This is a genomic window from Novosphingobium sp. NFX11 (assembly GCF_057376415.1).
Map to the genome: position 1 here is coordinate 227,659 of NZ_CP080384.1, position 57,671 is coordinate 285,329.

The window sequence follows — 57,671 nt, forward strand, 5'->3', positions numbered from 1 at the left end:
TCCGGGCGTCGTCAGCATCGAGGTGCGCGATCGCTCGCACCCCGAGTACGGGGTGATCACCCTGATCTTCACGCGCAAGGCGTCGGCCCCGGGCGGGCTGGAACTGACCTACTGGGTCTCGCTCGATTCGCAGAACAAGCGCACCACCATCAGCCTGTCCAACCAGCGCTATGGCGTCCCGGTGACCGACAACGACTTCCGCTGGAACGACCCGCGCCCGCGCAATCGTCGTTAAGTGACCAACCCCTGATCGTCGATGACGGAAGGCGTTTTATCGCCGAATGTGCGGCTCTAGCGACAAACGGCGACAGTTTTCTTAACTTCGTTCACTTGGCAGTCAGGAGCCACGCCCCATATAGGTCTTGTCAGAACGGTTGTGAGGCGGGTTTCCCCCTGTTGCCCGCGCCTCCTGAGTGACCGCTCTGATACTAGCGTGACGAACGCTTACAGGAACCCTCGAGCCTCTGCCCCCGGCTCGAGGGTTTTCTGTTTTCTTGGTCAGGATTGGCCCATGCCGGGCTGCGAACGGCACCGTTCTCGCTCCGGCCTGAGCCAATCCTGACCCAAGAAAAGCACACGCATCCTCCCCGGAACGGGGAGGGGGCCATCCGCAGGATGGTGGAGGGGCACCCTCGGTTTACGCGAGGTCGGGGACTGGCAATTCCCGCAGGCGATGCCTAAAGCCACGCGCATGAAGATCGCCACCTGGAACATCAACTCCGTCCGCCTGCGCATCGACCAGGTCGAACGTTTCCTCACCGAGCAGGCCCCCGACGTGCTGTGCCTGCAGGAGATCAAGGTGGCGGAGCCCCTGTTCCCCCACGAGATGTTCGAGCGCCTCGGCTACACCCACCGCGCCATCCACGGCCAGAAGGGCTATCATGGCGTCGCGACTGTCTCGAAAGTGCCGTTCCGCGACTTCTCGAAGCACGACTGGCAGGACAACGGCGAGGCCCGGCACATCGGCGTCGAACTGCTCGGCCCCGGGCAGGGCATGGTGCTGGAGAACGTCTACATCCCGGCAGGAGGCGACGTCGCCGACCGCGAGGTGAACCCCAAGTTCGGCCAGAAGCTCGACTTCCTCGAACGCATGACCCGCTGGGCCGACAAGATCGACCGCCCGACCCTGATCGTCGGCGACTTCAACATCGCCCCGCTCGAATCGGACGTCTACGATCACAAGGCGCTGCTCAAGGTCGTCAGCCATACCCCGCTTGAAGTGGAAACCCTCAAGCGCCTGCAGGACGCGGCGGGCTTCGACGATCTCGGCCGCCGCTTCATCCCGGCGCCGGAACGCAACTATTCCTGGTGGTCCTACCGCAGCTACTGGCGCCAGAAGGACCAGGGCCGCCGCCTCGATCACATGTGGGCCTCGCCGGACCTCGCCCCGCAGGCGCGCGGGCACCACTTCGTCGAGGAAACGCGCCGCTGGGACCAGCCGAGCGACCACATCCCGCTCGTCACCGAGTTCGAACTCTGAGCGAGGAGGCCGCCTCGACGCGCCGCGTGGCGCTGGCGCTCGACGCGCTGCGCCATGGCTGGCCGGTGCGGGTGGCCGGCGTGGTGCTGCTTCCCGCCGAGACGGCCTTCGCGCCCGGCGTCACCGCCCCGCGCATGCTGATTTCGGCCGCCCGCGCGGCGACGCTGAAGCTCGCCAACCAGCGCGAGGCCGCCGTGCCCGAAGCGCCGGTGCTGATCTGCGCCGCCGAGCCCTTCGACCTCGACACCGCGCGCGCGGTGGCCGATCCCGCGCTCGACCTCGCCTATCCGATGAAAGGTCCCTTCGCGGCCGAGCATATCGAGGATGGCGATGCGGCGCGCACCGCGATGGAACTGGCGCGGCTTGCCGGTATCCTGCCCGCCTTCCTCGTCGCGCCGAATCAGGATGGCGAGGCGCAGGACGTTTCCAGTGCCGACCTCGCCGCGTGGAAAGACACCGCGCACCTCGCGATAGCCTCGCGCGCGAAGCTGCCCGTCGAGGCGGCGGAGAATGCCGAGATCGTCGCGTTCCGCGCGCTCGACGACTTGCGTGAGCACGTCGCGCTCGTCATCGGTACGCAGGACGGCGACCGGCCGCCGCTGGTGCGCCTCCATTCCGAATGCCTGACCGGCGACATTCTCGGCAGCCTCAAGTGCGACTGCGGGCCGCAGCTGAACGCAGCGCTGCGGGCAATGTCGGCGGAGGCCGGAGAGGGGGCTGGGGCGTGCTGCTGTACTTGCGGCAGGAGGGGCGCGGCATCGGCCTCGTCAACAAGCTGCGTGCCTATGCGCTGCAGGATGCGGGCTACGACACGGTGGACGCCAACAACCGCCTCGGCCTGCCGACCGAGGCGCGCGATTTCCCGGTGGCGGCGCGGATGCTGGACCTGCTGGGGGTACGGGCGATCCGGCTGATGACCAACAACCCGGCCAAGGTCGCGGCGCTGAAAGGCGTCGGCGTCGAGGTAGTGGAGCGGGTGCCGCACCAGTTGCCGCCCAACCCGCACAACGCGCGCTATCTCGAAACCAAGCGCGACCGGACCGGGCATATTCTCTGAGCGCCTGCTCCGACGTTCGTCATTGCGAGCGCAGCGAAGCAATCCAGGGTGGCATTATACTGCCCTGGATTGCTTCGCTGCGCTCGCAATGACGAGGGTGGGATTGGCGAGTTGAACGCCACACCCTATCTACCCTCCGATGCCTGAGCTTCCTGAAGTCGAAACCACCGTGCGCGGGCTCGAGCGCTTCCTCGACGGTGAGCGGATCGCCCGCGTCACGCTGAACCGTGCGGACTTGCGCCGCCCGTTCCCGCCCGATCTGGTGCAGGTGCTCACTGGCGCGCGGGTCACTGGCATGGGACGCCGGGCAAAGTACGGGCTGATCCATACCGACCGCGAACAGACCATGGTGTTCCACCTCGGCATGTCCGGTCGCTGGCGGATCGAGCCGGAGACGCCCGACAAGCACGATCATCTCGTGCTGGAGACGGGCTCCGGTCACGTATTGGCGCTCAACGACGCGCGGCGGTTCGGTTCGGTCGATCTCGCCCCGACCGCGACGCTCGACGTCTGGGGGCGTTCGCTTCGCTCGGGCCGGAGCCGCTGGGCGACGGCCTGACGCCGGCACATCTGCGCGCGGCTTTTGCGGGGCGGATCGCGCCGATCAAGCAGATGCTGCTCGACCAGACCATCGTGGCGGGGCTCGGCAACATCTACGTGTGCGAGGCGCTGTTCCGCGCCGGGATACGGCCGGACAAGGAGGCGGGGCGCGTCAGCCTGCCCGCGCTGGCCCGGCTGGTGCCCGCGATCAAGCAGGTGCTGGGCGAATCGATCGCGGCGGGGGCTCGACCATCAAGGACTACGCGCAGCCGAACGGCGAACTCGGCTACTTCGCGGCATCGTGGCAGGTCTATGGGCGTGAGGGCGATCCTTGCGGTTGCGGCGCACCGGTCCTGCGCTTCGTGCAGGGCGGGCGGAGCACCTTCTGGTGCCGGCGCTGCCAGCGGTAGCGCCGCACCGGAATGTACTATGGCCGCGCGGCGTCTGAGCGTGGCCGCTTGCGGCCACGAACGCCAGAAATAGGCGGTTTCGCGCCGCCGCCTCGGCTTGACGGAACCCCGCCCGAACTGTAAGGGGCGCGCTTTCCGGCGAGTCCGTTCGCCGAATAGATTCGTTAGGCAATTGGGGCCGCTCACCGTGTTGGCCGCCCAGACAGAGGAATATCGATGGCCAATACGCCGCAAGCTCGCAAGCGCATCCGTCGCAACGATCGCCGTGCAGAGATCAACACCAACCGCGTGAGCCGCATCCGCACCTTCCTGAAGAAGGTCGAAGGCGCCCTGGCCGGTGGCGACAAGGACGCGGCTGTTGCCGCCCTCAAGGAAGCGCAGCCCGAGCTGGCTCGCGGCGTTGCACGCGGCGTGCTCCACAAGAACACCGCAGCGCGCAAGATGTCGCGTCTGACGAAGCGCGTCGCCGCTCTCTGATTCGAGCCACCCTCTCCGATTCGAGAGGGTGATTCGCCGACTAGGATAGGTTGCTAGCTACCTGTCTCAGGACGAAACAAGAACGGAGCCGGGGTCGCCTGACCTCGGCTCCGTTCTCGTTTTTGCGGCATCGCAGCATGGGGCAAAGCAAAGCCCCGGAAACACTGCGATTCGGAGTGCTGCAATGCGCAACGCGCTGATTTTTAAGCGTATTACAGTTTGGCTACGGATTTTGGGCACTCCCACGTGAGTCAACCTTCATAATTTTTTTATTTGGGGATCGCCGTCTTGCCTGCGCTGCAAACCGGTTCCTAAAGGGTCCCCGGCCGTTGCGGAACGGGCCGGGGATACAGCGATTCACAGTGGAACAACCGCCGCGGACAAGCGTTCGCGGTGAGGGGAAGTTTTTACTTTGGATGCGCTGGTCGCTCTGTTTCGCGTCACCGGCGGGATCACGCCAACACACGCGAACAAGGGGGTTCGAAACGATGTCGAATACATCAGCAGGACACCCCTCGGTGAATCCCCAGTGACCGCGATGGTCGAAGGTACGAACTTGAATAGGAAGTCGAAGGCGGTGCGAGTGGCGATGGAAGAGGATCAGGAAGCCGTAAACCTGGCGGCGGACTGGGCGGACATCAGCCAGGGCCTGCGCAAGGATCTTGGGCATCAGGCACACAGCCAGTGGATCAAGCCGATCCAGCCGGGCAACTGGTGCAAGGAAACCGGTACGCTCGATCTGTATCTGCCGACGGAGTTCTCGGCGAACTGGGTCAACGACCGCTTTGCCGATCGCCTGTCGCTGGCATGGAAGATCGCGCGGCCCGACGTGCGTCACGTGCGCATCCTCGTGCATCCCGGCCGTCGCCAGCTGCCCGAACTGCGTCTGGGTGGCGGTGGTGGCCGTCCCGCCAGCGCCCCGGCCAACGATCTGGCTGCCGGCGTCGCGGACCCGCTGTCGGTTGCGCTTGCAGGCGAGATCGTTCGCCTCGCTCGGCCAGGGTCCTGCAGGCATCGATGCCTCGCAGACCTTCACCAGCTTCGTCACCGGCACCTCCAACGTGCTGGCCTGCAACGCCGCGCAGCGCATGGCCGCTACCGAGCAGCCGCAGTTCTCGCCGCTCTACCTCAAGGCCGCTACGGGTCAGGGCAAGACGCACCTTCTGCACGCGATCGGTCACGCCTATCTTGCAGCGCACCCCCACGCGCAGATCTTCTACTGCTCGGCCGAGCGTTTCATGGTCGAGTTCGTGCAGGCGCTGCGCCAGAACCAGATGATCGAATTCAAGTCGCGCCTGCGCGGCTTCGACCTGCTGCTGGTCGACGACATCCAGTTCATCATCGGCAAGGCATCGGCGCAGGAAGAACTGCTCTACACGATCGATGCGCTGCTGCAGGAAGGCAAGCGTCTGGTCTTCGCCGCCGACCGTGCGCCCCAGGCGCTCGACGGCGTCGAGCCGCGCCTGCTCTCGCGCCTGTCGATGGGCCTCGTCGCCGACATCCAGCCCGCCGACATCGAACTGCGCCGCTCGATCCTCGAGAATCGTCTCGGCCGTTTCGCCTCGGTCGAAGTGCCTGCCGACGTCATCGAGTTCCTGGCGCGCACCATCAACCGCAACGTGCGTGAACTGGTCGGCGGCCTCAACAAGCTGATCGCTTATGCGCAGCTGACCGGGCAGGCGGTTTCGCTCCAGCTCGCCGAAGAGCAGCTGACCGACATCCTCTCGGCCAACCGTCGCCGGATCACCATCGACGAGATCCAGCGCACGGTCTGCCAGTTTTACCGCATCGACCGCACCGAGATGAGCAGCAAGCGCCGCGCGCGCGCGTCGTGCGCCCACGTCAGGTGGCGATGTACCTCGCCAAGGTGCTGACGCCGCGTTCCTATCCGGAGATCGGCCGCAAGTTCGGTGGCCGCGATCACTCGACGGTGATCCATGCGGTGCGCCTGATCGAGGAATTGCGCACGCGCGATGCCGACATGGACGGCGACGTACGCTCGCTGCTGCGCCAGCTCGAAAGCTGAGGCTTGTCCCGGCGCCATGCCGGGATATGAACGCCTTTTGCACGGACTTGTCCGCGCATTTGTCCACAGGGGCCGAGGACGTGTTCCTCGGCCTTTTCGTTTGGGCGCCGTCAAAGGTTAACCGCCCGTTTCATCACGTAATTTAACGTTTGCATAAGATTCGGCTCCGTAAGCGGGAGGCGGCGCAATCGCGTTTCATTCTTAGCTTCAGCAGAAGAGGCATTCCCCCCATGCGCTTCTACCAGGCCACGACTTTCCTGTTCCCCCGCAGTTATGAGCGGCGGATTCTTTTCGTATGCTTCGGCGTCGTTCACGTGCCTCTCATCGCCTGCATCGTGCTGCAGGCGACGACCGGGCATTGGCAACTCGATACCCTGCTCACGCTCCTCGTCGCCACGCTGGTGGGCACGGGCCTGGGGCTTGCGGCAATTCATGCGCTGCTCGCCCCGATCGCGCAGGCGACGACGATGCTCCAGTCGATCCAGATGGGCGAGCGGATCGCGGCGATCCCGCAAGGCGCCGACGACCTCGTCGGCCGCCTGCTGCGCGGCGTGACGACTGCTGCGCATGAAAACGCGGCGCGCATCGAGCGCCTTGTCGATGCGGCCGAGCGTGATCCGCTGACCGGAATCCGCAACCGCCGCGGGTTCCTCGATTCGGCCAAGCAGATACTGCGCGGGCGCTCCAATGCAGTGCTGGCGCTGATCGACATCGATCATTTCAAGCGCATCAACGACGAGTGCGGCCACGATGTCGGCGACCTCGTGCTCAAGGCGCTGGCCCGCCGCATCGAGGACCACGTGCGCCGCAGCGATGTCGCCGCGCGCTGGGGCGGCGAGGAATTCGCCGTGCTCCTGCCCGACACCACGCTCGACGAGGCGCGCCTCGTCATGGAGAGGCTGCGGGCGACGGTCGCGCTCGATACCAATCTGGGCGTCGAGGACCGCGCCGTGACGTTCTCCTGCGGGCTGGCGTCGGTGCGGGACTTCGCGCTGCTGGAAGATGCCACGAAGCATGCGGACGCGGCGCTCTATGCGGCGAAGCATGGCGGGCGCAACCGCGTCCAGGTGCTCAGGCCCTGACCCTTTTGCCGCCAGCGCAATCTGCTTCACCGGCCTGCCCGTATGATGTAGGCGCTTGGACATGATTCCCGCCACGTTCTCGCAGGCCCTGCTTCGCGGCCTTCGCAGCCGTTGCCCGCGTTGCGGCGAGGGCAGTCTGTTTTACAAGTGGCTCAAGCCGCGCGAGCGTTGCCCGGTCTGCACCATGGACCTGACGCCGCAGCGTGCGGACGACTTTCCGGCATACATCTCCATGATCGTCACCGGCCACCTGATGGCGCCGCTGATCATAGCGCTTTCGGTGGACTACGACCTGGGGCCGATGGCGATGTTCGCGATCCTAGTGCCGCTGGCCATTGCGATGATGATCGGCATGCTCCAGCCCGCCAAGGGCGGCGTCATCGCGGTGCAGTGGTGGTTCGGCATGCACGGGTTCGTGAAGGAGCGGCTTGTGGAAGCGGCCGTGCCTGAAGCGCCCGGAGACGAACAGGCGAAATGACGCTCACCGCCGATCGTCTCGGCCGCTTCGCGCGGCATATCGTCCTGCCCGAAGTCGGCGGGGCCGGACAGGTCGCGCTGAGCGAGGCGCATGTGGTGCTGGTCGGCTGCGGCGGGATTGGCAGTCCTGTCCTGCAGTATCTCGCCGCAGCCGGCATAGGCCGTCTCACGCTGGTCGATGATGACGTGGTCGACGTCAGCAACTTGCAGCGCCAGACGATTTATACGCCATCGGATATCGGCAGGCCCAAGGCGGAAGCGGCGGCCGAATGGGTGCGGCGTTTTGATCTTGGCCTGAAGGTCGATCCCGTCGTTGCGCGGCTGGGGGATGACAACACGCGTGACGTCCTTTCCGGCGCGGACCTCGTACTGGACGGCTGTGACAACTTCGCGACTCGGCTCCTCGTGTCAGATACGTGCGTAAAACTGGGCATTCCGCTGACGACGGCGGCGATCGGGCGGTTCCAGGGGCAGGTCGCGAACTTCGCCGGTCACTTGCCGGGGCACGCCTGCTACCGTTGTTTCGTGGGCGATGCCTTCGACGCGGTGGACTGCGATACCTGCGCCGCCGACGGCGTGCTCGGGGCGATGGTCGGCATGGTCGGCACGTTCGCGTCGATGCACGCGATGCGGGTGCTGCTGGCGGGACACACGGCGCTGGGCGAGCCGCAGTTCGGGACCTTGCATCTGATCGACGGACTGGCGCCGTCGATGCGGCCGCTCAGGATCGCCAAGGACCCCGCGTGCCGGGGGTGTAACCACTGAGGTATTCGTCGTCCCGGACTTGATCCGGGACCGCTGGGCGTCTTTAGGCGAGAGCCATCGACAAAATGCCTCGCCGTTAGCCGGGCGGTTCACGGCCAGCGGTCCCGGATCAGGTCCGGGACGACGCCAGAACCTCCTCCACCCACGCAGGCACCAGTTCGCTTGCCGGTCCATGCCGCGCCTCGTCGAACCATGCGGTCCCCTGCGAGGGTTCGAGGTTGAGTTCCAGCGTCTCCACGCCGAGTTCCCGTGCATTGCGCACGAAGCCCGCCGCCGGATAGACCGCGCCGGACGTCCCGATCGAGACGAACAGGTCCGCCTGCTCCAGCGCCGCGAAGATCTCGTCCATGCGATAGGGCATTTCCCCGAACCATACGATGTCCGGCCGCAGCGCCGCTTCTCCGCATTCGGGGCAGGCGGGACGGTCGATCAGCGGGCCGATCCAGCGCGGGCGTTCGTCGCAGGCCATGCACCAGGCGTTCAGGTGCTCGCCGTGCATATGGAGCACGCGTTTCGCTCCGGCGCGTTCGTGCAGGTCATCCACGTTCTGAGTGACGATCAGCAGGTCGCCTTCCCATTCCGCGTCTAGCTTTGCCAGCGCGCGGTGGGCAGCGTTGGGCTGCTTGGTCTGGATCGCTTCGCGGCGCATGTCGTAGAAGCGCAGGACGAGGTCGGGGTCGCGCGCGAAGGCCTCGGGCGTGGCGACGTCCTCGACGCGGTGCTGCTCCCAGAGACCGCCGCCGTCGCGGAAGGTGTCGATGCCGCTCTCGGCCGAAACGCCCGCGCCGGTGAGAATGACGATGTTGCGGATGCTGCTCATGGCTCACCTTAGCGTGCGCGCGGCGCTTGTCGAACCGGCGCGTTTGCGCCATGCGGCCGTGACAGGACTTTACGCCCGGACGGAGACAGCAGCGTGGCACGAATCGGAATCATCGGCAGCCAGGGGCGCATGGGCCAGGCGATCGCGGCCGCCATTGCCGATGCGGGCGAGGATCTGGCGGGCGGCGTCGACAAGGGCGGTGACACCTCGGCCGTCGCAGCCAATGCCGACATTCTGATCGATTTCTCCAGCCCTTCGGCGCTCGAAGGCAACCTCGATGCCGCCATCGCCGCCAAGCTGCCGATCGTCATCGGCACCACCGGGCTGGAGGAGCGCCACCACTGGCTGATCGATTCGGCGGCCGAGCACATTCCCGTCCTGCAGACCGGCAACACCTCGCTCGGCGTCACGCTGCTCGCGCATCTGGTGCGCGAGGCGGCGTCGCGGCTGGGAGAGGACTGGGACATAGAGATCGTCGAGACGCATCACCGCATGAAGGTGGACGCTCCCTCCGGCACCGCGCTGCTTCTGGGTGAGGCAGCCGCCGACGGACGCGGCGTCGGGCTGGCGAACAGCGCGGTACGTGGCCGCGACGGCATCACCGGCAAGCGCGAGGCGGGCACCATCGGTTTCGCGGCCCTGCGCGGCGGCACCGTCGCGGGCGACCACACCGTTCATTTCCTCGCCGACAACGAGCGTCTTTCGCTCTCGCACCTCGCCGAGAACCGGGGCATCTTCGCCAAGGGCGCGGTGAAGGCGGCGCAGTGGCTGCTGGCGCAGGGGCCGGGCCGCTACACGATGCCGCAGGTGCTGGGCCTTTGAAGAAGGCGGACGTCTTCGAGTTCTTCCGCCGTCTGGCGGAGGCCAATCCCTCGCCCGAGACCGAGCTGGAATTCGGCAATACCTACCAGTTGCTCGTCGCCGTCACGCTCTCGGCGCAGGCGACCGACGTGGGCGTCAACAAGGCGACGCGCGCGCTGTTCGAGTACGTGAAGACGCCGCAGCAGATGGTGGACCTCGGCGAAGAGGGGCTGAAGCAGCACATCAAGACGATCGGCCTGTTCAACACCAAGGCCAAGAACGTCATCGCCCTCTCGCAGATCCTGGTGGACCGGCATGGCGGCGAGGTTCCGGCGGACCGCGATGCCATGGTCGAGCTGCCCGGCGTCGGCCGCAAGACCGCCAACGTGGTGATGAACTGCGCCTTCGGGGCCGAGACCTTCGCGGTCGACACCCACATCTTCCGCGTCGGCAACCGCACGGGGCTCGCCAAGGGCAAGACGCCGCTGGCGGTGGAGAAGCAGCTCGAGAAGAAGGTGCCGCAGCCGTTCCGGGTTGGCGCGCATCACTGGCTGATCCTTCACGGCCGCTACATCTGCAAGGCGCGCACGCCCGAGTGCTGGCGATGCCCTGAGGTGGACTTGTGCGCCTTCAAGGACAAGGTGCTCGACCGGGGTGCGAGGAAGGCTGCGGCCTGAGGCCTACGTCCTCTTGACGAAGGCGGGTTTCGGGGAGCCAATGGGGCTTGCCGGACGTTCGCCCAGCGAGAGGATGAGCCGATGAGAACTCCCGTTGCCCTGCTGCTTGCCACCGTTGCCCTCGCCGCCTGTTCGCAGGAAGGTCCGGGTGAGACGCCGCCGCCCGAGCCTGCCGCCGAGACGACCGGGGCCGCCGTCGATTGCCTGTCGGTGACGCGTTTCAATACCACCCGCATTCGCGACGATCACACGATCGACTTCATCGGCGGTGCGGGCGGGCAAGTCTGGCGGGTGACGCTGCCCAACCGGTGCAGCGGGCTAAAATCGGCGGGCACGTTTACGTATGAAACGTCGCTCTCGCAGCTGTGCCGACAGGACATCATCTATCCGCTGCAGCAGATCGGCAACCAGTGGCAGCGCATGGGTGGCTGCGGCATGGGACCGTTCGTGCCGGTGAAGCTGGCCCGCTGATTCGTCATTGCGAGCGTAGCGAAGCAATCCAGGGCAGCATGAAACCGCCTTGGATTGCTTCGCTACGCTCGCAATGACGAAGGGTGCTTATTACCCCTCGTACTGCTCGGGGTCGATGTTGAGCCCGCGCCGCCCGTCGGCGGCGGTGTGCGAAGGTGAGTGCAGCACTTCCGCATCGGGGTCCATCAGCGGCTGCAGCATGCCTTCCGAGCGGGTGATCACCGCCGTCGCCACGGCATTGCCCACCACGTTGGTGGCCGAGCGGCCCATGTCGAGGAAAGTGTCCACGCCCAGCAGCAGCGCGATGCCTTCGACCGGCAGGCCGAACTGCGTCAACGTCGCGGCGATCACCACGAGGCTGGCGCGCGGCACCCCGGCGATGCCCTTGGAACTGACCATCAGCGTCAGCAGCATCAGGATCTGCGTCATCACCGGCACATGGATACCGTAAGCCTGCGCGATGAACATCGACGCGAAGGTCATGTAGATCATCGAGCCGTCGAGGTTGAAGCTGTAGCCCAGCGGCAGGATGAAGCCCGAAATGCGGCGCGGCACGCCGAAGCGGTCGAGCTGCTCGAACAGCTTGGGCAGGCTCGCCTCCGACGATGCGGTCGAGAACGAGAGCAGCAGCGGCTCGCGAATGTAGCGGAACAGCGTGACCACGCGCTTGCCCAGGAACAGGCCGCCCGCGCAGAACAGCAGCACCCACAGGAGAGCCATCGCAAGGTAGAACTCGCTGACCAGCACACCGTAGGTCACGATGATGCCGAGGCCCTGCGTGCCGATGACGGCGGCGATCGCGCCGAACACCGCGAAGGGCGCAAAGCGCATGACGTAGCCGGTGATCTGCAGCATCAGTTCGGACAGCGCTTCGGTGGCGCGCACGATCGGCGCGCCGCGCTCGCCGATGGCGGTGAGGCCGACGCCGACGAAGACCGAGAAGACCAGGATCTGCAGGATGTTGTTCTCGGCCATCGCCGCCAATGGGCTGGCCGGGAAGATCTCGAGGATGAAGTGGCGCAGCGTCAGCTCGCCCATCTCGAGGTCGCCCACGTCGGCGCTGCTTTCGAGGCCGACGCCGACGCCGGGCTGGAACAGGTTGACGAGGATCAGGCCGAGGCTCAGCGAGACGAGGCTGGCGGTGATGAACCAGCCCAGCGCCTTGCCGCCGATGCGGCCGAGCGCGGCGCTGTCGCCCATGCCCGCGATGCCGGTCACGATCGTCGCGAAGACCAGCGGCGCGAGGATCATCTTGATCAGCTTGAGGAACACGTCGGGCAGCAGCCGGAAATAATCGGCCCACTGCTTGAGGTGCGGATCGTCCGCCGGAAGGCTCGCGTGGAGCATGTAGCCCGCGGCGATGCCGAGGACCATGCCGATGAGAATGTAGAGCGTCAGGCGCCTGCCCATTGCGAACCCCTTGTTAATGGTGGCGTCGTGAAAGCGCCGGAGCCTATCAGTGTGGCCGGTGCGGTCAATGACGGGGGCGAGGTTTCACCCGGTTGCAAGACGCAGGGCCTTGCGTTTCGGCCCGCTTGCCCTCGAAACTAATTCCGGGTCAGCCCCTCAGAGCTGCCAGCGTCACCCGCTCGTAGATGCGGGCGAGAGCGTCGAGGTCCGCCACGGCCACGGCTTCGTCGCGCTTGTGCATCGTCGCGTTGCACAGGCCGAACTCGATCACCGGCGAGAGATCCTTGAGGAACCGCGCGTCCGAAGTGCCGCCGCTGGTCGAGAGTTCGGGCTCTACCCCGGTCTCGGCGCGGATCGCTTCGGCCAGCATGGCGGAGAACGCGCCGGGCTGCGTCAGGAACGCCTCGCCCGAGATCACGGGGCGGGCGGTGCCGCCGTGCCGCTGCGCGATCTCGGCGACGCGCGCGGCAAGGCCCTCGCCGGTGTGCAGGTCGTTGAAACGGATCGAGATGCGCGCCGAAGCCTTCGCCGGGATCACGTTGGTGGCCGGGTTGCCGCAGGAAACGTCGGTGACTTCGAGGTTGCTCGCCTGGAACCAGTCGGTGCCCTCGTCGAGCACGATGGCGTCGAGTTCGGCGAGCATCGCCACCAGCTTGGTGATCGGATTGTCGGCGAGGTGCGGGTAGGCGACGTGGCCCTGCACGCCCTCGACTTCCAGCCAGATGTTGACGGAACCGCGACGGCCGACCTTCATCATGTCGCCGAGGCGGTTCACCGAGGTCGGCTCGCCGACGAGGCAAAGGTCGGGAATCTCGCCCTTTTCGCGCATCAGGTCGATGAGGGCGAGGGTGCCGAAGCGCGCCGGGCCTTCCTCGTCGCCGGTGATGATGAAGCTGACAGTGCCGGTTTCAGGCGGGATATGCGTGACGGCCGCGACCATGGCCGCGATCGAGCCCTTCATGTCCACCGCGCCGCGTCCGTAAAGCAGTTCCTGCCCCTCGAGACCGCGCCTCTCGGGCAGGAACGGCGCGCTGGTCCAGCCTTCGCCCGGCGGCACCACGTCGAGGTGGCCGGCGAAGGCGAAGTGGCGCGAAGCCTCGGGGCCGCGGCAGATCGCGAAGAGGTTCTCGACCGGGCCGTCCGGCGCTTCTCCCGCGATGAAGCGGGTGATCTCGAAGCCGAGCGGTGCCAGCTGGTTCTCCAGGCAGTCGAACACCATGCCGGTGGCCGGGGTGACGCTGGGGCAGGCGATCAGCGCCTCGGCGAGATCGGCGACAGTTGCGGCGAGAGGGGCGGTCTGGGACATAGGGGCAGCGCCATCGCATAATAGGCGCACCATGACCATAGGAGACCGTCCATGCCCCGGCTCGACATCGAGGCCATCCCGCAGGCCAACCGCACCGGCTATCCGGCGCCTTTCGACGCGGCGGTGGAGGGCCGCTGGTGGCGGCGCCTCGCTCCTGCCGGCGGACTGACGCAGATGGGCGCGAGCCATGTGGTGCTGAAGCCGGGCGCCTGGTCCAGCCAGCGCCACTGGCACGACGACGAGGACGAACTGCTGGTCATGCTCTCGGGCGAGGCGGTCTTGGTGGAAGACGGCGGGCGCACGCTGCTGCGCGCGGGCGACGTCTGCGCCTGGGCGAAAGGCGTGCGCGACGGGCACCACCTCGTGAACGAGAGCGAGGCCGACTGCACCTTCATCGCCATCAGCGCAGGCGATCCGAACGGCGGCGGCGCCTATTCGGACATCGACATGAAGTTCGACGGCGAGGGCTACTTCCACAAGGACGGCGCCCCGTACTGATTGGTCGTCGTCCCGGATCAGGTCCGGGACGACGGACTCACTGGAATTTGGCCTCGTTCCGCCCCATATCCGCGCCAAAGGAGAGCCTCCCCGATGACCGACAAGATGCACCTCACCGATGAAGAATGGCGCGAGCGCCTCAGCCCAGAGCAGTACTATGTGCTGCGTCAGGCAGGCACCGAGCGAGCCTTCACCGGCAAATACGACGGCAACAAGCAGGAAGGGCTCTATACCTGCGCGGGCTGCGGCGCGCCGCTGTTCGAATCCGATGACAAGTTCAATTCGGGGTGCGGCTGGCCGAGCTATACCGCGCCGGTGGACGAAGCCGCGATCGACGAGCACCGCGATACCTCGCACGGGATGGTCCGTACGGAAGTGACTTGTGCGAAGTGTGATGGACACCTCGGCCACGTGTTCCCCGATGGCCCGGCGCCGACGGGGCTGCGGTACTGCATCAACAGCGCCTCGCTGGACTTCGAGCCGAAGTAAGAAGGAAGGCCCACTCCCGGCCCCTCCCGCAAGTGGGAGGGAGAAAACACGGATCGCCCTCCCGCTTGCGGGAGGGCCGGGAGGCTTGGCCCGCAGGGCTTAGCCGGACGGGGTGGGCCGGCCATCCGCTGCCTTTCCCCCGCACCCGTGTTCACCTCGGGTTACAAATCGCCATGCAAAGTGTAGGAGCGACCCGACACATCCGTCCTTATTGGGGTTTGCATCCTACCCATGGCCAAGAATTCCGGCCCCAAAAGCTCCGGGGGCAGCCGTGCCTCGCGCGCAGCTTCCTCTTCTTCCGACAAGAAGCCGCTCTGGCGCCGCATCCTGCGCGGCGTGTTCATATGGGGCGGCGCGCTGGCGCTGCTCGGCGCGATCTTCCTGGGCACCGCCGTGTTCTTCACGATGCGCGAACTGCCCGACTATTCGGCGCTGAAGAGCAGCCAAAACGGCCAGATGATCGTCGTGCGCGCGCGCGACGGGCGCGAACTCGTCTCGCTCGGGCCGAGCTACGGCAAGTGGATGCCCTATGACGAGATCCCCGCGATCATGCGTGATGCCATCGTCTCGGTCGAGGATCGCCGCTTCCGCGAGCATCCCGGCGTCGATGCGATCGGTCTGGCCCGCGCAGTCTACATGTCGATCACCACCGACAGCCGCGCCAAGGCGACCTCGACGCTGACGCAGCAGCTGGCGCGCAACATCTTCCTCACCAACACCCGATCGTGGAATCGCAAGGCGCGAGAGATGGTGCTGGCGCTGGCGCTCGAGAGGAAGTTCACCAAGGACCAGATCCTCGAACTGTACCTCAACAAGGTCTACTTCGGCGGCGGCGCCTATGGCATCGACGCGGCGAGCCGCAAGTTCTTCGGCCACCCGGCCACCGAACTCTCGACCGCCGAATCGGCGATCATCGCCGGGCTGGTGAAGGCCCCGTCGAACTACTCGCCCACCGCGGACGTCGAGGCCGCCAAGGGGCGCGGCAAGGTCGTGCTCGGCCTGATGGCGCGCGAAGGCGTGATCTCGCAGGCGGAGGCGGACAGCGTCGATTTCTCGGACGTGCAGGTCGCGAAGGAGAAGGGCCAGAACTCGGTCCGCTATTTCACCGACTGGGCGCTGCCGCAGCTCGACATGTTGCTGCCTGAGAACAACGAGCCGATCGAGGTGTGGACCACGCTCGACCCGGCGATGCAGGACGCGGCGACCAAGTCGATCGACGCCAACGTGCCCAAGGGGCGCAGGGCGCGCTCGTCAGTCTCGACAAGGATGGCGCGGTGCTGGCGATGGTCGGGGGCACGGATTACGTGAACTCGAACTACAACCGCGCCACTTCGGCGCTGCGCCAGCCGGGTTCGTCGTGGAAGCTGTTCGTCTACCTTGCCGCGCTTGAGGCGGGCTACACCCCCGACGATCGCGTCGTGGACGAGCCGGTGACGATCCAGGGCTGGAGCCCGCAGAACGACGGCCGCAACTTCGCCGGCCAGATCGATGTGCGCACCGCCTTCGCCTATTCCAAGAACACCGTCGCCGCGCAGCTGGGCAACGAGGTCGGCTTCGGCACCGTCGCCAGCATGGCCAAGCGCTTCGGCATCACCACCAATATCAACACCAAGCCGGCGATGGTACTGGGGACTTCCGAAGTGCGCGTGATCGACATGACACGCGCTTTCGCGGCGGTGTCGGCGGGCGGTACTTCGGTGGAGCCCTACGGCATCACCAAGGTCACCACGACCTCGGGCGAGCTGCTCTACGAGCACAAGTCGGTGCAGGGCCAGGTGCTGGTGCCGCATTACGTGGCGGCTGGCATTACCGACCTGCTGCAGACCGCCGTGGCGATCGGCACGGGCCGCGCCGCGCAGATCGGGCGTCCGGTAGCGGGCAAGACCGGCACCACCAGCTCGAACAAGGACGGCTGGTTCCTCGGCTTCTCCAGCGGCATTACGACCGGCGTATGGATGGGTCGCGACGACGCCAAGCGGGTCGCGGGGCTCTCCGGCGGTCATGCTCCGGCGCGGGCATTCTCGGACTACATGAAGGTCGCCGTCGCCAAGCGCCCGGTCGAGCAGTTCGACACCGAACTCAAGCTGCCCGAATGGCAGCTGGAGCCCGATGACGAGCAGATGCAGGGCAATCCTGACGACTATTACTACACCGACGAGAACGGCAACCTCGTCCACCCTGACGGCGCCACGCCAGACCAGCCGCCTTATGGCGGGGTTCCGAACGGGCAGGCGCCGAACGGCGGCGTGGTTCCGCCGGACTACGGGCCGCAGGGTGCGCCGGTTGCACCGCCCGCTGCGGGCAACGACTTCCTCGACCGCGCCACCGGGGGCGAGCGGGAAGATCCGGGCCTGCGTCCGGGGCAGGGCACCGGGGCCTATCCGGGCGCGCGTCCCACGCCGGTCCCGCGCGTGATGCCGACGCCGCGTCCGACGCCGACGCGGATACCCGGTACAACGCAGCCCTGATCGCCGCGTCGTTTCAAACCAAACCGCGTCATCCCAGCGAAGGCTGGGACCGCTCGCCCATTACTGCCAACTATCGTTAGGGCGCCCTGCCGGTGATTGGGTTTTACGCGGCCGGCGGTCCCAGCCTTCGCTGGGATGACGTTGGCCCATCTCCCACACACGAAAAGGCCCGCCGGATCGCTCCGGCGGGCCTTTTCCTTTACGCCTCGGCGCGTCGTGTCAGCGCAGGCGCACCGGCACGAAAGTCGCCTGCTGGCCGCGCGGCTGGACGCGCAGGAGGAGGGCCGAGCGGCCTTCCGCCTTGGCGGCGTTGATCGCGGCGGTCAGGTCCGCTGCGGTCGTCACCGGACGGCCGTTGGCCTGCAGGATGATGAAGCCGCGCTGGAAGCCCTTCTGGCCCGCGTCCGAGTTCGGATCGACCGCCACGATGACCACGCCCTTGGTGCCGTCGGCCGCGCCGAGCTGGCGGGCGATGGTGGCCGTCAGCGGGGTCACGGTCAGGCCCAGCGAGTTCTCGATCACGCCCTTTTCCTGCTTCTGGGGCGGATTGTTGAACGCATCGCCGTCTTCGTCGCCATCGGGCGTGAAGGACTGCGAAAGCTCGTCCTCGCTCGGGCGCTTGGCGACCGTGGCGGTCAGGGTCTGGCGCTTGCCGCCGCGGATCACTTCGACCGGGATGCGTGCGCCCGGCTTGGTGTTGGCGACGATGTAGGACAGCGTCTGATCCTTGGTGACTTCCTTGCCGTCGACCGTGACGACGACGTCGCCCGCCTGCATGCCGGACTTGGCCGCCGGGCCGTCAGGCTCGACCATCTGGATGAACTCGCCCTTGTTGTGGGCGATGCCCAGCAGAATCGGCGATGTCCTCGGTCACCGGCTGGATGCGCACGCCAAGATAGCCGCGCTCGATCGCCTCGCCCTTGATGAGCTTCTGGACGAGCGGGGCCGCGATCTCCGCGGGAATGGCGAAGCCGATGCCGACGCTGCCGCCCGTGGGCGAGAAGATCGCGTTGTTGATGCCGATCACCTGCCCGTTCATGTCGAACATCGGACCGCCCGAGTTGCCCCGGTTGATCGCCGCGTCGGTCTGCAGGTAGCGGTCATAGGCGCCGCCGCTCTGGGTGGAGCGGTAGACGGCCGAGACGATGCCCGAGGTCACCGTGCCGCCGAGGCCGAACGGGTTGCCGATGGCGATGATCCAGTCGCCCACGCGCGCCTTGCGGCTGTCACCGAACTTGACGAACGGCAGGCTCTTGCCCGCGTCGATCTTGAGCACCGCAAGGTCGGATGCGGCGTCCTTGCCGATCAGCTTAGCGGGATACTCGGCGCCGTCGGGCATGGTGACGGTGATCGATTCGACCTGTCCCTTGCCCTCGGCGGTGATGACGTGATTGTTGGTCACGACATAGCCGTCCGCCGAGATGATGAAGCCCGAGCCGAGCGACTGGGCCTCACGCGTCTGGGGCGCGCCGTTACCGCCACCCTGTCCGCCGAACAGCCCTTCGAACGGAGTGCCCGCGAAGGGGTTGGCGCCGCCGCCCGCGACCTGCACCTTCTGGCGGGTCGAGATATTGACGACGGCGGGCTGCAACTGCGCGGTGAGATCCGCGAAGCTGGCGGGGGCACCGGCACGCGGCACCACCTTCGAAATTTCGCTGGCCTCGTTCTGGGCCACCTGGGCACCTGCGGGGTAGCCGGTGACGAGCGATGCGGTAGCGCCTCCGATGAGGAGCGCTGTGGTCAGTCCATAGGCATATCGCACTGGCTTCACGTCCTTTGATTCCTCCGTTTCGGCGGCTTGCGCCAAGATCCGACTGGTAACCCCGAAGCGGTTTCACGCCCCGCGAGCTTAACCGGATTTGAATGATGCGGAAATCCGCCACTTTTACGAAGTTCCGGCCGCCAACTCCCGATGGGCAACGGCCGAAACCGCTCACGGCTCCCTGAAATGATTCAGATAGGCATTGTCCGGCGAGAGCAGAATGGTCTTGGCGCCGTTCGGGCTGCCGGGCGCGCCCTTGCCGAACGACACCGCGTAGCTCTGCATCGCGCGGTAGAAGTCGTAGAACTGCGCGTCCTTGCCGAAGCTGTCGGCGTAGATCTTCGCGGCCTGGGCCTCGGCCTCGGCGCGGATGATCTGCGCGTCGCGCTGGCCCTGCGCGGCGATCGTCTTCGCCTCTTCCTGGCGGCCCGCTTCCATGCGCACGAAGGCAGCGGCGAGCGCGCCCTCGGGCAGGTCGGCGCGCTTGATCCGCACGTCGACGACCTGTGCGCCGTATTCGGCGGCCTCGCGGTCGAGCAGCTTGCGGATGTTCTCCATCGCCGCGCCGCGTTCGGCGGTGAGCAGCGACTGGAAGGTGCGCTTGCCCAGTTCCTGGCGCACGACCGAGGAGAGGATCGGTTCGAGCTGCTGCGTCACCCGCTCGCTGGTGCCGGCGGAGCGGACCATCTTGATCGGATCGACGATGCGGTAGCGGGCATAGGCGTCCACGTTCAGCCGCTGCTGGTCGGTGGAGAGCACCTGCTGTTGCTGCATGTCGACCGAAAGCAGGCGCTTGTCGATGCGGATCACCTGCTCGACCAGCGGGATGCGCCAGTGCACGCCCGCGCCGGTCTGCCCGTAGGCCGCGTTGGCGATATAGGGGTTGTAGACCCGCACCGGGCGGCCGGTCTGGACGACGACCGCCTGCTCGTCCTCGGGAACGACGATGGTGCTCATCATCAATCCGACGACGACGGCGCCCGCCGCGATCCACGCGGCCTTGTAGTCATGCCACAGGTTCATCACTGACCTCCCGTGCTGGTCGGTACGCTGACCGAGGTGTCGGGAGCGGGTGCGGCACGGCGCTGCATCTCGGGCAGCGGCAGGACGGTGTTCACGCCCTTTTCGCCGACCACCGTGTCATTGTCGCGCAGGACGCGTTCCATCGTTTCGTAGTACATGCGGCGCTTGGTCACTTCGGGGGCGAGCCTGTATTCCTCGTAGACCTTGTCGAACGAGCTGGCATCGCCCTGGGCGCGGGCGATTACCTGCTGCGCCCAGGCGCGCGCCTCGGAACGGTCGCGCTCGGCTTCCTGCTGGGCGACGTTGACGTTGTCGAACGCGCCCTTGGTCTTGGCGGGCGGGTCGGCCTTCTTGATCTCGACGCCCTGGATGGCGATGCCCGAGCGGTAGAAGTCGAGGATGCGCTGCATGCGCTCGCCCACGTCCTGCTCGACTTGCGCACGGCCTGCACCGGACAGAGCCTGGCCCAGCGAGACTTGCGCGATCGAGGCGCGCATCGCGGCCTCGGCCACTTCCTGTACGGTGCCGTCCGGGTCGGCGAGGCGGAAGGTGTAGTCCTTCAGGCCCTTGATGTTCCAGCGCACGAGGTAGCTGAGATCGACCAGGCTCTTGTCGCTGGTGAGCATCAGCTTCTCGTTCTCGTTGTCGGGCACGGCCACGACCTGGAACGAGCTGACATCGACGACCTTCACCTGCTCGATCGGCCAAGGGAGGGTCAGGCTCACGCCCGAATCGACGGTGCGCGAATACTGGCCGAGCGTGGTGACCACGCCCTGTTCCTTGGGGCCGAGCATGTGGACGCTGGAGAAACCGAGCACCACCAGCACGGCGGCGCCGATGCCGAGCGGCAGCCACGACTTGCCGTCCGGACGGCGCGGCAGGTTGGGGAAGCCGCCGGGGCCGCGCGGGCCGCCGCCTCCGCCACCGGGGCGCCGCTGGTCGCCGCGCCGAAAGATGTCCTCGATGCTGGCCGAGCGGCGGGGCGGGGTGCCCTCTCCGCTGGGGAGCCAGGGATTGCGGGGGCCTTTGCGCTCGGGGGTTTCGGACTGCGGCTCGTCGGGCTGGCTGCCGGATGCGTCTGCGCCGTCGGACCCGTCGCCGTCTCCGCTACCGCCGCCGTCATTGCCGCCGCCGCCCCACGGGCTGTTGCGTCCCGTCATCTGGGAAATTCCCGTTCCGTCCCCCGGCACGCCGCCAGGCGTGTCTGCACCACCGATAGCTGTCATGAGGCTATCTATAAGAACCCCTCGGGCAAATAACAGTGCCTCTCTTGCCCTTTTTCCCCGCGTACGCCACCTGAGCGGCGAGCGCCGGGGTATCCCTCGGCCATGACGGACACGCCGGAAACGAACCGGCAATCTACTGGAGACGACGAGTGAGCAGCGCCGAAGGTCTTGGGGCAGGAACCGAAAGCGACGATCTCAAGGCGCTGCTTCGGCCCGAGGCCGCAGCGCGTGTCCAGTCGCTGCGCGCGGCGGACGGCCGCGCGACGCTGGTTCTCGATGCGACCGGCCTCGATGCGGCGGCGCGGGCAGGACTGGAAGCGCATGTGCGCGATGCGCTTGGCGGCAAAGTCGCCGAAGTGCGCGTGGCGATGATGGCGGATAAAACCGAGCCCGCACCACCCAAGGGACCACGCATCATCGCGGTCGGATCGGGCAAGGGCGGCGTCGGCAAATCCACGCTTTCGGCCAATCTCGCGGTGGCGCTGGCCCGGATGGGACGGCGTGTTGGCCTCGTCGATGCGGACATCTACGGTCCCTCGCAGGCGCGTCTGCTCGGCACTGAGGGCCAGCGCGCCACGGCGCACGAAGGCAGGCTGGTTCCCGTCGAGAGCCGGTGGGGCGTCCCGGCGCTGTCGATGGCGCACCTCTCCAATGCCGGGCAGGCGATCGCCTGGCGCGGGCCGAAGATCTCCGGCGCGCTGCTCCAGCTGGTCGAGGGGCACTGGGAAGGCGCCGAAGTGCTCATCGTCGACCTGCCGCCCGGCACCGGCGACGTGCAGCTCACCATGCTCCAGCGCTGCAAGCCCGCAGGCGCGGTGATCGTCTCCACCCCGCAGGACCTGGCGCTGATCGACGCGACCCGCGCGGTCGAGCTGTTCACCAAAGGCGGCGTCCCCGTCGTCGGCGTGGTCGAGAACATGGCGGGCTATGCCTGCCCCCACTGCGGCGAAGTCAGCGATCCCTTCGGCTGCGGCGGCGCGGAAGCCTCCGCGAAGGAGATGGACGTGCCCTTCCTCGGCCGCATCCCCCTCGACATCGCAATCCGGCGCGAGGCTGATGCGGGCACGCCCACCGCGGCCGGGACCGGCCCGCAAGCCGAAGCCTTCACCGGGCTCGCCGCGCAAGTCGCGGCCTGGCTGGACGCCAACCCCTGATGGCGGTGAGCCGCCGTAACGTGCTCATCGGAGCGCTGGCAGGCGGCGGGCTCGCGCTCGGCTACATGCTGCGCCCGCGCAGCTATCCGCTGCCGCTGCAGCCGCGCGAGGGGGAGTTCGCCTTCGATGCGTGGATCAGGATCGGTACGGACGGTGTCGTCACCGTTTCGGTCCCGCAAGTGGAGATGGGGCAGGGCGTCACCACGCTCATTCCGCAGATCGTCGCGCATGAACTCGGCGCGGACTGGCGGCAGGTCGCCGCCGAGCCAGCCCCCGTGAGTGCCCTTTACGCCAACCTCGCGCTGGCGGCGAAGTGGGCTCCGCTCTGGATGCCGCTGCTACCCTCGCTGGCGGATGAACCGGACGACCTCCTGACCCGCCGCTGGGCCGAGAGCCACGTCTTCGACGTCACCGCCGACGGCACCGAGATCGCCGCCTACGAGGCCGGAGCCCGCGCCGCCGCCGCCTCTGCCCGCGCGATGCTGGCGCAGGCCGCCGCCGCCCGCTGGAGCGTCGCCTGGGAGGAGTGCGAGGTCGCGAACGGCTTCGTCACGCACGAAAACAAGAAGCTGCCTTTCGGCCCGCTGGCCTCCGAGGCTGCCCGCTTTTCCCCGCCCTCGACCCCGCCGCTGCGCCCTGAAGCCATGGCCGAGCGTCCCGGCGAATTCCCGCCCGGCGCGCGCCTCAGCTATCCGCGTCTCGACCTGCCTTCCAAGGTCGATGGCTCGTGGACTTTCGCAGGCGACGTGCGCCTGCCCGACATGGTCTTCGCCGCGATCCGCCATGGCCCGATCGGCAGGAAGATCTTCCTCTCCGACCTCGACGAGAGCGCGGCGAAGGACATGCTCGGCTTCCTGCGCACCGTCCGCAGCCCGGAAGGAGACGCCGCATGGGTCGCCGCCGTCGCCACCGACGGCTGGGCCGCCGAGCAGGCGCTGACCCGCATGGAACCGGGTTTCCGCGTCGCTGCCGGGGCCGAATCCGACGCCGTCGACACCGCGATGGACGAGGCGCTTCACAATGCCGACGCGCACCGCATCTATTCGGCGGGCGACATGGCGCTCGTGAAGGACCGCCTGCCGATCCAACTCGGCTACGAAGTCTCTCCCGCAATCCACGTCACCATCGAAACCGCCGCCGCGACTGCGTGGCTCCACGACGGCAAGCTGGAACTCTGGGTCGGCACGCAGGCCCCGCAAGCCACGCGCGAGGCTGTCGCGGCGGCACTCGGCATGGCGGTGCGCGACGTCGTGCTCTACCCCGTCGCGATCGGCGGCAGCTTCGACCGCCGCCTTGAATTCGGCCATGCCGTGGAGGCCGCGCTGATCGCCAGGGAGGTGGGCAAGCCCGTCCAGCTCACATGGTCCCGGCGTGAGGAATTCCGCGCCGGCCTGCCCCGTGCGCCGGTCTCGGCGGTGATGGCCGCGCGTCCCGATACCGACGGCCAGATCGCCGGCTGGCGCGCGCGCATCACCGTACCCGCGACCGCGCGCGAGTTCGGCCGCCGCCTGCTGGGCGGCGAGGCGCCTTACGAAGCCCTCGAAGCAGTCGCGCTCGATGCCGATCCGATGGCGCTCGAAGGCGCGGTGCCGCCTTACGCCATTCCCAACCTCGCGATCGACCATGTCCCCGTGCGCGTCGGCCTGCCCACTGCCCGGATGCGCGGCAATGCCCACGGCTGGACCGCCTTCTTCAACGAGAGCTTCGTCGACGAACTTGCCCACAAGGCGGGGCGCGAGCCCTTGTCCTACCGCATGGCGATGCTGGGCCACGACCCGCGCCTCGCCGCCTGCCTCCAGCGCGTCGCGGCGCTGGCGCAATGGGGCGGCGGCTCGGATGCCAGCGGGCAGGGGCTTGCCTGCCACGTGATAGGAAACGGCCGCATCGCCGTCATCGCCAGCGCCCGGCGCGAGGCCGAAGGCGTGCGGGTCGACCGCCTGAGCGCCGTCGCCGACGTGGGCCGCATCGTCAATCTCGACATCGCCCGCCAGCAGATCGAGGGCGGGCTGGTCTTCGGCCTCGGCCTCGCGCTCGGCTGCGCGGTGCGTTATGCAGGCGGGCGGCCGGACAGCGAGAGCCTCGCCGCGATGGGCCTGCCGACGCTGGCCGACTGCCCCGCGATCGAGGTGGACTTCATCGAGAGCAAGGAAGACCCCGCCGATCCGGGCGAGCTGGGCGTCGCCGCCGTCGCCCCGGCCGTCGCCAACGCACTTTTCTCGGCGACGGGCCTGCGCCTGCGCCGCCTCCCCTTCTTTGCCGAGGACGTATGAAACCGCCTGAGCTCCCGCCAGAACACCCGTCCGTCGCGACCGGAGGCGTCGGCGTCCTTCTCGTCAACCTCGGCACGCCCGATGCGCCCACGCCCGATGCGGTGCGCCGCTACCTTGCCGAATTCCTCTCCGACCCACGCGTGGTGGAGATCCCGGCGATCGCGTGGAAGCCGATCCTCCACGGCATCATCCTGCGCACCCGTCCGGCGAAGTCCGCCCATGCCTACAGCCAGGTCTGGACGCCCGAGGGTTCGCCGCTCGCCGCCATTACCGCCGCGCAGGCCCGCGCGCTTCAGGAGCGGCTGGGCAATACGGTCACCGTGGATTGGGCGATGCGCTACGGCAATCCCTCACTCCCCTTGCGCCTGCAGGCGATGAAGGATGCAGGGATCGATCGTATCCTCGTCGCCCCGCTCTACCCGCAGTATTCGGGGGCGACGACCGCCTCGGTGATGGACAAGCTGGGCGACGCCCTGCGCGCCATGCGCTGGCAGCCCGCGCTGCGCACGCTGCCGCCCTACCACGACGATTCGGCCTATATCGCCGCGCTGGAGGAAGACGTCGTCGCGCATGTGTCCGCGCTCGATTTCACGCCGGAAGTGCTGCTGCTCTCCTACCACGGCATGCCCGAGCGCACACTGCACCTCGGCGATCCCTACCATTGCCACTGCCGCAAGACCTCGCGCCTGCTGACCGAGCGGCTGGCCCTGCGCCTGCCGGACCTGCGCGTCGAGACCAGCTTCCAGTCCCGCTTCGGCCGCGCCAAATGGCTCGAACCCGCCACCGAGACCGTGCTTGTGGCCGAGGCAAAGGCCGGCACCCGGCGCCTCGCCATCCTGGCCCCCGGCTTCTCGGCCGATTGCGTGGAAACGCTGGAGGAACTGGCGATCCGCGGCCGCGAGGTTTTCGAGGAAGCGGGCGGCGAGCGCCTCGCCGTCCTCCCCTGCCTCAACGCCCGCGAACCGGGCATGGCGATGCTCGAAGCCCTCGCGCGGCGCGAGTTGTCGGGCTGGGTTGCAGCAATTTAACTGTCGGTAGCGGCACGTTTGTTCCAACTCTGTTCCCGTTCAGAGGGAAGGATTTTGGATCATGCGCGAGGCGGACTATCTCCAGCCCGACTTTGCTTATGGTGGGCCGGAGAAATCGGCGTCCGGCGGCCCGGGCGTGGCGCTGTCGATCTATGCCAACCGCGCCCACTTGCGCGCCACCTTGCGCGAGGACGCAGACGCGGCCGGCATGCGCATCGTCGCTGCCGCACCCCTTGCCGATCTCGTCACCATGGGGGAGGGGCTGGCGCAGGCCCGCCTTGCCGACGTGGTGCTGGTCGATTGCCCGCAGGTCGATGCGGGGGTGCTGGCGGCGCTCGCCCGGCTGGACTTGCGCGCGGCAGGCGGCGCGACGCGGCTGATCGTCTCGACCGGGGTGGAGGCGCTGGACGATGTCTTCGCCTGCATGGACCAGTCCTCGCCCGTCCTGCTTGTCGATCCCGACCGCGCGGAGCGGGTACTGGCGCTGGGCCGCGTGCTGGCGACGATGCCCTCCGGACGTGTTCGCGAACTTTCCGACGACGACCGCCTGATGCTGCTGCGCCTGACCGAGCAGGTGGGCCAGATCGCGGGCCGTATCGATCGCCTTGATGCGGGCGGTATCCCCGCGCCGCTCCCCGCCGTCCCCGCCGCCGGTTTCTCGCCGGGCCAGCTTCCCGACGCGCGGCTGGTCCGCCGGATCATCCGCCAGCGCCAGTTGCGTGCGCGCTTCCTCGACAACGATCTCTTCGCCGATCCCGCCTGGGATATGCTGCTGGACCTCACCGCCTCGCGCCTCGAAGGCAAGCGGGTCTCGGTGACCTCGCTCTGCATCGCTTCCGGAGTGCCGCCGACCACGGCGCTGCGCTGGATCGGCCAGATGGTCGATGCGGGCCTTTTCGTGCGCCTCAGCGACGGCGCCGACAAGCGCCGCGCCTTCATCGACCTCAGCGAAAAGGCGCTGCAGGCCATGGCCCGCTATTTCACGGAGATCGCCCTCACGGCCCCGGCGCCGATCTGAGCGCCGCATACGCAGCCATGGCGTTCGGGCGCGCCAGCGTATAAAGGCGCGCGGATGCTTCGCCTCACCGACATTGCCCTGCCGCTCGACCATACGCCCGCCGATCTCGACGCGGCGGTCGTCCAGCGCCTCGCCATCGCGCCTGCGGACCTCGAGCGCGTCACCGTGTTTCGCCGGGGCAACGACGCGCGGCGCAAGAACGCGATCAAGCTGGTCTACGCGCTCGACGTCACGGTGAAGGACGAAGCCGAAGTGCTCGCCCGCTTCGCCGACGACCAGCACGTGCGCCCCACGCCGGATATCGCCTACAAGTTCCCCGTCCGCGCGCCCGAGGGCTGGGAAGGCCCGCGCCCGGTCGTCATCGGCGCAGGCCCTTGCGGCCTCCTCGCTGCGCTGATCCTCGCGCAGATGGGCCTCAAACCCATCATCATCGAGCGCGGCAAGGCGGTGCGCGAACGGACCAAGGACACCTGGGGCCTGTGGCGCCGCTCGGAACTGAACCCGGAAAGCAACGTGCAGTTCGGCGAGGGCGGGGCGGGCACGTTCTCCGACGGCAAGCTCTACAGCCGCATCAAGGACCCGCGCCACCTCGGCCGCAAGGTTCTGACCGAGTTCGTCAAGGCCGGCGCGCCCGAGGACATCCTCACCGAAGCGCATCCGCACATCGGCACTTTTCGCCTCGTCACCATGGTCATGTCCATGCGCGAGACGATCGAGCAATTGGGCGGCGAATACCGCTTCAGCACCCGCGTCGAGGATTTCGAGATCGAAGGACAGGGCGACGAACGCCGCCTCAAGGGCCTGCACCTCTCGACCGGCGAATACCTTGCCGCCGAGCACGTTATCATGGCCGTGGGCCACTCCGCACGCGACACCTTCGAGGTGCTGCACAACCGCGGCGTGCACATCGAGGCCAAGCCGTTCTCCATCGGCGTGCGCATCGAACATCCGCAAAGCTGGGTGGACAAGGCGCGTTACGGGGCCTGCGCGGGCAACCCGATCCTCGGCGCGGCGGCCTATGCCATCTCGCACAAGGCGAAGAACGGGCGCACCGTCTATTCGTTCTGCATGTGCCCGGGCGGCCGCGTCGTCGCGGCGGCGAGCGAGGAGGGCGGCGTCGTCACCAACGGCATGAGCCAGTATTCGCGCGCAGAGTTCAACGCCAATTCCGGCCTTGTCGTGGACATCAGCCCCGAACGCGACTTCCCCGGCCATCCGCTCGCCGGGATCGCGCTTCAGCGCAAGTTCGAGAAGCTGGCCTACGTGGCGGGCGGATCGGACTACCGCGCGCCGGGCCAGAAGGTGGCGGATTTCATGGCCGGACGCCCCTCGAGCGAACTGGGCGAGGTCAACCCCAGCTACCAGCCCGGCATCCGCCTGACCGACCTCGCACAATGCCTGCCCGACTACGTCGTCGAGGCGATCCGCGAGGCGCTGCCGGTGTTCGGCCGCCAGGTGCCCGGTTACGATCATCCCGACGTCGTCATGACCGGGGTGGAGACGCGCTCATCCTCGCCTGTCCGGATCGGTCGCGACAAGGACTGCCAGAGCCTCAACACGCGCGGCCTCTACCCGGCGGGTGAAGGCGCCGGCTATGCGGGCGGCATCCTTTCCGCCGCCGTCGACGGCATCCGCGTGGCCGAGGCGCTGGCTCTGGAACTGGTCGGTACGCCCGAATGATCGCGCATTACGACGCCATCGTTCTCGGCGCGGGGGCCGCCGGGCTGCTGTGCGCCGCCACTGCCGGACAGCGCGGCCGCCGGGTGCTGCTGATCGACCACGCACCCGAGCCGGGTCGCAAGATCGTCATTTCCGGCGGCGGGCGGTGCAATTTCACCAACATCCACACCGCACCCGACCGCTACCTGTCGAGCAACCCGCACTTCGCCAAGTCCGCGCTCAGCCGCTACACCGCCGCCGATTTCCTCGCGCTGGTCGAAAGCTATGACATCGCCTGGCACGAGAAGACGCTGGGCCAGCTGTTCTGCGACGGGTCGGCGAAGCAGATCGTCGCCATGCTGCTGGAGGAATGCGCCAAGGGCATGGTCGAAGTCCGCTGCGGCGAGACCGTGGGCGAGGTCGAGCATGCCGACGGCCTCTACCGCGTGCGCCACGGCGAGCAGTCATCGACTGCCCCCGCAATGGTGATCGCCACCGGCGGACCGTCGATCCCCAAGATGGGCGCGAGCGGGTTCGCCTATGACCTAGCGCGCAAGTTCGGGCTCAAGGTGGTGCAGCCGCGTCCGGCACTGGTGCCGCTGACCCTGCCGGGGGACGAAGCGCTGTTCCGAGAGCTCTCCGGCGTCTCCACCGAGATCGTCGCGCGATGTGGGAAGACGGCGTTCCGCGAGGCGGCGCTGTTCACCCATCGCGGGCTGTCCGGTCCCGCCATCCTGCAGATTTCCAGCTACTGGAAGCGCGGAGACACCGTGACCGCACAGTTCCTGCCCGATCGGCCCGATGGCTGGCTGCGCGCCCTCAAGCGCGAACGCCCGCGCCTTTCATTCCGCAAGGCGCTGGGCGACGGCCTGCCCGAGCGGCTGGCCGAGGCGCTGTGTGGGCGGCTCGGTCTCGAAGGCGAACTCGGCGCACTGACCGACAAGGCGCTCGGCGCGGCGGAAGCGCGGCTGGCGCGCTGGCCGTTCCTGCCCGACGGTTCGGAAGGTTTCGCCAAGGCCGAAGTCACCGCAGGCGGCATCGACACCGCCGAACTCTCGTCCAAGACCATGGAGGCGAAGCGCGCGCCGGGTCTCTACGCGATCGGCGAGGCGGTGGATGTCACCGGCTGGCTGGGCGGTTACAACTTCCAGTGGGCCTGGGCGAGCGCCCGCGCAGCGGGGCTGGCGATCTAAAGCGTCATCAGGATGTCGCGGCGGCCTTCGCCCTGCCAGTCGAGCGTCGCCTTCAGCAGCGCGATGGTGGCGGCGCAGCGGTTGGGATCGTCCTCCTTGCGCATCGCCGTGGAGACCTGATCCTTGCCGAGCCCGGTGTCCTTCAGCACCCGCCGCACTAGTTCGGGCGGCACGCTGGCGGAGCGGGCGGCAGCCTTTTCCGGTGCCTTGAGCATCCCGCGCTGGACCAGCGAGGCGGCGAAGCGGCGCTCCTCTTCGCGGATTTCGTTCGGGACGAGGGTGGTGCCTGGCGGTGCGCCCCGGGCCATCATCTGGCGGCAGGCTTCGGCGCTGTCCGCTTTCGCAGCCTCCAGGAGGGCGAGGCGCAGGCGCATGGTGGTTTCGAAGTCCTTGCCATCAAGCAGGCGACCGTCGAGGTAGGTGCGGGCGCGCACCAGTTCCAGTCCACTTTCGGCAGTAGCCTGTTGATCGACGCCGCCATTTTCGGTGTATCGAGTGCGGCCCGCCAGCAACGTCGCCAAATCGGGCTGGTGGCTGCTCAGCCATACAGGGTCATGGCCTTCGCCGAATACTTGGGTAACGGTTACCTTGAAGGCTTCTTCCTGCGCTTCCGACTTGCTAGGCGGGCCGAGATTAGTGAGGAAGCCCAGCACGATCAGCCCGCCGAGCACGAGAAGACCGGTTGGCCATGTCCTGACTCTTTCCCACGAAGCGACGCGCTGCGGATCGAAGTGGTCTTCCAGTTCCGGGAAGTTCTTGCGCACGCCCGCCAGCAGCCCGCGCACGTCGCCGCCGCTGACGCGCAGGAAGCGCATGAGACCGGCGGGGCCGGGGCGGTGCAGTTCGGCCCATGCCTTGTGGTAACGGTGGCCGGGCACCTGCACCTTGCACTGGAAGCGGTAGCCGCGCAGCCGTGCGCCGAGGTAGTCCATCGTCGGGCGGGCATCGAGACGGCCCCATTCGTGCTCCCAGCCGAGCGCCGTGGTCGCCGCCTCCAGAAGCGGCGCGCTGCGCGGCCAGGCGCGGGCAAGAAGACCGGCGAGCCAGTCTTCCATTTCGGCCTGCTGTCCGATCGGCGCCCAGTGGATGCCATCGAGCACGGGCTTCAGGAGCGTGAGGGCCTGTACCTCTTCCGCCTCGTCGAGCGGCGCGGTCCCGGCAGAGCCATCGGGGTCGAGCATGGCGGCGAGGCGGGCGAAGGGAGATTGTAGTTCGTCCGTGCCGACGCCGGGAGCATCGCCGTGGCCTTCGACCAGCGGCGCGGCGAAAGGATCGGGGCGGCCGGGCGCCAGAGGCTCTCCGGTGGCGACTGTGCCATCGGGGATGAAATCGGGCGCGAGGCGATCGATCAGAGGCGCATCGCCGTGCGGCGGGACCGGGACGTCGAGGGTGTCTTCCGGCCATTCGCCGATGAGCGATGGGGCAGCGTGGAGCCAGCCGGTGGGCGCGGGCGCGGGTGCTTCGGGTTCCTCGACGGACGCTTCGGCTTGCGGTGACGGCATGGATTTCGCCAGGCGCAAGGCGGCGTCGCGGGCGCTGCGTAGCTGCGCGTAGCCTTCGACCTCGGCGTCGAGGTCCATTGTCTTTATCCGCGCGGCATAGGCGCTGCGGATCGCGCGGGCATCGCCGGTCGGCTCGATCCCGAGCAGGGACCACGGGAATGCCGTCATCACTTGCCCGGCCTCAAAGCGGGCTGACGCGGTCGAGTTCGTCCAGGCGTTCCAGCAGGAAGCCGCGCGCATCGGCGATGCGGCGGGGGTCCTGCGTTTCCAGCGCGCCGACGAATTCGGTGATCCAGTGGCCGATTGCCTGCCGCAGGTCGCCGATGTGGTCCTCGTAGCAACGTTCGGCCCGCGCGATCAGGGCGACGTTGGCCGCGTCCTCGCGCGGGTGGAACTTGAGTTTGGCGAGGGCGGCGCGGCGTTTCTCGATGTCCCTGGGGTCGGGACGATCCTCTTCGTCAATGATGACGAGATTGCGGGTGGTGCCGTTGAGGGGCACGTGGACGTCGATCTCCAGCAGGCCCGAGCTGTCGTAGGAGAAACGCACTTCCGCGCTCACTTCTCCGGCGGGGCGCGGCGGGACGGGGACTTGCAGCTGGCCCAGACGGACGTTGCCGGAAACCTCGCGCGCCTCGCCCTGGTAGATGCCGAATTCGATCTGCTTCTGGCCGTCGCCCATCGTGTGATACGTGCTGACGCGGCTGACGGGGACGGGCGTGTTGCGCTCGATGATGGGCGAGAACAGCCCGCGCTGCAGGCCGCCGTAGCGGTCGTGCTCGGCCACTTCGACGCCCAGCGTGAAGGGGCACACGTCGGTGATGCGGATTTCCTCGAGCGCCGCGTCGCGCCCGACCAGGCCGGCCTGGATCGAGGCGCCCAGCGCCACTGCGTGGTCGGGGTGGACTGAGGAATTGGGGAAGCGGCCGAACAGCCGGGTGATCGCTTTGCGCACCACAGGCATGCGCGTGGCGCCGCCGACGAGGACCACGTCGGAAAGCTCCGCAGCCTCGATCGAGGAATCGCGCAGGGCACGCACGACGGGGTCGCGCAGGCGGCGCACGAGCGGTTCGCAGGCGGTCTCGAACTCGGCGTCGGTGACTTTCGTGGAGAGGCGTGTTTCGTCCACGGTCAGCGCGAACTCGGCCTCGCCAGCGGTGCTGAGCGCGCGGCGGCAGGCCTCGGCGGCGCGCTTGAGGAGGGCGTCGCGGCGCTCTTGCGGCAGGGCGTCGAGCAGGCAGTCAGGGTCAAGACGGCCACGCACGAAGCCGGAGAGCGCATCGTCGAAATCGTCGCCGCCGAGGCGGTTGTCGCCAGCCGAGGCACGAACCTCGACGATGCCGTCGAACATCTCGACGATCGAGACGTCGAAAGTACCCCCGCCGAGGTCGAAGACGAGGAACGGCTCGCGGTCGCCCTTGTCCTGCAGGCCGAAGGCAAGCGCGGCGGCAGTGGGCTCGTTGATCAGGCGGCGCACGGTCAGGCCCGCCAGCTCGCCCGCTCGGCGCGTCGCCTTGCGCTGGCGGTCGTTGAAATAGGCGGGGACGGTGATGACGGCTTCGGTCGGCTTCTCGCCGGTCAGCGCCTCGACATCACGGGCGATGGCAGCGAGGACGAGCGCGGAGAGGTCTTCGGGCGTGTAGTCCTTCCCGCCCAGCTTCGCGGTGCGCTGTGTGCCCATCATGCGCTTGAAGCTGGCAACGGTATCGGCCGGGTGCGTCGCCATGCGGTCGAGCGCCGGGGTGCCGATCCACACCTGCCCGTCTTTCGCGATGCTGACGGCGGAAGGGGTGAGCGGTTCGCCGAGCGCGTTGGGCACCAGCTGAGCCTCTCCGTCACGCCAGATGGCCACCGCGCTGTTGGTGGTGCCGAGGTCGATCCCGATCAGCATCGCGAGCCGGCCAATCCGTTCAGAAACACGCTATTCCCCGAAGATTCAACACGTACCGGGAGTGGTAGCGGGATCGTGGCAAGGGGATCAAGCCTGTCTCGTCACGATGCCTCCCGTCACGACCGCGTCGTGTCGCGCGCGATGAGTGTCGGGGGCATGACCTTGCTATGGCGCGTCTCGCCTTCGATCAGGGCGCGGATCTTCTCGACCATGACCTTGGCGCCCTGGCCGATCTCCTGCCGCACGGTGGTCAGCGGGGGAGGTCAGGCGAGCGAGCGGAAGGTCGTCGAAGCCGACGATCTGGACGTCTCCGGGTATCCTGCGGCCGCTTTCGTGCAGGACGTGCAGCGCCGACATGGCGATGAGGTCGGATGCGGTGACGATGCCGTCGAAGTCCGCTTCGGCGTCGGCGAGGGCTGCTTCGAGCTGGGGTCCCATCTCGGCGTCGGCGAGCTTGATGGGTACGTGCTTGATATGCAGGCCCGCAGCCTCCGCCGCCGCGCGCGCGCCGCGCAGGCGCATGGCGATCTCGATGCCTGCCGTATCGCCGAAGAAGGCGAGGCGCCGGGCGCCGCAGGCGATAAGATGCTCGGCGGCGAGGCGGCCGCCCAGTTCGTTGTCGGTGCCGACGACGACGTGCTTCTGCCCTTCGCGGTGATTGCCCCAGGCGACGAGCGGGCGGTAGTGCGAGACGACCTGGTCGATCACGTCCGACTGGTCGGACTGGCCGATCAGCAGAACGCCGTCCACCATGCCCGAGCCGGTGATGCGCTCCAGCCAGTCGGTCGTCCCGTCCGGGATCGCGCGGCTGAGCATGAGGTCGTAGCCCGCCTCCGTCAGCTGGTCGGCAAGGTGGCCGAGCAGGGTCAGGAAGAACGGGTCGGAAATCTGCTGGCGCTTCTCATGCCCCAGCGGGATGACCACGCCGATGACGCCCGTGCGCCGCGAGCGCAGCTTGCTGGCCATCTGGTTGGGACGAAAGCCATATTGCCGGGCGAGGGCCTGGATCCGCTCGCGTGTCTCGGCGTTGACGAGGGACTTACCCGCCAGCGCGCGTGAAACCGTACCTGCGGAAACCCCGGCCACGCGGGCGAGATCGGCGAGCGTGCGCACTTCGACATCCGGGCCGGATACATCCGCGCCAGACGCACTTGCGCCGTCGTTCCCCACGTTGTTCTCTTCCATCCCTGCCGCCATGTTGCACAGAGCCTTAGCACCCGGATTAACGAGCCGGAAGTAACTTGTTCAGTTAGTTGCCAGTTTCGGCTCCGGTCGGCCTCCAGCCTCGACGAAGATGGTGGCAATTGCACCCGCCACCATCAGCAATCCGGCAAGTATCAGCGCATTGCGCGGGTCGTTGCCGAGAATGGGGGCGTAGATGAGCGGCATCGTCAGGGCCTCGATCAGCATGGGGATGACGATGAACAAGTTGAAAACTCCCATGTAGATGCCGTTGCGCTGGGGAGGGATCGAGATCGGCGAGGATCACGTAAGTATTGCCCATCATGCCCGCCCATCCGAAGCCGATGCCGATCATCAGCAGGCCGAGCAGCGGCAGTTCGCTGGTCGAGGGGATCACCAGCATCGACAGCCCCGATGCGGCGAGACAACCGACGTGCACCGATCGTGCGCCAAAGCGGCTCACCACCGGGATCAGCCCGATTGCGGCAACGAAGGCGACCGAATTGTAGAGCGCGCCCAGTTGCTGCTCGGTCAGCACAGCCTCGCGGAAGCGGGCCGAATGGACGTCTCCGGTGCCGAACAGCGAGCGCGAGATGGCGAAGGCGATGTACTGCCAGTAGACCATCATCGCGTACCACTGGCACAGCATGGCGAGCGCCAGCTGCCGCATCGGCCGCGGCATCTCGACCACCGCGTCGCGCACTTCGCGCAAGGTGGCGGGCAGGGTAAGGGGAGAGGCGGCGATGCGCTCCTGCTCCTCGGGAGTGAGCGGAAGCTCGGGCACGCGGGTGATCGACCAGAGCACTGTCGAGATCGACAGCACCGCGCCGATCACGAAGGCCATGCGGACGATCACGGGGATGCCGTTCGGTCCCAGCAGGTCGCGGTCCACGAACGTGGCCATGATCGAGGGCGCAAGGTAGGACAGGGTATGCGCCAGTCCGGTGAAGGCGCTCTGCACCATGAACCCGGTCGGTCGCTGGTGCGGTGCCAGTCGGTCGGCGACATAGGCGCGGTAAGGCTCCATCGTCACATTGTTGCCCGCATCGAGCACCCAGAGCAGCCCCGCAGCCATCCACAGCGTGGAAGAATTGGGCATCGCCAGCAGGCTGAGCGAACACAGGATCGCCCCGATTAGAAAGTAAGGTGCGCGCCGTCCGAGGCGGGAGCGGGTACGGTCGCTCATCGCGCCGATCAGCGGCTGGATGATCAGGCCCGTCACCGGTCCCGCCAGCCAGAGCAGCGGCATGCGCCCCTCGCTCGCGCCGAGGTAGCCGTAGATCGGCCCCATGTTCGCCTGCTGCAGGCCGAAGCTGAACTGCAGGCCGAAGAAACCCAGGTTCATCTCGACGATGCGGGGCAGCGACAGATGCGGCTTGAGGCCAAAGGGCATCCGCTTCTCCGAGTGCGACCGTTCCATGCCAGGCACCCCGGCAAGAACCCGTTGAATACCGGATGATATTCGTAAAGGCCAAGAAGAGATTGCACCACTTTCCCGCTCTGCGAGCGCAATAATGGAGCAATTAACATTTGCAGATATTGCAAACGATTGTACATCAGCCGCCCATGAACCCTCACCCCGCGACGCTCGAGTCATATCCCACCTTGCAATGGACGGCTCGGGATCTCGCCCGGCTACGGGACATTTCAATTCCGCGCGCGCCCGTCTTCACGCCTTCCGACGTGCGCCGGATTGCCGAGAATCTCGACGTCTGGGACGCATGGCCGCTTGCCTCCATGCACGGAATTCCGGTGCGCTGGCGCGGCGGTGAACTGTGGTTCGCACTCGCCGCTCCGGCCTTCGATGATCCGGAGGAGCGGCACGGCGCCGCGCGGATTCATCACTTCCACCGGATCGACGGGCAGTTCCGCCATATTGGCGCGACTTTCGAGGAAGGGTTCACGCCCGGCAGCCGCGAATGGTCCGGTTCGGCGCTATTCGAGGACGGCGTGGTGACCCTCTACTTCACCGCCGCCGGAGAGCGGGGCGAGACGGAGCCGACCTTCCGTCAGCGCATCTTCGCCTGCACGACCGGGCTGGCCGAGGCCGGCGACGGGGTCTTCACCGGCTGGTCCGGTCCGGTCGAGCAGGTGATACCCGCCAATATCGTCTACATGAATCGGCACGACGGCACGGGCGAACTCGGCGAGATCAAGGCGTTCCGCGATCCCGCGCCGTGGCGGGCCGAAGACGGCGTGGATCACCTCCTGTTCACCGCGTCATCGGCGCGGCATCTCGGGCTTCACAATGGCCTCATCGGCTGCGCGCGGCGCGGCGATGCCGATCCGGAAGGCGGCGTGTTCGAGAAGCGGCCGCCTCTGGTCGATGCCTCGGGCGTCAACAACGAGCTGGAGCGCCCGCATATCGTCGCGTACGATGGGCGGCTCTATCTGTTCTGGTCGACGCAGGCGAAGGTCTTCGCGCCCGGTATCGACGCGCCGACCGGGCTCTATGGCGTGGTGGCGGACGGGTTCGGGGGCCATGGCAACTGCTCAACGGGCACGGCCTCGTCTTCGCCAACCCGCAAGGCGAGCCGTTCCAGGCCTATAGCTGGTGGGTGCTGCCCGACCTTTCCGTGACCAGCTTCGTGGATTACTGGGGGATCGACGATGCCGCAGCGAAGCGCAAACCCGAAGGGCGCGCGCACTTCGGCGGAACCTTCGCCCCTTCCTGCACTTGCGTCTGGAGGGCGACGTCGCCACGCTGAGGTGAAGGACGGAGAGCGATCATGCACAAGCTCGCGGGGATCGAACTGGGCGGCACCAAGACCGTAGTGGTCCTCGGCGCGCCGGGCCGCATCGACGAGCGGCTGGAATTTCCGACTACCGACCCGGCGGAGACGCTCGGCCGTGCGGTCGAGGCGATCGAGGGCTGGCGCGACGACAAGCCGGTGGACGCCGTCGGCATCGCCAGCTTCGGCCCGATCCGCGTCTCGCGCGAGGCGGCGGACTACGGCACCATGCTCGACACCCCCAAGCTGGGCTGGGCGGGGGCCGAAGTGCGCGCCAAGGTGGCCGAGGCGCTGGCCTGTCCGGTCGCGCTGGACACCGACGTCAACGGCGCCGCCATGGCCGAGCACCGCTTCGGTGCCGGGCAGGGCTGCGAAACCATGGTCTACCTCACCATCGGCACCGGCCTTGGCGGCGGCGTACTGGTCGGCGGGGTGCCGGCTCATGGCATGCTGCACCCCGAGATCGGCCACGTGCGCCTGCGCCGCGCCGCCGCCGACCGTTTCGAGGGTGCCTGCGCCTTTCACGGCGACTGCATCGAGGGCCTGTTGAGCGGCCCGGCGCTCGCCGCGCGGCTCGGTACGCACCCCTCGCGCGTCGATCCCGAGAACCCGCTGTGGGAACCGGTCGCGCACGATCTTGCCGAACTGCTGACGATGCTGGTCCTGACCGTTTCGCCCCAGCGCATCGTCATCGGCGGTGGGGTCGCCGGTCGCCAGCCGCACCTGCTGCCGATGGCGGTGGCGCGCATGCCTACGCTGCTGGGCGGCTACTTGCGCGATTGCACGCGCGAGCGGCTTGCGGGCATGGTCGTGCCGCCGCTGCTGGTCGACGACGCCGGGCCGATGGGCGCGCTGCTGCTGGCGGCGAAAGCGTTCGAAGGGCACGTCGTCACGGCCTGACGCGGCGGTGTACCCAGAACACGCGCGAACGAATATTGCGCGGTCGAGAAATCGTGTTACACCCGCCTGCCGTTGAAAAATCCTGCCATCACCCGGATGCAGGATATGTTGCATCGGCCTATATGGTCACAAAGCCGCAGTCCTGACGCGCAAGAAGCAGGCACGGCACACGTTGGAAGATCGCGGAGAAAGCAATGAGCGCAGGCGAACTGACCGTCCCCAAAAAGGCTTCGAAGAAGCGGGGGCTCTCTCGCCCGCCGCCTTGCACAAGGCGCTTGCCGGAGAGGTCTGCGACGCGCTGCTTCCCGGCGATGATCCGGAAGGATCGTGGATCGACGAGGCCGTGCGCTTCCTGCTCGCCACCGCCGAAGTGCGCGAGGCGGGCGAGCCGGTCATCGACCTGACTTCCGCCAGCGAGGAGCGCCGCATCCTGCGCATCGCGCTGATCAACGACGACATGCCGTTCCTCGTCGACTCGGCCGCCGCCGTGCTGGCCGAGGCCGGGCTGGTGATCGATCGCCTCGCGCATCCGGTCGTGCCCGTGCGCCGCGACGACAAGGGCCGCCTGATCGACATTGCCGCCGACCCGGCCGAGGCGACCGGCCGCGAGTCGATGATCTACATCGAGACGCCGCGCGGCGATGCCCGCCAGCGCCGCGAACTGCTGCGTGCGCTCGAAAGCGCCATGGCCGACGTACGCGCCGCCGTCACCGACTGGCCGCAGATGGTCGAGGCGATGCGCGCCGATGCTGACCGGATCGAGGATACCGAGGGCGCCGAACTTCTGCGCTGGTTCGCCGGGACCATGCTGACCCAGCTCGGCCACGTCACGCGGGGCCGGGACGGCAGCCGCAAGGCGCGCCTCGGCATCTGCCGCCGCCGTCAGGAGGACGTGCTCTCCGACGCCAGCTACGACCGCGCCTTTGCGGCCTTCGACGAGGCGCTTGCCGCAGGCAAGGTCAGCGCGCCGCTGGTGGTCAAGGCCAACCGCATCGCCACCGTCCACCGCCGCGTGCCGATGGACCTGTTCCTCGTCCCCGTGATCGAGGACGGCAAGGTCGCCGCGCTGTCCGTCCACGCGGGCATCTGGACCAGCGCCGCGCTCGCCACCCCGCCCGACCGCGTGCCCCGCCTGCGCCGCCACCTCGCCGCCTTCGCCGAGCGGCTGGAGTTCGACCCCAAGGGCCACACCGGCAAGGCGCTCGCCCATGCGCTGACCAGCCTGCCGCACGACCTCGTGCTGGGGCTGGGCGAGGCCGACGTCGAGCGTCTGGCGATGACCATGACGGGCCTCGTCGACCGTCCGCGCCCACGGCTGCTGCTGACGCGCTCGCCGCTGATGCGCCACTTGTTCGCCTTCGTGTGGCTGCCGCGCGACCTGCTTTCCACCCAGATGCAGCGCCGCATCCAGACCATGATCGAGGAGGCCGCGCAGGCCCCGACGCTCGACTGGAGCATGCAGGTCGAGGCGGGCAACCTCGCGATGCTGCGCTATACCCTCGACATTCGCGACGGCGTGCACGAGCCTTCCGAAGAGGAGCTGGACCATAACCTCCAGACCCTGCTGCGCGGCTGGACCGAGGCGGTCGAAGCGGCGCTGGCGACGATGCTGGAGCCGGGCCGCGCGGCCGCCGTCGCGGGCCGCTATGCCGAGGCGTTCCCGATCGGCTACCGCACCGATTTCGGCCCGCACGAAGCCGCGACCGACATCGCCGTGCTGCGCCGCATCGCGGTCGGCGAAGGCACCGAGGGTGAGGCCGCCGCGCACCGCGACGTGCGCTTCCACAAGCGCGAGGGCGATCCTGAAACCTGGGTCCACCTCAAGATCTACCAGTCCGAAGGCGGCTTGCCGCTGTCCGATGCGGTGCCCGCGCTGGAGAACTTCGGCTTCCGCGTCATCGCCGAAGTGCCGACCGCTCTGGAGAAGGGCAAGCTGGGCGTGATCCACGATTTCGTGCTCGAAACGCTCGACGGCCGTGCCCCGGCTGAAGTGCTGGATCAGGCCGCCTCGATCGAGGACGCGCTGCGCGCCGTGCTCAACGGTTCGGGCGAGAACGATGCGTTCAATCGCCTCGTCCCCGGCCTCGGGCTCGATAGCGGCGAGGCGAACTGGCTGCGTGCCTGGTATCGCTACTTGCGGCAGGCGGGAACGCATTTCGGTATCCCCACCGTGGTCGATGCGCTGCAGGGTGCGCCCGCCGTCACGACCGCCATCATCGCGCTGTTCCGCGCCCTCCACGACCCCGCGTTCGAGGGTGACCGGGCCGAGGCGCGCGCGCACTCCGAAGAGGCTATCCGGGTCGGGCTGGCGAACGTCAACGCGATCAACGACGACCGTTTGCTGCGCGCCTATCGCGACATCGTGCTGGCCATGCTGCGCACAAATGCCTTTGCCGCAGCGGGCGAGACGGCGCTGGCCTTCAAGTTCGATTCCGCCCTTGTCCCGGGCCTGCCCAAGCCGGTGCCATGGCGTGAGATCTTCGTCTATTCGCGCCGGGTCGAGGGCATCCACTTGCGCGCGGGACCGGTGGCGCGCGGCGGCCTGCGCTGGTCCGACCGCCGCGACGACTTCCGCGTCGAAATCCTCGGCCTGATGAAGGCGCAGCGGGTCAAGAACGCCGTCATCGTGCCGACCGGGGCCAAGGGCGGCTTCTATCCCAAGCAGCTTCCCGATCCTTCGCGCGACCGCGCGGCCTGGGCGGCCGAGGGGCAGGCGAGCTACGAGATCTTCGTCGATACGCTGCTGTCGATCACGGACAACATCGTCGGCGACAAGGTGGTCCACCCCGAGGGGATCGTGATCCGTGACGGCGAGGACCCGTATTTCGTCGTCGCCGCCGACAAGGGCACGGCCAAGTTCTCCGACGTCGCCAACGGCATCGCCGACCGGCGCGACTTTTGGCTCGACGATGCTTTCGCCAGCGGCGGCTCGAACGGCTACGACCACAAGGCCATGGGCATCACCGCCAAGGGCGCGTGGCTTTCGGTCCAGCGCCACTTCCTGGAAATGGGCGTGGACGTGCAGGTCGATCCGGTCCGCGTGATCGGCTGCGGCGACATGTCCGGCGACGTGTTCGGCAACGGCATGCTGCTGTCGAAGGCGCTCAAGCTGGTGGCGGCCTTCGACCACCGCCACATCTTCCTCGACCCCGAACCCGATCCGGCGAAGGCCTGGGCAGAGCGCCAGCGCCTGTTCGACCTGCCGGTGTCGAGCTGGAACGACTACGACAAGGCGCTGATCTCGAAGGGCGGCGGCGTCTTCCCGCGCAGCCTCAAGTCCATCCCGCTGAGCGAGGAAGTGCGTGCGGCGCTGGACATCTCGGCCACCGAGATCGACCCGGATCTGCTCATCACCGCGATCCTCTCGGCGCCAGTGGACCTGCTGTGGTTCGGCGGCATCGGTACTTACGTGAAGTCCTCGGCCGAAAACAATGTGCAGGTCGGCGATCCCACCAACGACGCCCTGCGCGTCAGCGGCAACGAACTGCGCGTGAAGGTGATCGGCGAGGGCGCGAACCTCGGCGTCACGCAGGCGGGCCGCATCGAGTTCGCATCGAAGGGCGGGCGCATCAACGCCGACTTCATCGACAACTCGGCGGGCGTCGACTGCTCGGACAACGAGGTCAACATCAAGATCGCGCTCGCCGCCGCCAAGCGCGCGGGCAAGCTACCCGAGAAGAAGCGCGTCGAACTGCTGCGCGCGATGACCGACGAGGTCGCGGTGCTGGTGCTTGAGGACAACCGCCTCCAGGCCCTCGCACTCTCCATCGCCGAGCGGGGCGGGGCGCAGGCGATCCCCTCGCATATCCGGCTGATCGAGACGATGGAGGAAAGCGGCCACCTCGATCGCAAGACCGAGGGGCTGGCCGACAACGACGCGCTCACCCGCCGCGCGCAGGACGGACGCGGGCTGACCCGGCCGGAACTGGCGGTGCTGCTCTCCAGCGGCAAGCTGCAGCTTCAGGCCGCGATCGAGGACAGCGCGCTGGCCGCCGATCCGGCGCTGACCGGGCTGCTGCTTGCCGCGTTCCCGCAGCCGATGCAGGACAAGTACGGCAAGTTCATCAAGGGCCACCGCCTCGCGAAGGAGATCATCGCGACCAAGCTGGCCAACCGCATCGTCAACCGCCTCGGCATCGTCACGCCGTTCGAACTGGCGGAAGAGGAGGGCGCGCACCTCTCGCAGGTCGCTGCCGCCTTCGCGCTGGCGGATGGCCTGTTCGGGCTGACCGCGCTGTGGGAGACGCTGGAAACCGCGCCCATGGCCGAGACGGCGCGCGTTGCGCTGTTCGATACCGTCGCCGTCGCGGTGCGGGGGCACATGGCCGACCTGCTGCGCGCGGGCGCGGGCCAGATCGCCCCTTCCGAACTTTCCGCAAGGCTGCAGAAGGGCATTGCGGCGCTCTCCACCGACACGGCGGAACTTCTCGGCGAGCGCATCGCCGCGCATTCGCGCAAGCTGCGTGACGGGCTGGTCGAACTCGGCGCGCCCGAGGATGTGGCGACCGAGGTGGCGCATCTGTTCGACCTCGACGGCGCGGTGGGCATCGCCTCGCTCTCGGCCGAGACGGGGATTGCGCCGCGCCGTCTCGTCACCGCCTTCACGCGGGTCGGTGCGGGCCTGGGCCTCGACTGGGCGCAGGCTTCGGCGGCGCTCATGAGCCCGTCGGACCCGTGGGAGCGCTTGCTGGTCGCGGGCCTCGCGCGCGATTTCCAGCAGATGCGGCTGGACTTCCTGCGCGGCCTCGCCCGGACCAAGGCGGGCAAGAGCGATCCGCTCGCCGCCACCGAGGAATGGGGCCGCCAGCACAAGAGCGCCATCGATGCCTTCCGGGGCATCGTCCACCGCGCGGAGAATGCGGTGGCGATCACGCCCGCGATGCTGGCGCAGATCGCCAGCCAGGCGCGGAACCTGCTGGGGCGGTGATTTCGCCGGAGGCACTTCGGCGATGGTCGGAGTGCCTCTTTCTTTTTCGTCATTGCGAGCGAAGCGAAGCAATCCAGGGCAGTCTTGCGCCGCTCTGGATTGCTTCGCTTCGCTCGCAATGACGAGGGGAGGAAGCGAGGCTGAACTACCCCACCGGAACCGCGCGGTCTTCCTTGATCGTCTCCAGCACGATGATCGACTTCACGTCGCGCACCCCCGGGATCCGCAGCAAGGTGCGCAGCGTGATCTGCGAGAGATGCTCCACGTTGCGCGCGATCACCCGGACCAGATAGTCCATGTCCCCGGTCACCGCATGGCAGGCGATCACGTAGGGATTGTCGGCGATCGCCTGCTCGAAGCGGGCGATGTTCTCGTCCACATGGGCGACGAGGTTGATGAGTACGTAGGCCTCCAGCTCGAAGCCCAGCCGCCTCGGGTCGAGCACAGGTGCATAGCCCCGGATCACGCCTTCATCCTCAAGGCGCTTGATGCGGCGGCTGACCGGCGTGGCGGAAAGCGCCACCCGCTCCGCCACTTGCGCCACCGGCATGCGCGCATCTTCCTGCAACGCCGCGATGATCCCGCGATCGAATTCATCCAGTTGCACGGATCACCTCTCTAGGCTGGTTTTATTGGGTGATTCCACCAATAGCACGTCTCTATGCCCTCGCAATCGCACGGAACTGAAGCGGGGCCTCTGGTATTGTAGTGTCATGAAGAAGCCGTCGACGATCACGTCAAACAGCGGCCTTCGGGGAGAGTATGACCGCGCCGCCGACGACTATACCGTCGCGCAGGATTGGCATGCCTATACTCCGGAGATGCACGCCCGCTGGCGCCGCCTCTACGCGCGCCAGTCCGCGCTGGTCCGCACCCATGCCTGCGCATCGTTCCGCGAGGGGCTGGCACGGCTGGACTGCGCCGAGGGCATCCCGCGCTTCGCCGACGCCAACCGCGTGCTTCAGGCGGCGACCGGCTGGCGGCTGGTGGCGGTGCCCGGCTTCATTCCCGATGCGGTGTTCTTCGACCACCTCGCGCACCGCCGCTTCCCGGTGACCCGCTGGCTGCGCGAGGAGCACGAGCTGGACTACCTCGCCGAGCCGGACGTCTTCCACGATTTCTTCGGCCATGTGCCGATGCTGCTCGATCCGACCATCGCCGATTTCCTGGACCTTTACGGCAAGGCCGGGGCGCGGGCGATGGCGATGGGCGCGCTGGACATGCTGGCGCGCATCTACTGGTACACCATCGAGTTCGGACTGGTGCGGGAGGACGGCGCGCTGAAGGTCTTCGGCGCGGGGATCATCTCGTCGGCGGGCGAGACGCGCTTTTCGATCGAGGACCGCAAGGTGCTGCGCCTGCCGTTCGACCCGGTGCGGGTGATGCGCACGGGCTACATGATCGACAGCTTCCAGAAGACCTACTTCGTCCTCGAAAGCCTGCCGCAGCTGATCGACGCGCTCGTCAGCCTCGATTTCGGCCCCGTCTACGAAACCTGGCGGCACGAACCGCCGCTTCCGGCAGGCGAAGCGCTGCCGGAAGAAACCCCGATAGGAGCACTCGCATGACCGATCTTTTCGACAATCCCATCGGTCTCGACGGGTTCGAGTTCGTGGAATTCTCCGCGCCGGACAAGGGCATTCTGGAGCCGGTGTTCGAGGCCATGGGCTTCTCCCGGATCGCGCGCCACCGCTCCAAGGATGTGGAACTGTGGCGGCAGGGCTCGATCAACTTCATCACCAATTACGAACCCGGCAGCCCCGCGTGGTTCTTCAGCCGCGAGCATGGCCCGTCGGTCTGCGGCATGGGCTTTCGCGTGCGCGATGCCCGGGCGGCTTATGCCGAACTGCTGGCGCGCTCGGCCGAGCCGGTGCAGGTGGCGACCGGGCCGATGGAACTGCACCTGCCGGGCATTCGCGGCATCGGCAATTCGATCATCTACCTGATCGACCGCTACGAGCGCGGCGGGGACGGCGCGCTGTCGATCTACGACATCGACTTCGATTACCTGCCCGGCGTCGATCGCCACCCGGCGGGCGCGGGCTTTGCCGAGATCGATCACCTCACGCACAACGTCTACGGCGGGCGCATGGCCTACTGGGCGGACTATTACGAGAAGCTCTTCAATTTCCGCGAGATCCGCTACTTCGACATCAAGGGCGAATACACCGGCCTCACCAGCCGCGCGCTGACGGCGCCCGACGGCAAGATCCGCATTCCGCTCAACGAGGAAGCGGAAGGCGGGAAGGGCCAGATCGACGAATTCCTGCGCGCTTTCAACGGCGAGGGCATTCAGCATATCGCGCTGATCTGCGACGATCTCCTCGCCGCGTGGGACAAGCTGAAGGCGTTCGGCGTGCCGTTCATGACCGCGCCGCCCGAGACGTACTACGAGATGCTGGAGGAGCGCCTGCCCGGCCACGGCCAGTCGGTCGAGGCGCTGAAGATGCGCGGCATCCTGCTGGACGGGACGACGGAGGGCGGAAGCCCGCGCCTGCTGCTGCAGATCTTCGCCGAGGCGCGCGTCGGGCCGGTGTTCTTCGAGTTCATCGAGCGGCGCGGCGACGACGGCTTCGGCAACGGCAACTTCAAGGCGCTGTTCGAGAGCATGGAGCGCGACCAGATCCGGCGCGGCGTGCTGAAGGTGAGCGAACCGGCGGAGTGACATGACCGCCCCTCTCGTCATTGCGAGCGCAGCGAAGCAATCCAGGGCAGTCTTGAGCCGCTCTGGATTGCTTCGCTGCGCTCGCAATGACGGGATGAGGGTAAAGATCGGGAGAGAACCAATGACCAATACCGCACCCACCCTCGGCGGCATCCATCACGTGGCCTACCGCTGCAAGGACGCCAAGCAGACCGTGGACTTCTACCGCGACGTGCTCGGCATGGATTTCATGCTGGCGATCGCCGAGGACACGGTGCCGTCCACCGGTGCGCCTGATCCCTACATGCATGTCTTTCTCGACTGCGGCGGCGGCAACGTGCTGGCCTTTTTCGAACTGCCCAACGCGCCTGATATGGGCCGCGACGAGGCCACCCCTGCATGGGTCCAGCACATCGCCTTCAAGGTGGAGAGCGAGGGCGACCTCCTCTCCGCCAAGGCCCGCGCCGAGGCCGCCGGGCTGGAGGTGATCGGACCGACCCACCACGGCGTGTTCAAGTCGATCTACTTCTTCGATCCCAACGGCCACCGCCTCGAACTCGCCTGGCAGTTCGGCACCGTGGACCAGATGGCGTCCCTGCGCGCCGTCGCCGACGACATGCTCGACGAATGGGCGCGCACTCGCAAGGCACCGCGCCATGCGGCGTGGCTGCACGAGAAGATCGCGGCGGAAAGCTGAGTGCCATGCTGCGGCTCCACAGCTACTGGCGCAGTTCGACGAGCTACCGGGTCCGCATTGCGCTGAACCTCAAGCGGCTCGATCATGAGAACGTGCCGGTGAACCTGCTGGCGGGAGAGCAGCGGGGTGAGGGTTATCGGGCGCTGAACCCTTTCGCGGGCGTGCCGATGCTGGAAGCGGACGGTGCGGTGCGGGCGCAGTCGATGGCGATCCTCGAATGGCTGGACGAGCGCTATCCCGAACGCCCGCTCTTGCCGGAGGGCATCGAGGAGCGTTTCGCGGCGCGCGAACTGGCCTCGGCTATAGCCACCGAACTGCACGCACCGCTCAACCTGCCGGTGCTGCAGTACCTAAAGCACGACCTCGGCCATGCTCAGGCGGACGTGGACTTGTGGTACTGGCACTGGCTGGAGAAGACCCTGACCGGCGTGGAAGCGCGGCTGGCGCAGCGCGGCTCGGGCGATTTCCTGTTCGACGCGCCGGGGTACTTCGAGTGCGTCGCCTTGCCGCAACTCTACAACGCGCGGCGTTTCGCGTTCGACCTGTCGGGCTATCCGCACCTCACGCGGATCGAGGCGGCGTGTCTGGACCTGCCGGAATTTCTGGCGGCGCACCCGGACCATCAGCCCGAAGCGAGCGGGACGACAATCAGCCCTCGACCGGCGCCATGAGCAATTCGCGCAGCGCGTCGAGGCTGGGCAGAACGGTCGCTCCGGCCGCGGTCATCTCCTCGGTCGCGGGGAGCAGGTCGGGAACCATGATCGTGGCGATCTCCGCCGAGGTGGCGGAGAACACGCCCGCATAGCTGTCCTCCACCGCCAGGCACTGCGCCGGATCGATGCCGAGGCGGCTGGCGGCGAGGAGGTAGGGCTCCGGGCTCGGCTTGGGCCGGGACACGTCGCTGCGGGTGACGATGACATCGAAGTAGTCGAACAGCCCGGCCTTCTCCAGCCGCCGCTCGGCCAGCCCGCCGTCGGTCGAGGTACACAGGGCCATCGGGATGCCCGCGCTGCGGAAATGCTCGAGGATCAGCACCGCGCCGGGGCGCAGTTCGACGCCTCGGTCCAGCATGGCCAGGAACAGCGCGTCCGCTTCGTCGTAGAAACGCGCCAGCGGAAACTCAGGCCCGAGGCGCTGGGCGAGCATCTTCTCGTTGAGATCGCGGCTGACGCCAACCATCGAGATCGAGGATTTCCTCCGACAGCGGCCAGCCGATCGCGTGCGAGGTCTTTGCATAGCTGCGATGATGCGCCGCTTCGGTGGCGATCAGGGTGCCGTCCATGTCGAAAATGGCTGCGCGGATGGGATTGGGAAGCTCGGGCATGGTCTCAATATGTAGACACCGTGCGAGGAGGCCATTGCAAAAAGCGGAACTAGCAAAGGACCTCGCGCAAGTGAGGAATTATCCCGCCAGTTCCTCCAGCCCCAGTTCCCTGCACAGAGCCGAGCGCGCCTCCACGCAGGCGGCCCATAGCGCAGGGCTGGCGAGGTCTTCCACTGCGATATGCTCGGGCCAGAGGCGGGCGACCAGCGCCTCGATCCGGTCCAGTTTTTCCGGGCTCGCGATGAAGCGCGGATCGATCGTCGCGGGATCGGCGACGACGCGCAGGCGCAGGCAGGCGGGGCCGCCGCCGTTCGCCATGCTTTCGCGCAGGTCGTGCACGAAGAGGTGGCGGATCGGGCCGTTCCCCGCGACATGTGCCTCCAGCCAGCGCCAGACCGAGGGCGTCTCGCGCGCTTCGCCGGGGAGCACCAGCGCGGCTTCTCCCGAGGGCAGCGTCACTAACTGGGCGTTGAACAGGTAGGAGGTGATCGCGTCCGCCAGGCTGACTTCGCTGGCGGGGACTTCGACGATTTCGATTTCCGGCAGCTTCGCACGCAGCTCCGCATAGAGCGCATCGCGGTCGGCGAAGGCCAGTTCGTGAGTGAACAGCACCCGCTCGTTGGCCACGGCGACGACATCGTTGTGGAACGCGCCCGCCGCGATCGCCTCGTCCGACTGGCGGGCGAAGACAGTGCGCGTCGGCGAGAGGCCGTGAATGCGCGCGACGGCTTCGCTTGCCTCGCGATGCTGGCGGGCGGGGTAGGGGGCGGCCCCGGTACTTGGGGTCACGCCATAGACGAAGACTTCGATGCCCGGCGTGTCGTGGCCCGCGCACAGCCGCATGTGGTTGGCCGCGCCCTCGTCGCCGAAGGGCGCAGGGACCGGCGCGTGGACGGCGAAGTGCGCCTCGTTTGCGAAGGCGATCTGAAGTTGCACCAGCGTTTCGCGCCATTCGTGGCTGCGGTGGGGCATCGTCACGAGGTTGGCGACGGTGAGGTGGCAGCGTCCGTCCGCCGTGTCTGCCGCGGGCGAGACAGTCGCCGCGTTCGCCGCCCACATCGAGGAGGCCGACAGGGAGTTGGCGCGCAGGACCGCGTCTGCGGCCTCGACCGTGGTGCCGAGCTGGTGCAGCCACACTTCGTCGGGGCGCCGCTGGGGAGGAAGAAGCCCTGCGCCAGCCCGCGCTCCAGATTGGCGCGCATCTTAGCCAGCCCCTGCAGCGCAGCGGCGCGCGGGGCGGAAACCTTGCCGAAGTTCCTCGTCGAGGCGAGGTTGCCGAGGCTCAGCCCTGCATAGTTGTGGCTGGGGCCGACGATGCCGTCGAAGTTGATCTCTGTGCGCATTCGGAGAGCCTAGCTGTCGGGGGCGGTGTAGGAAAATGGTTTCGGGCGGAGACCCTGTCAGAGGTGCTTCAATGCTCCGACAGGCTCAGCACTCGGGTGCCACCCTTACTCGTCATTGCGAGCGCAGCGAAGCAATCCAGGGCGGCCTAAGACTGCCCTGGATTGCTTCGCTGCGCTCGCAATGACGAAAGTGGAGGATCACGCCGGAGCGACCGTCACCGCATCGCCCACGCCGATACCCAGCAACCCTGCTGCTGCCTCGTCCAGCACGCCGTCATCGCTCACGCAGCCGAGGCAGGCGCGGAAATCCGCCAGCCGCCCGGTTGCGATCAGGTGCGTCGGCTCGCTTTCCTGCACCGGGACCACCGCCGATACCGTCACCGTCTTCGCCTGTTTCACCGTGCGGATGCCATCGGTCTTCGCGATCATCGTCGGGCCGCCGTCGAAGATATCGATGTAGTTCTGGAAGGCGAAGCCCTCGCTTTCCAGCATCCGCATCGCCGGGCGGCCGGAATAGTGTGGCTGGCCCATCACCTGCCGCGCGCCTTCGGAGAGCAGCGCGGTGTAGATCGGGTGCTTGGGCATCAGGTCGGCGATGAACTGGTTGCCGTGCTTGGCGTTGAACTCGTCGGCGTCGCGGAAGCTCATGTCGAAGAAGCGGCCCGCGAGGCCGTCCCAGAACGGCGAGTTGCCCGCCTCGTCGATGGCGCCGCGCAGCTCGGCCAAGGTCGTCTCGCCGAAACGCTCGCGGTGCATGGCGATGAACAGGTAGCGGCTGCGGGCCAGCAGCTTGCCGACACCTGCCGAACGCTCGGTGGCGTCGAGATAGAGCCCGCCGACTTCGCTCGCCCCGTCGAGGTCAGTGGACAGGGTCAGCATCTCGGCGCGGAAGGTGCGGTCGAGTTCCTTGGAATGCTGGGTGATGCGGCCGATGCGGTAGGAATAGAACGGCAGCTCGGTGCCGACTTGCGAGAACGCCTGGCAGGTGCCGCGCACCTTCCCGGTTTCGGTGTCTTCGAGGATGAAGGCGAAGAGGTCGTTGGCGATTTCGCCGTCATCGCGGGCGAAGCATTTCGCGGCGCGTTCCAGCTTGGCTTTCAGTGTCGGCTTGTCGGGCGGCAGGTTGGTGAAGCCGCCGCCTGTGCCCTTGGCCATACGGTAGAGCGCTTCGAGATCGCCCTCTCGTGCGGTGCGCAGCAGGAAGGTCATGCGTGTAGTGCTCCCCGGTCGAGACGGTGCAGGACGAGGGCCGTAAGGCGGGCGCGGGCGTCTAGCGAACTGGCGATCATGAACTCCTGCGGTGAATGGATCGAGCCCCCAGCGCGCCCATCGTGTCGAGCACGGGAACGCCGCAGGCGGCGATGTTGTTGCCGTCGCACACGCCGCCGGTGTCTTGCCAGCGCATCGGCTGGCCCAAATCGGCGGCGGCCTTGCTGACGAGGCCGAACAGCGCCTCGGTCTTCGGCGTGATCGGCTTGGGCGGGCGCGAGACGTGGCCGTGGAGGTGGATATGGACGTCGTGCACCGCGCTGACCTCGGCGACGGCGGCCTCCACCAGCGCGCGGGCGATTTCCGCCAGTTCCGGCGAGCGGGGGCGCAAGTTGAAATGCAGGATCGCAAGGTCGGGCACGGTGTTGTTGGGCGCGCCGCCCTCGATCCGGGCAGGGTTGATGGTGAGGCCGTCACGAATGCCCGCCGCAAGCCGCAGCGCGAGGTCGCTGGCGGCAAGCACGGCATTGCGCCCGTCCTGCGGATTGCGCCCGGCATGGGCGGAAAGCCCGGTGACGACGGCGGCGTAATTGCCCGAACCCGGCCGCGCGCGGGCCATCGAGCCGTCGGGCAGGCCGGGCTCGTACGTCAGCGCCGCCAGCTTGCCTTGCGCCAACTGCGCGATCAGCGCGGCGGAGGACAGCGAGCCGGTCTCCTCGTCGCTGTTGATGAGCACGTCGTAGCCCATCATCGGCGTACCGTGCTCGAAGGCGAGGAGCCCCGCGAGCATCAGTGACAGGCCGCCCTTCATGTCGGCGGTGCCGGGGCCGTTCAGGGTGTCCGCGTCGAGCCAGGTGCAGCTCTGGAACGGGTGCTCGCGGGCGTAGACGGTGTCCATGTGGCCGGTCAGGATCACCCGGTGGTCGGCCTCGGGCCGGACCGACAGGACGAGGTGGCGACCGTGTCCGACTTCGCGCAAGTGGCCCTTGCTGTCGACTTTCTCGACCGGCGCGGGATCGACGAGGCGGACCTCGCCCGGCAGCGCGGCGAAGGCGTGGGCCAGCCGGTCGGCCATCGCCTCAAGGCCGTCCAGATTGCCCGTGCCGCTGTTTATCGCGGCCCAGTCCAGCGTCCGGTCGAGGATCGGCGCACGCTCGATCGTTTCGAGCAGGTCCAGTTCCTCGCCCGAAAGCGCGCTCATGGCCTGAGCTTGCCGTTCAGGGCGCCTGCGTTGCCCGAGGCGTCCGCCGCCTCGAAGCTGGCGACCGGGTAGGCGCAGTAATCAGCGGCATAGTAGGCGCTCGGCCGGTGGTTGCCGCTCTCGCCAAGTCCGCCGAAGGGCATCGAGCCCGCCGCGCCGGTCGTCGGGCGGTTGCGGTTGACCACGCCCGCGCGGCATTCGACGAGGAAGCGCTCCCACAGTGCGTCGTCGGCGCTTACGAGCCCGGCGGAGAGACCGAAGCGGGTGTTGTTCGCGGCTTCCATCGCGGCGTTGAAGTCCGGCACGCGGCTGACCTGCAGGACGGGGGCGAAGATTTCCTCGTCCGGCACGAACACGCCGGTCACGTCGAGCATGGCGGGTGTGACGAAGGCGGCGGAGCGGCCCTCGACGCCGTTGAAGGGGCGGATCACCTTGGCGCCGCGTGTCACGAGGCCGTCGAAGCGGGCCTTCGCGGCGGCGGCAGCAGCATCGGAGATCAGCGGGCCAATCCACGGCTCGGGCGTCTCGTTCCAGGCGCCGATGACGATGCGGTCGGCGAGGGCCGCGATGGCCTCCACCAGCGCGGAGCCGAACTCGTTGTCGGGAACGATCAGCCGCCGCGCGCAGGAGCAGCGCTGGCCGGTGGTGATGAAGGCCGATTGCACGACGACCGACGCGGCCTCGTCGACGTCACCGTCCCAGGCCACCAGCGGATTGTTGCCGCCCAGTTCGAGGGCGAGGATCACGTCGGGCCGGTCGGCGAAGACGCGGCGGAAATGCGCGCCCGCGCCCGCCGAGCCGGTGAAGAGCAGCCCGTCGATCGCGCCCGCGACCAGCGCCTCGCCGGTTTCGCGCCCGCCCTGGATGCACTGGAAGACGTGGGGGTGATCTGCAAGGGCCTCGGCCCAGCACCCGGCCATCAGCGCGCCGGTGGCGGGCGTCATCTCGGAGGGCTTGAAGACCACCGTGTTGCCCGCGAGCAGTGCGGGGATGATATGGCCATTGGGCAGGTGGCCGGGAAAGTTGAACGGACCGAGCACCGCCATCACGCCGTGGGGACGGTGACGCAGCACGGCCTGCCCGAACGGCATGTCGGTGCGCTTCTCGCCCGCGCGTTCGGCCTGCGCCGCGATCGAGATGCCGACCTTGCCGATCATCGAGGCGACTTCGGTGCGGGTTTCCCAGAGCGGTTTGCCGGTTTCGCGCGCGATGGTCTCGGCCAGGGCGTCCTTGCGGGCTTCAAGCGCCGCTTGGTAGCGTTTGACCCCTCCAGGTGCCGTTGAGTGCCAAGCTGCGACCACGTACCAAACGCCTTGCGGGCACGCAGCAGGGCAGCGGAAACCGCTTCGGAATCAGCGACTTCACCTTCCCAGACAAGCGTGCCGTCAACCGGATCGAAGGATTTGAGGTTGGTCATGCCTGCTGTCTCGTCACCGCGAAGATTCCGGTCGCATTGCCACTGTCGAAGGTGAGGTCGAGGAGGCCGGTTTCCGGATCGATGTCGCGCGAAATGAACTCGTAGAACGACCCCGGAACTTCGCGGATGACCTCGCTGCCGTCTTGCAAGCGGAAGGGCCGCGAGACCTTGTCTGCCAGGATCGCGGTCTGTCGCACGCGGCCGTTGCGGGAGATCTCGACAGCCGGTTTCAGCGGATAACCCTCTGATTTCAAAGACTCGGAATGAGCCTCGACGTCGGGGACGCGGGTGGTCGCATGGTTGAAAGCATTGCCCTCGGTGGCGATCCAGGCACCTTCCTTGCTATGCTCCAGCAGCGCTTCGTAATCCGCCAGCGTCGGGGCAGCGTGCTGCCGGTCGAAGGCACGCAAGGCCCCGCGCAGAATGGTCACCCCGTGCTCGATCGAACAGTCCCCATCGCGCGCGAGCGTATAGAGCGCGGCCCACTCGGCTTCCCCAAAGGATCGACGGACGCCCCGAATATGGCGGCTGCGGCGGCCTGTGCGGTGTCGGGAAGCTGGTCGATGTGCAGTTCGGAGACGAAGAACTGCGGCACGGAGGCGGGCAGGTCGATCTGCACATAGGCGCGCCCGGTCATGGTCAGTGCGGGCAGGGGGTAGAGCCCGCGCACTTCATAACCCAGCGGAGCGAGAAAACGGCCGAATGCCTCGTGTCCCGAGGGCAGAGCGCCGGTCGCGCCGTCTATCGTGCGCAGGGCGCCGTGGTCGAAGACGATCGGCTCACCGGTGGCGCGCATCCACTCGATATAGCGGGCGGCGGTCGGTACTCGCTCCAAAAGGTCGAGGAAAAGCGCGGCGTTGAGCGCCATGGCCACTTGCGCGCGGCTGGCGCGCTCAGCCGATCCGGCCAGTTCCGGTGCGATCTGAAGCGTCTCCAGAGCCTCTTGCGCCTTGGCCTCGCCGACAATCGGCGCCAGCAGGCGAGCGAGCGTTCCAAAGTCCGAAGATGCAGGAATCATCGATCCCCCGTTGTTCATTTATTGCGTGTACAGGAAACATAGGAAAGCCATTTGCGGAAGTCCATGCCTCTGCGGAAGAAGCCTGCGAGGCAGCATCTTTGTGTTTTCAAGGTAGGCGCTTAGAAGGCCATCAGGTCAATGGATGGAGCGGGTTATGGTGTTTCTCGAAAGGCTCGGCGTGAGCCTGCCCCTCATTCAGGCACCGATGGCCGGGACCAGCACTCCGCTGCTGGCGGCGGAAGTCTCGAACGCCGGGGCGCTTGGCTCGATCGGCGTCGGCGCGACGGATGCTGGCGGCGCGCGGGCCATGATCGGGGAACTGCGCGAGCGTACGGATCGCCCCTTCAACGTGAACCTGTTCGTCCATCGCACGCCAGTTGCCGACGCCGCATGCGAGGCGGCGTGGCTGGACTGGCTGCGCCCGCTCTTCGCCGAGTTCGGGGCCGAGCGGCCACAAACTCTGCAATCGCCTTATACGAGTTTCGCGGATGATCCTGCGATGCTGGCGATGTTGCTGGAGACCCGGCCGCCGGTGGTGAGCTTTCATTTCGGCCTGCCCGCCGCCGATGCCATCTTCGCGTTGCGCGAGCGCGGCATCGTGATGCTGGCGACGGCGACGAATATCGATGAGGCGCGCGCCATCGCGGCAGCCGGGATTGACGCCGTGGTCGCGCAAGGAATCGAGGCGGGCGGTCATCGCGGTATGTTCGATCCCGGAGCGCCCGATCCCGGGCTCGGCACCATGGCGCTGACGCGGCTGCTGGTGCGCGAAACCGGACTGCCGGTGATTGCCGCGGGCGGCATCATGGACGGCGCCGGGATCGCCGCCGCGCTCGATCTCGGCGCGGTGGCGGCGCAACTCGGGACCGCCTTCATCGATTGCCCGGAATCGGCGGCGGACGAGGGCTATCGTGCGGCGCTCAAGGGGCCGGGTGCCTGGCACACGACACTGACGCCGCTGGTGTCGGGGCGCCCAGCGCGGGCGCTGGCGAACCGCTTCACGGCGCTCGCGGCGCAGGTGGGCGGGCGGCAGGTGCCGGACTATCCGATCACCTATCACGCCGGGAAGGCACTGAATGCTGCGGCCAAGGCGAAGGGCGAGTACGGGTTCGGAGCGCAGTGGGCCGGGCAGGGCGCACCGTTGGTGCGGACGATGCCCGCTGCAGGCCTGGTCGAAGTTCTGATGACGGAACTGCAAGCCGTGAGGACGCGGGGCTAGCCCGGATCCGCGATCTTTCACCCATTTCCCGTCACCCTGAACTCGTTTCAGGGTCCATTTCGCCGATAGCGCGGTAGCTGGATCAGCAAACCGACAGCGCGGCGTAAGCAGCGACGCTCCGGCACCAATTGCTCGATGGACCCTGAAACGAATTCAGGGTGACGGGGGCGTTACAGGTGTGGGAGGGCGTGGTTCCGGCTCGTGAGCCACACCCTCAAATCCCCGTCACCCGTGCGCGCCGAACTCGTTCGCCAGCGCGGTGGTGATCCGCAGGCTCAGCGCATAGGAACGCGCGATCGGGTCGATGAAGTCCTTGTGGATCTGCGCATAGCCCGTCGCGCTGGAATCCGGGTAGTCGCTGGGGGCGTCCACCGCGAAGTCGCTGATCGAGGGGAAATGCACCGGGAAGGCGCGGCGCAACTGGGCCAGGCCGTCCTCGACGCGCAGGGTGAAGAACATCTCCAGCACGTCGTCGCGGCTGATGTCGTTGGCGCGGCTGAACTGCGGCGTCATCACCGAGCGCAGGAACATGTGCTGGAACAACGCGATGCGCAGCGCATGGAGCACGCCGAGCGAACGGCGCGTATGCTCGCGGTCGGCCTGCGGAGCCTCGTCCGGGACGAGATCGAGCAGGCGGTGCAGCTTCAGCGCATCGACCCGCAGGCGCGAGGCGAGGCGACGGTAGACGCCGGCGCGGTCGTCCTTGGTCAGATACTCGGCCAGCTTGAGGCAGGCGTCGGCGATGTTCTCCTCACCGCCGCGATAGGGGCGGCTGGCCCAGTAGGCCGAGTTGAACAGCTCGCCATAAGCCGAGACGGTCTTGATCGAGGCGAGCGCGTTGGCGGCGCGGGCGAGACGCACGATCTGGCGACCACGCGCGGATTCTGCGCAGGAGCCCTGCGATTTCCTCGCGGTTGCCGTCCGCCGCGGTGCCGATGCCGGCGATCACGTTCACCGGGTAGCCCAGCTGCTGCAGAATCGCGTTGTGCGGGATCGCGCGGATCTGGCGCAGGTTCATCGAGCGGTCGGAGGCAAGGTCCGACTGGCGGCGCGACTTGCGGCTGCCGGTATCGTTCAGCAGCCCCAGCCCGAACGCGGTGATCGCGCGGCTGTAGGTCGAGCTTTCCAGATGCTCATGCTGAACCGAACGGATCGCGCGATAGAAGTCGAGGCTGAGGTCGGTGCGGCGATAGAACAGGTCCGTCGGCACGTTGACGTCGGCATCCCACAGCGGGCGCTCGGCCATCCGGGTGAGCGTGGCCAGCGCCAGTTCGTCCGAGCCGAACCAGAGGTAGCCGTCGCCGCCCTGGAAGCTGACTTCGGGCTCCAGCCTGATCCCTGCACGCAGGAAGCGGCGGCGGGCCCAGGGTGAGAGCTGCCAGTCGAACCGGTCGTCGATGCTGGAGGGGTGGCAGCCGCGACCCATCGATCTGCCGCCGGTGTTGAAGATCAGCGCGCAGACGTCGGACAAGCCGTTGGCGGCCATGGCTTCCGACAGTCGGCCCTGCAGGCGTTCGATGGCGAGCGCGGCAGGCACCTGACCGACGAAGCGGCCCGCGTCGGAGAAGCCGGTCTGGATCGAAACTCGGCCGCGCCGCCTTGCGTAGTCGCGGTAGGCAGGCTCGGCGAGAACGGCGTCGAGGAAGCGGCCGCCGTGTTCCAGCGCGGTCTCGGTCTCGAACAGAGGCGAGACATCGACCTTGTCGTCGATCCCGAACATCCGCGCGAAGTAGAGCGCGGCGAGCACGGTGGTCGGCTCCTCGCACTCGGCCACCAGCATGCGGATCGGCGCGTCGGCGTCGATGTGGCCGAGGATCTGCGCCATCGCGAGGAACTGGCGCACGGCGGTGCTGTTCTCGATCGCCAGCGCCGCGAAGTTGGACTTGAGCGGCTTCACTTCGGCCAGCAGCTCGCGCATCCGCACCAGCGCGGCCTGGCTGGCAAGGCTGAGCTTGCCATCCGGATCGATGCGGCGGCGGATCGCATTCTGCAGCTGCGAGGCATTCACGCGGAAGTGGATGCCGCCCATGCCGAGGCCGTCGGCGCGCATCGCGGCGGCGGTGACGAGGAGGGCGCGCGCCTGCTCCTGATCGGCGTGGCGGGCCTCGTCCTCAAGCCGGGTGATCACGCCTTCGAGGCTGATGATCTTGTCGGCGTGCTCGGCGGTGAGGCCGTTGGCGGCGGCGGACAGCGCCTCGGGATCGGTGAGATCCTGCTTGAAGGCAGCGACGGCCTCTGCCGTGTGGGCGTGGGCGCGGGAGAGCTGCGCCGCGATTTCCGGTGCGGCCTGCTCCAGCGCTTCGGCGTAACCGGCCAGACGTTGGGCCTTTTCCTCAAGCCGGTAGCGGATCGAGGTGGACCACGAGATGTCGGTGCGGCCGTCCATGTCGTAGCCGACCCAGTGGGCGAAGCGCACCGGCATCGGGTTCAGGCCCTTCCAGCGCTTGGGCCAGCGGGCGGCGGCAAGGTCGAACAGGCGGGCGTTGATGCGATCACGCGCCTTCTGGCCGCGTGCCATCGCCGCCATCGCCGCGTCATGCTCGGAATCGAGCGTGATCGTGTCGCGAGCGGGCGAGGCGACGCAGACCGAGGCTACGCTGAAATCGCCGTTGGAGGCGGAGGTGGTGACGGCTTCGGTCTGCGCGGCGGTCAGCAGGAAGGTCGGGTGCGCGGTGAAGACGACATGCGCCGCCGGGCGCTGCCAGCGCACGGCGAAGGCGGTGAAGTCGTCGTCATCGGCGGTCTTTTCGGCAAGGGCGTCAAGCGCCTTGTCGTTCTCCGCGATGGGCATGGTGCCCAGAATGCGGTCGAGCCGGGAAGCGCGGGCGCGCAGCCCCTCGCAGTCCATTTCGGAAACGAGCGCCTCGATGTCGTCGAGAGA

At 67.7% G+C, this 57,671-nt stretch carries 34 protein-coding genes and 13 pseudogenes (2 of these 47 only partly in view); 29 read left to right on the forward strand and 18 right to left on the reverse strand.

Annotated features, from left to right (window positions below; all coding sequences use genetic code 11):
- From KZO24_RS01170 to KZO24_RS01210, 9 genes and pseudogenes are all read left to right on the forward strand, one after another.
- Nucleotides 1–235, forward strand: partial view of a LolA family protein gene (locus tag KZO24_RS01170; RefSeq protein WP_051586866.1) — the 3' portion only. Its footprint begins 422 nt before the window's first position; the window shows 235 of its 657 coding nt (coding positions 423–657); the start codon falls outside the window, past its left edge; the stop codon is at nucleotides 233–235.
- Between the two features lie 456 nt (nucleotides 236–691).
- On the forward strand, nucleotides 692–1,480 hold the full coding sequence (gene xth / locus KZO24_RS01175; protein ID WP_271184516.1) for an exodeoxyribonuclease III: 789 nt from the start codon (nucleotides 692–694) through the stop codon (nucleotides 1,478–1,480).
- Nucleotides 1,477–2,537: pseudogene (ribA, locus tag KZO24_RS01180) on the forward strand (GTP cyclohydrolase II). The gene xth and the pseudogene ribA overlap by 4 nt, the downstream one beginning before the upstream one ends.
- A gap of 139 nt (nucleotides 2,538–2,676) precedes the next feature.
- Nucleotides 2,677–3,487, forward strand: a pseudogene (gene mutM, locus KZO24_RS01185) (bifunctional DNA-formamidopyrimidine glycosylase/DNA-(apurinic or apyrimidinic site) lyase).
- A 216-nt stretch (nucleotides 3,488–3,703) separates the two neighbouring features.
- On the forward strand, nucleotides 3,704–3,964 hold the full coding sequence (gene rpsT, locus KZO24_RS01190) for a 30S ribosomal protein S20 (protein ID WP_008829123.1): 261 nt from the start codon (nucleotides 3,704–3,706) through the stop codon (nucleotides 3,962–3,964).
- Nucleotides 3,965–4,553: 589 nt separating this feature from the next.
- A pseudogene (dnaA, locus tag KZO24_RS01195) lies at nucleotides 4,554–5,990 on the forward strand (chromosomal replication initiator protein DnaA).
- A gap of 230 nt (nucleotides 5,991–6,220) precedes the next feature.
- On the forward strand, nucleotides 6,221–7,072 hold the full coding sequence (locus KZO24_RS01200; RefSeq protein WP_486486739.1) for a GGDEF domain-containing protein: 852 nt from the start codon (nucleotides 6,221–6,223) through the stop codon (nucleotides 7,070–7,072).
- Between the two features lie 61 nt (nucleotides 7,073–7,133).
- Nucleotides 7,134–7,550, forward strand: a complete 417-nt coding sequence (locus KZO24_RS01205) for a DUF983 domain-containing protein (RefSeq protein ID WP_008829126.1) — start codon at nucleotides 7,134–7,136, stop codon at nucleotides 7,548–7,550.
- A complete protein-coding gene (locus KZO24_RS01210; RefSeq protein WP_271184520.1) occupies nucleotides 7,547–8,314 on the forward strand; it encodes a HesA/MoeB/ThiF family protein in 768 nt (255 codons plus the stop codon). Before KZO24_RS01205 ends, KZO24_RS01210 begins: the two co-directional genes overlap by 4 nt.
- Nucleotides 8,315–8,423: 109 nt before the next feature.
- Here KZO24_RS01210 and KZO24_RS01215 read toward each other — a convergent pair whose 3' ends face one another.
- A complete protein-coding gene (locus tag KZO24_RS01215) occupies nucleotides 8,424–9,134 on the reverse strand; it encodes an NAD-dependent deacylase (protein ID WP_271184521.1) in 711 nt (236 codons plus the stop codon).
- 93 nt (nucleotides 9,135–9,227) lie between these two features.
- On the opposite strand from KZO24_RS01215, the gene dapB reads away from it, so the two are divergent.
- The 3 genes from dapB to KZO24_RS01230 all read left to right on the forward strand — a co-directional run bounded on the left by dapB (nucleotide 9,228) and on the right by KZO24_RS01230 (nucleotide 11,083).
- Complete coding sequence (dapB, locus tag KZO24_RS01220; RefSeq protein WP_271184522.1) at nucleotides 9,228–9,956, forward strand: 4-hydroxy-tetrahydrodipicolinate reductase; 729 nt, start codon at nucleotides 9,228–9,230, stop codon at nucleotides 9,954–9,956.
- Complete coding sequence (nth, locus tag KZO24_RS01225) at nucleotides 9,953–10,612, forward strand: endonuclease III (protein ID WP_271184523.1); 660 nt, start codon at nucleotides 9,953–9,955, stop codon at nucleotides 10,610–10,612. Before dapB ends, nth begins: the two co-directional genes overlap by 4 nt.
- Before the next feature lie 81 nt (nucleotides 10,613–10,693).
- The gene (locus KZO24_RS01230) at nucleotides 10,694–11,083 is read left to right on the forward strand and encodes a hypothetical protein (RefSeq protein ID WP_271184524.1); all 390 of its coding nucleotides are present in this window, start codon (nucleotides 10,694–10,696) and stop codon (nucleotides 11,081–11,083) included.
- A gap of 90 nt (nucleotides 11,084–11,173) precedes the next feature.
- Here the strand turns inward: KZO24_RS01230 and KZO24_RS01235 are convergent, their stop codons facing one another.
- Together KZO24_RS01235 and dapE are read right to left on the reverse strand one after the other, a co-directional pair.
- The gene (locus KZO24_RS01235) at nucleotides 11,174–12,493 is read right to left on the reverse strand and encodes a dicarboxylate/amino acid:cation symporter (protein WP_271184525.1); all 1,320 of its coding nucleotides are present in this window, start codon (nucleotides 12,491–12,493) and stop codon (nucleotides 11,174–11,176) included.
- A gap of 148 nt (nucleotides 12,494–12,641) precedes the next feature.
- The gene (dapE, locus tag KZO24_RS01240) at nucleotides 12,642–13,799 is read right to left on the reverse strand and encodes a succinyl-diaminopimelate desuccinylase (RefSeq protein ID WP_486486740.1); all 1,158 of its coding nucleotides are present in this window, start codon (nucleotides 13,797–13,799) and stop codon (nucleotides 12,642–12,644) included.
- Between the two features lie 51 nt (nucleotides 13,800–13,850).
- On the opposite strand from dapE, the gene KZO24_RS01245 reads away from it, so the two are divergent.
- From KZO24_RS01245 to KZO24_RS01255, 3 genes and pseudogenes are all read left to right on the forward strand, one after another.
- Nucleotides 13,851–14,297 carry a cupin domain-containing protein gene (locus tag KZO24_RS01245; RefSeq protein WP_271184527.1) on the forward strand — a complete coding sequence of 149 codons (447 nt, stop codon included), beginning with the start codon at nucleotides 13,851–13,853 and terminating at the stop codon, nucleotides 14,295–14,297.
- A gap of 93 nt (nucleotides 14,298–14,390) precedes the next feature.
- Nucleotides 14,391–14,786, forward strand: coding sequence for a peptide-methionine (R)-S-oxide reductase MsrB (msrB, locus tag KZO24_RS01250; protein ID WP_271184528.1), 396 nt, complete (start codon nucleotides 14,391–14,393; stop codon nucleotides 14,784–14,786).
- A gap of 231 nt (nucleotides 14,787–15,017) precedes the next feature.
- Nucleotides 15,018–17,254, forward strand: a pseudogene (locus tag KZO24_RS01255) (transglycosylase domain-containing protein).
- 219 nt (nucleotides 17,255–17,473) lie between these two features.
- Here KZO24_RS01255 and KZO24_RS01260 read toward each other — a convergent pair.
- The 3 genes and pseudogenes from KZO24_RS01260 to hflK all read right to left on the reverse strand — a co-directional run bounded on the left by KZO24_RS01260 (nucleotide 17,474) and on the right by hflK (nucleotide 21,199).
- A pseudogene (locus KZO24_RS01260) lies at nucleotides 17,474–19,016 on the reverse strand (Do family serine endopeptidase).
- A gap of 171 nt (nucleotides 19,017–19,187) precedes the next feature.
- On the reverse strand, nucleotides 19,188–20,042 hold the full coding sequence (gene hflC / locus KZO24_RS01265; RefSeq protein ID WP_271184530.1) for a protease modulator HflC: 855 nt from the start codon (nucleotides 20,040–20,042) through the stop codon (nucleotides 19,188–19,190).
- Nucleotides 20,039–21,199 (reverse strand): protease modulator HflK, encoded by a 1,161-nt coding sequence (hflK, locus tag KZO24_RS01270; protein WP_036526337.1) that lies wholly within the window; start codon nucleotides 21,197–21,199, stop codon nucleotides 20,039–20,041. Before hflK ends, hflC begins: the two co-directional genes overlap by 4 nt.
- A gap of 215 nt (nucleotides 21,200–21,414) precedes the next feature.
- Here hflK and KZO24_RS01275 point away from each other — a divergent pair, with 215 nt between their 5' ends.
- From KZO24_RS01275 to KZO24_RS01300, 6 genes are all read left to right on the forward strand, one after another.
- On the forward strand, nucleotides 21,415–22,419 hold the full coding sequence (locus KZO24_RS01275) for an Mrp/NBP35 family ATP-binding protein (RefSeq protein ID WP_271184531.1): 1,005 nt from the start codon (nucleotides 21,415–21,417) through the stop codon (nucleotides 22,417–22,419).
- Nucleotides 22,419–24,689: a xanthine dehydrogenase family protein molybdopterin-binding subunit gene (locus KZO24_RS01280; protein WP_271184532.1), complete on the forward strand. Its 2,271-nt coding sequence runs from the start codon at nucleotides 22,419–22,421 to the stop codon at nucleotides 24,687–24,689. The genes KZO24_RS01275 and KZO24_RS01280 overlap by 1 nt, the downstream gene beginning before the upstream one ends.
- Entirely contained in the window at nucleotides 24,686–25,717 is a 1,032-nt protein-coding gene (hemH, locus tag KZO24_RS01285) for a ferrochelatase (RefSeq protein ID WP_271184533.1), read from the forward strand. The genes KZO24_RS01280 and hemH overlap by 4 nt, the downstream gene beginning before the upstream one ends.
- Nucleotides 25,718–25,778: 61 nt before the next feature.
- On the forward strand, nucleotides 25,779–26,735 hold the full coding sequence (locus KZO24_RS01290; protein WP_271184534.1) for a helix-turn-helix domain-containing protein: 957 nt from the start codon (nucleotides 25,779–25,781) through the stop codon (nucleotides 26,733–26,735).
- A 54-nt stretch (nucleotides 26,736–26,789) separates the two neighbouring features.
- Nucleotides 26,790–28,415 carry an NAD(P)/FAD-dependent oxidoreductase gene (locus KZO24_RS01295; protein ID WP_271184535.1) on the forward strand — a complete coding sequence of 542 codons (1,626 nt, stop codon included), beginning with the start codon at nucleotides 26,790–26,792 and terminating at the stop codon, nucleotides 28,413–28,415.
- A complete protein-coding gene (locus KZO24_RS01300) occupies nucleotides 28,412–29,587 on the forward strand; it encodes a BaiN/RdsA family NAD(P)/FAD-dependent oxidoreductase (protein ID WP_271184536.1) in 1,176 nt (391 codons plus the stop codon). The genes KZO24_RS01295 and KZO24_RS01300 overlap by 4 nt, the downstream gene beginning before the upstream one ends.
- Here the strand turns inward: KZO24_RS01300 and KZO24_RS01305 are convergent.
- The 4 genes and pseudogenes from KZO24_RS01305 to KZO24_RS01320 form a co-directional block, all read right to left on the reverse strand.
- A complete protein-coding gene (locus KZO24_RS01305; protein ID WP_486486741.1) occupies nucleotides 29,584–31,260 on the reverse strand; it encodes a hypothetical protein in 1,677 nt (558 codons plus the stop codon). The two genes, KZO24_RS01300 and KZO24_RS01305, sit on opposite strands and share 4 nt — an antisense overlap.
- Nucleotides 31,261–31,270: 10 nt before the next feature.
- The gene (locus KZO24_RS01310; protein ID WP_271184538.1) at nucleotides 31,271–32,977 is read right to left on the reverse strand and encodes an Hsp70 family protein; all 1,707 of its coding nucleotides are present in this window, start codon (nucleotides 32,975–32,977) and stop codon (nucleotides 31,271–31,273) included.
- Nucleotides 32,978–33,093: 116 nt separating this feature from the next.
- Nucleotides 33,094–34,162, reverse strand: a pseudogene (locus KZO24_RS01315) (LacI family DNA-binding transcriptional regulator).
- Nucleotides 34,163–34,222: 60 nt separating this feature from the next.
- Nucleotides 34,223–35,552 (reverse strand): annotated as a pseudogene (locus KZO24_RS01320) (MFS transporter).
- Nucleotides 35,553–35,725: 173 nt separating this feature from the next.
- On the opposite strand from KZO24_RS01320, the pseudogene KZO24_RS01325 reads away from it, so the two are divergent.
- The 3 genes and pseudogenes from KZO24_RS01325 (at nucleotide 35,726) to KZO24_RS01335 (ending at nucleotide 42,718) form a co-directional block, all read left to right on the forward strand.
- Nucleotides 35,726–36,867, forward strand: a pseudogene (locus KZO24_RS01325) (glycoside hydrolase family 68 protein).
- 21 nt (nucleotides 36,868–36,888) lie between these two features.
- Nucleotides 36,889–37,791 (forward strand): ROK family protein, encoded by a 903-nt coding sequence (locus tag KZO24_RS01330; protein ID WP_486486742.1) that lies wholly within the window; start codon nucleotides 36,889–36,891, stop codon nucleotides 37,789–37,791.
- Nucleotides 37,792–37,963: 172 nt separating this feature from the next.
- Complete coding sequence (locus KZO24_RS01335; RefSeq protein ID WP_486486743.1) at nucleotides 37,964–42,718, forward strand: NAD-glutamate dehydrogenase; 4,755 nt, start codon at nucleotides 37,964–37,966, stop codon at nucleotides 42,716–42,718.
- 145 nt (nucleotides 42,719–42,863) lie between these two features.
- Here KZO24_RS01335 and KZO24_RS01340 read toward each other — a convergent pair whose 3' ends face one another.
- Entirely contained in the window at nucleotides 42,864–43,325 is a 462-nt protein-coding gene (locus tag KZO24_RS01340) for an Lrp/AsnC family transcriptional regulator (RefSeq protein WP_271184543.1), read from the reverse strand.
- Between the two features lie 106 nt (nucleotides 43,326–43,431).
- Here KZO24_RS01340 and phhA point away from each other — a divergent pair, with 106 nt between their 5' ends.
- The 4 genes from phhA (at nucleotide 43,432) to maiA (ending at nucleotide 46,730) form a co-directional block, all read left to right on the forward strand.
- Complete coding sequence (gene phhA / locus KZO24_RS01345; protein WP_271184544.1) at nucleotides 43,432–44,286, forward strand: phenylalanine 4-monooxygenase; 855 nt, start codon at nucleotides 43,432–43,434, stop codon at nucleotides 44,284–44,286.
- Nucleotides 44,283–45,383 carry a 4-hydroxyphenylpyruvate dioxygenase gene (gene hppD, locus KZO24_RS01350; RefSeq protein WP_271184545.1) on the forward strand — a complete coding sequence of 367 codons (1,101 nt, stop codon included), beginning with the start codon at nucleotides 44,283–44,285 and terminating at the stop codon, nucleotides 45,381–45,383. Before phhA ends, hppD begins: the two co-directional genes overlap by 4 nt.
- A 121-nt stretch (nucleotides 45,384–45,504) precedes the next feature.
- Entirely contained in the window at nucleotides 45,505–46,059 is a 555-nt protein-coding gene (locus tag KZO24_RS01355) for a VOC family protein (RefSeq protein WP_271184546.1), read from the forward strand.
- Between the two features lie 5 nt (nucleotides 46,060–46,064).
- Nucleotides 46,065–46,730: a maleylacetoacetate isomerase gene (gene maiA, locus KZO24_RS01360; protein WP_271184781.1), complete on the forward strand. Its 666-nt coding sequence runs from the start codon at nucleotides 46,065–46,067 to the stop codon at nucleotides 46,728–46,730.
- On the opposite strand, the gene KZO24_RS01365 is transcribed toward maiA, so the two are convergent.
- From KZO24_RS01365 to KZO24_RS01390, 6 genes and pseudogenes are all read right to left on the reverse strand, one after another.
- Nucleotides 46,708–47,238, reverse strand: a complete 531-nt coding sequence (locus KZO24_RS01365; protein ID WP_486486744.1) for an HAD family hydrolase — start codon at nucleotides 47,236–47,238, stop codon at nucleotides 46,708–46,710. The genes maiA and KZO24_RS01365 overlap by 23 nt on opposite strands.
- Before the next feature lie 223 nt (nucleotides 47,239–47,461).
- Nucleotides 47,462–48,726: pseudogene (locus tag KZO24_RS01370) on the reverse strand (N-succinylarginine dihydrolase).
- Nucleotides 48,727–48,924: 198 nt separating this feature from the next.
- Nucleotides 48,925–49,935, reverse strand: a complete 1,011-nt coding sequence (locus KZO24_RS01375) for an arginine N-succinyltransferase (RefSeq protein ID WP_271184549.1) — start codon at nucleotides 49,933–49,935, stop codon at nucleotides 48,925–48,927.
- Nucleotides 49,932–51,136 (reverse strand): annotated as a pseudogene (locus KZO24_RS01380) (hydrolase). The gene KZO24_RS01375 and the pseudogene KZO24_RS01380 overlap by 4 nt, the downstream one beginning before the upstream one ends.
- Nucleotides 51,133–52,553, reverse strand: a pseudogene (gene astD, locus KZO24_RS01385) (succinylglutamate-semialdehyde dehydrogenase). Before astD ends, KZO24_RS01380 begins: the two co-directional pseudogenes overlap by 4 nt.
- Nucleotides 52,550–53,571: pseudogene (locus KZO24_RS01390) on the reverse strand (2-oxoadipate dioxygenase/decarboxylase family protein). Before KZO24_RS01390 ends, astD begins: the two co-directional pseudogenes overlap by 4 nt.
- A 154-nt stretch (nucleotides 53,572–53,725) precedes the next feature.
- On the opposite strand from KZO24_RS01390, the gene KZO24_RS01395 reads away from it, so the two are divergent.
- On the forward strand, nucleotides 53,726–54,790 hold the full coding sequence (locus KZO24_RS01395; protein WP_271184553.1) for an NAD(P)H-dependent flavin oxidoreductase: 1,065 nt from the start codon (nucleotides 53,726–53,728) through the stop codon (nucleotides 54,788–54,790).
- 225 nt (nucleotides 54,791–55,015) lie between these two features.
- Here the strand turns inward: KZO24_RS01395 and KZO24_RS01400 are convergent.
- Nucleotides 55,016–57,671 (reverse strand): annotated as a pseudogene (locus tag KZO24_RS01400) (phosphoenolpyruvate carboxylase) (it continues 156 nt past the right edge of the window).

What these genes read in the sequence shown, in the direction of transcription:
- xth (WP_271184516.1), top strand. Translation starts at nt 692, where the DNA reads ATGAAGATCGCCACCTGGAACATCAACTCCGTCCGCCTGCGCATCGAC.
- rpsT (WP_008829123.1), top strand. Translation starts at nt 3,704, where the DNA reads ATGGCCAATACGCCGCAAGCTCGCAAGCGCATCCGTCGCAACGATCGC.
- KZO24_RS01200 (WP_486486739.1), top strand. Translation starts at nt 6,221, where the DNA reads ATGCGCTTCTACCAGGCCACGACTTTCCTGTTCCCCCGCAGTTATGAG.
- KZO24_RS01205 (WP_008829126.1), top strand. Translation starts at nt 7,134, where the DNA reads ATGATTCCCGCCACGTTCTCGCAGGCCCTGCTTCGCGGCCTTCGCAGC.
- KZO24_RS01210 (WP_271184520.1), top strand. Translation starts at nt 7,547, where the DNA reads ATGACGCTCACCGCCGATCGTCTCGGCCGCTTCGCGCGGCATATCGTC.
- KZO24_RS01215 (WP_271184521.1), bottom strand. Translation starts at nt 9,134, where the DNA reads ATGAGCAGCATCCGCAACATCGTCATTCTCACCGGCGCGGGCGTTTCG.
- KZO24_RS01230 (WP_271184524.1), top strand. Translation starts at nt 10,694, where the DNA reads ATGAGAACTCCCGTTGCCCTGCTGCTTGCCACCGTTGCCCTCGCCGCC.
- KZO24_RS01235 (WP_271184525.1), bottom strand. Translation starts at nt 12,493, where the DNA reads ATGGGCAGGCGCCTGACGCTCTACATTCTCATCGGCATGGTCCTCGGC.
- dapE (WP_486486740.1), bottom strand. Translation starts at nt 13,799, where the DNA reads ATGTCCCAGACCGCCCCTCTCGCCGCAACTGTCGCCGATCTCGCCGAG.
- KZO24_RS01245 (WP_271184527.1), top strand. Translation starts at nt 13,851, where the DNA reads ATGCCCCGGCTCGACATCGAGGCCATCCCGCAGGCCAACCGCACCGGC.
- msrB (WP_271184528.1), top strand. Translation starts at nt 14,391, where the DNA reads ATGACCGACAAGATGCACCTCACCGATGAAGAATGGCGCGAGCGCCTC.
- hflK (WP_036526337.1), bottom strand. Translation starts at nt 21,199, where the DNA reads ATGACGGGACGCAACAGCCCGTGGGGCGGCGGCGGCAATGACGGCGGC.
- KZO24_RS01280 (WP_271184532.1), top strand. Translation starts at nt 22,419, where the DNA reads ATGGCGGTGAGCCGCCGTAACGTGCTCATCGGAGCGCTGGCAGGCGGC.
- hemH (WP_271184533.1), top strand. Translation starts at nt 24,686, where the DNA reads ATGAAACCGCCTGAGCTCCCGCCAGAACACCCGTCCGTCGCGACCGGA.
- KZO24_RS01290 (WP_271184534.1), top strand. Translation starts at nt 25,779, where the DNA reads ATGCGCGAGGCGGACTATCTCCAGCCCGACTTTGCTTATGGTGGGCCG.
- KZO24_RS01295 (WP_271184535.1), top strand. Translation starts at nt 26,790, where the DNA reads ATGCTTCGCCTCACCGACATTGCCCTGCCGCTCGACCATACGCCCGCC.
- KZO24_RS01300 (WP_271184536.1), top strand. Translation starts at nt 28,412, where the DNA reads ATGATCGCGCATTACGACGCCATCGTTCTCGGCGCGGGGGCCGCCGGG.
- KZO24_RS01310 (WP_271184538.1), bottom strand. Translation starts at nt 32,977, where the DNA reads ATGCTGATCGGGATCGACCTCGGCACCACCAACAGCGCGGTGGCCATC.
- KZO24_RS01330 (WP_486486742.1), top strand. Translation starts at nt 36,889, where the DNA reads ATGCACAAGCTCGCGGGGATCGAACTGGGCGGCACCAAGACCGTAGTG.
- phhA (WP_271184544.1), top strand. Translation starts at nt 43,432, where the DNA reads ATGAAGAAGCCGTCGACGATCACGTCAAACAGCGGCCTTCGGGGAGAG.
- hppD (WP_271184545.1), top strand. Translation starts at nt 44,283, where the DNA reads ATGACCGATCTTTTCGACAATCCCATCGGTCTCGACGGGTTCGAGTTC.
- KZO24_RS01355 (WP_271184546.1), top strand. Translation starts at nt 45,505, where the DNA reads ATGACCAATACCGCACCCACCCTCGGCGGCATCCATCACGTGGCCTAC.
- maiA (WP_271184781.1), top strand. Translation starts at nt 46,065, where the DNA reads ATGCTGCGGCTCCACAGCTACTGGCGCAGTTCGACGAGCTACCGGGTC.
- KZO24_RS01365 (WP_486486744.1), bottom strand. Translation starts at nt 47,238, where the DNA reads ATGGTTGGCGTCAGCCGCGATCTCAACGAGAAGATGCTCGCCCAGCGC.
- KZO24_RS01375 (WP_271184549.1), bottom strand. Translation starts at nt 49,935, where the DNA reads ATGACCTTCCTGCTGCGCACCGCACGAGAGGGCGATCTCGAAGCGCTC.
- KZO24_RS01395 (WP_271184553.1), top strand. Translation starts at nt 53,726, where the DNA reads ATGGTGTTTCTCGAAAGGCTCGGCGTGAGCCTGCCCCTCATTCAGGCA.